The organism is Pseudomonas fluorescens (assembly GCF_902497995.1).
In the GTDB taxonomy this organism is placed as follows: Bacteria; Pseudomonadota; Gammaproteobacteria; order Pseudomonadales; family Pseudomonadaceae; genus Aquipseudomonas; species Aquipseudomonas fluorescens_BK.
Genome location: NZ_CABVII010000026.1, coordinates 1 through 57,671 on the forward strand (window position 1 = coordinate 1; position 57,671 = coordinate 57,671).

49 protein-coding genes and 1 pseudogene (1 of these 50 running past the window's edge) are annotated in these 57,671 nt (G+C 59.5%); 27 read left to right on the forward strand and 23 right to left on the reverse strand.

Going from position 1 to position 57,671, the window contains the following annotated elements; genetic code table 11:
- Window positions 1–485 precede the first annotated feature (485 nt).
- Complete coding sequence (tyrS, locus tag F8N80_RS25055; RefSeq protein WP_150745975.1) at window positions 486–1,685, reverse strand: tyrosine--tRNA ligase; 1,200 nt, start codon at window positions 1,683–1,685, stop codon at window positions 486–488.
- A 213-nt stretch (window positions 1,686–1,898) separates the two neighbouring features.
- On the opposite strand from tyrS, the gene F8N80_RS25065 reads away from it, so the two are divergent.
- Both F8N80_RS25065 and F8N80_RS25070 read left to right on the forward strand, forming a co-directional pair.
- Window positions 1,899–3,350, forward strand: coding sequence for a peptidoglycan DD-metalloendopeptidase family protein (locus tag F8N80_RS25065; RefSeq protein WP_150784925.1), 1,452 nt, complete (start codon window positions 1,899–1,901; stop codon window positions 3,348–3,350).
- 3 nt (window positions 3,351–3,353) lie between these two features.
- On the forward strand, window positions 3,354–4,445 hold the full coding sequence (locus F8N80_RS25070) for an anhydro-N-acetylmuramic acid kinase (RefSeq protein WP_150784926.1): 1,092 nt from the start codon (window positions 3,354–3,356) through the stop codon (window positions 4,443–4,445).
- Window positions 4,446–4,513: 68 nt separating this feature from the next.
- Here F8N80_RS25070 and erpA read toward each other — a convergent pair whose 3' ends face one another.
- The gene (gene erpA / locus F8N80_RS25075) at window positions 4,514–4,864 is read right to left on the reverse strand and encodes an iron-sulfur cluster insertion protein ErpA (RefSeq protein WP_007947969.1); all 351 of its coding nucleotides are present in this window, start codon (window positions 4,862–4,864) and stop codon (window positions 4,514–4,516) included.
- A gap of 168 nt (window positions 4,865–5,032) precedes the next feature.
- Window positions 5,033–6,067, reverse strand: a complete 1,035-nt coding sequence (gene argC, locus F8N80_RS25080) for an N-acetyl-gamma-glutamyl-phosphate reductase (RefSeq protein ID WP_150784927.1) — start codon at window positions 6,065–6,067, stop codon at window positions 5,033–5,035.
- A 135-nt stretch (window positions 6,068–6,202) separates the two neighbouring features.
- On the opposite strand from argC, the gene hemJ reads away from it, so the two are divergent.
- The 6 genes and pseudogenes from hemJ to coq7 all read left to right on the forward strand — a co-directional run bounded on the left by hemJ (window position 6,203) and on the right by coq7 (window position 10,515).
- A complete protein-coding gene (hemJ, locus tag F8N80_RS25085) occupies window positions 6,203–6,631 on the forward strand; it encodes a protoporphyrinogen oxidase HemJ (RefSeq protein ID WP_150745979.1) in 429 nt (142 codons plus the stop codon).
- Between the two features lie 29 nt (window positions 6,632–6,660).
- Window positions 6,661–7,629: an NAD(P)H-dependent flavin oxidoreductase gene (locus tag F8N80_RS25090; RefSeq protein ID WP_150745980.1), complete on the forward strand. Its 969-nt coding sequence runs from the start codon at window positions 6,661–6,663 to the stop codon at window positions 7,627–7,629.
- An 88-nt stretch (window positions 7,630–7,717) separates the two neighbouring features.
- A pseudogene (locus F8N80_RS25095) lies at window positions 7,718–8,395 on the forward strand (DUF805 domain-containing protein); the annotation flags it as partial.
- 65 nt (window positions 8,396–8,460) lie between these two features.
- Window positions 8,461–9,249, forward strand: a complete 789-nt coding sequence (locus F8N80_RS25100; RefSeq protein ID WP_150745981.1) for an SDR family NAD(P)-dependent oxidoreductase — start codon at window positions 8,461–8,463, stop codon at window positions 9,247–9,249.
- A gap of 79 nt (window positions 9,250–9,328) precedes the next feature.
- Complete coding sequence (locus tag F8N80_RS25105) at window positions 9,329–9,664, forward strand: histidine triad nucleotide-binding protein (RefSeq protein WP_150784928.1); 336 nt, start codon at window positions 9,329–9,331, stop codon at window positions 9,662–9,664.
- Window positions 9,665–9,867: 203 nt separating this feature from the next.
- Complete coding sequence (gene coq7 / locus F8N80_RS25110; RefSeq protein WP_150784929.1) at window positions 9,868–10,515, forward strand: 2-polyprenyl-3-methyl-6-methoxy-1,4-benzoquinone monooxygenase; 648 nt, start codon at window positions 9,868–9,870, stop codon at window positions 10,513–10,515.
- A 141-nt stretch (window positions 10,516–10,656) separates the two neighbouring features.
- On the opposite strand, the gene F8N80_RS25115 is transcribed toward coq7, so the two are convergent.
- Window positions 10,657–11,079 carry an OsmC family protein gene (locus F8N80_RS25115; protein ID WP_007941657.1) on the reverse strand — a complete coding sequence of 141 codons (423 nt, stop codon included), beginning with the start codon at window positions 11,077–11,079 and terminating at the stop codon, window positions 10,657–10,659.
- Window positions 11,080–11,316: 237 nt separating this feature from the next.
- Between F8N80_RS25115 and crp the strand changes: the two genes are divergently transcribed.
- Window positions 11,317–11,961, forward strand: a complete 645-nt coding sequence (gene crp, locus F8N80_RS25120; protein WP_150745984.1) for a cAMP-activated global transcriptional regulator CRP — start codon at window positions 11,317–11,319, stop codon at window positions 11,959–11,961.
- A gap of 24 nt (window positions 11,962–11,985) precedes the next feature.
- On the opposite strand, the gene F8N80_RS25125 is transcribed toward crp, so the two are convergent.
- The 4 genes from F8N80_RS25125 to F8N80_RS25140 all read right to left on the reverse strand — a co-directional run bounded on the left by F8N80_RS25125 (window position 11,986) and on the right by F8N80_RS25140 (window position 15,332).
- Entirely contained in the window at window positions 11,986–12,687 is a 702-nt protein-coding gene (locus tag F8N80_RS25125; RefSeq protein ID WP_150784930.1) for a lipoate--protein ligase family protein, read from the reverse strand.
- Between the two features lie 159 nt (window positions 12,688–12,846).
- Window positions 12,847–13,683 carry an indole-3-glycerol phosphate synthase TrpC gene (trpC, locus tag F8N80_RS25130; RefSeq protein ID WP_150745986.1) on the reverse strand — a complete coding sequence of 279 codons (837 nt, stop codon included), beginning with the start codon at window positions 13,681–13,683 and terminating at the stop codon, window positions 12,847–12,849.
- Entirely contained in the window at window positions 13,680–14,729 is a 1,050-nt protein-coding gene (trpD, locus tag F8N80_RS25135) for an anthranilate phosphoribosyltransferase (RefSeq protein ID WP_150745987.1), read from the reverse strand. Before trpD ends, trpC begins: the two co-directional genes overlap by 4 nt.
- A gap of 9 nt (window positions 14,730–14,738) precedes the next feature.
- Entirely contained in the window at window positions 14,739–15,332 is a 594-nt protein-coding gene (locus F8N80_RS25140) for an aminodeoxychorismate/anthranilate synthase component II (protein ID WP_064680081.1), read from the reverse strand.
- 406 nt (window positions 15,333–15,738) lie between these two features.
- Here F8N80_RS25140 and estP point away from each other — a divergent pair, with 406 nt between their 5' ends.
- Window positions 15,739–17,646 carry an esterase EstP gene (gene estP, locus F8N80_RS25145; protein ID WP_150784931.1) on the forward strand — a complete coding sequence of 636 codons (1,908 nt, stop codon included), beginning with the start codon at window positions 15,739–15,741 and terminating at the stop codon, window positions 17,644–17,646.
- 189 nt (window positions 17,647–17,835) lie between these two features.
- On the opposite strand, the gene trpE is transcribed toward estP, so the two are convergent.
- The 9 genes from trpE to F8N80_RS25200 form a co-directional block, all read right to left on the reverse strand.
- A complete protein-coding gene (gene trpE, locus F8N80_RS25150; RefSeq protein ID WP_150745989.1) occupies window positions 17,836–19,317 on the reverse strand; it encodes an anthranilate synthase component I in 1,482 nt (493 codons plus the stop codon).
- Window positions 19,318–19,388: 71 nt separating this feature from the next.
- Window positions 19,389–20,207, reverse strand: coding sequence for a phosphoglycolate phosphatase (locus F8N80_RS25155; protein WP_150745990.1), 819 nt, complete (start codon window positions 20,205–20,207; stop codon window positions 19,389–19,391).
- Window positions 20,204–20,878: a ribulose-phosphate 3-epimerase gene (gene rpe / locus F8N80_RS25160; protein WP_028621492.1), complete on the reverse strand. Its 675-nt coding sequence runs from the start codon at window positions 20,876–20,878 to the stop codon at window positions 20,204–20,206. Before rpe ends, F8N80_RS25155 begins: the two co-directional genes overlap by 4 nt.
- A 314-nt stretch (window positions 20,879–21,192) precedes the next feature.
- A complete protein-coding gene (locus F8N80_RS25165; protein ID WP_064680085.1) occupies window positions 21,193–22,017 on the reverse strand; it encodes an ABC transporter permease in 825 nt (274 codons plus the stop codon).
- Window positions 22,018–22,029: 12 nt separating this feature from the next.
- Window positions 22,030–23,277 carry an ABC transporter permease gene (locus F8N80_RS25170; protein ID WP_150745991.1) on the reverse strand — a complete coding sequence of 416 codons (1,248 nt, stop codon included), beginning with the start codon at window positions 23,275–23,277 and terminating at the stop codon, window positions 22,030–22,032.
- A gap of 199 nt (window positions 23,278–23,476) precedes the next feature.
- The gene (locus tag F8N80_RS25180; protein ID WP_150784932.1) at window positions 23,477–24,520 is read right to left on the reverse strand and encodes an ABC transporter substrate-binding protein; all 1,044 of its coding nucleotides are present in this window, start codon (window positions 24,518–24,520) and stop codon (window positions 23,477–23,479) included.
- A gap of 51 nt (window positions 24,521–24,571) precedes the next feature.
- Complete coding sequence (locus F8N80_RS25185) at window positions 24,572–25,696, reverse strand: ABC transporter ATP-binding protein (RefSeq protein WP_150745993.1); 1,125 nt, start codon at window positions 25,694–25,696, stop codon at window positions 24,572–24,574.
- Between the two features lie 376 nt (window positions 25,697–26,072).
- The gene (locus F8N80_RS25195; RefSeq protein WP_150745994.1) at window positions 26,073–26,702 is read right to left on the reverse strand and encodes a response regulator; all 630 of its coding nucleotides are present in this window, start codon (window positions 26,700–26,702) and stop codon (window positions 26,073–26,075) included.
- Between the two features lie 142 nt (window positions 26,703–26,844).
- A complete protein-coding gene (locus tag F8N80_RS25200) occupies window positions 26,845–29,241 on the reverse strand; it encodes a PAS domain-containing sensor histidine kinase (RefSeq protein WP_150745995.1) in 2,397 nt (798 codons plus the stop codon).
- 73 nt (window positions 29,242–29,314) lie between these two features.
- Here F8N80_RS25200 and F8N80_RS25205 point away from each other — a divergent pair, with 73 nt between their 5' ends.
- Complete coding sequence (locus F8N80_RS25205) at window positions 29,315–30,310, forward strand: alpha/beta hydrolase family protein (protein ID WP_150745996.1); 996 nt, start codon at window positions 29,315–29,317, stop codon at window positions 30,308–30,310.
- Window positions 30,311–30,449: 139 nt separating this feature from the next.
- Here the strand turns inward: F8N80_RS25205 and F8N80_RS25210 are convergent, their stop codons facing one another.
- The 3 genes from F8N80_RS25210 to F8N80_RS25220 are packed head-to-tail and all read right to left on the reverse strand — an operon-like array spanning window position 30,450 to window position 32,906.
- The gene (locus F8N80_RS25210; RefSeq protein WP_150745997.1) at window positions 30,450–31,217 is read right to left on the reverse strand and encodes a DnaJ domain-containing protein; all 768 of its coding nucleotides are present in this window, start codon (window positions 31,215–31,217) and stop codon (window positions 30,450–30,452) included.
- Window position 31,218: 1 nt separating this feature from the next.
- The gene (gene murU, locus F8N80_RS25215; protein ID WP_150745998.1) at window positions 31,219–31,890 is read right to left on the reverse strand and encodes an N-acetylmuramate alpha-1-phosphate uridylyltransferase MurU; all 672 of its coding nucleotides are present in this window, start codon (window positions 31,888–31,890) and stop codon (window positions 31,219–31,221) included.
- A complete protein-coding gene (locus F8N80_RS25220) occupies window positions 31,887–32,906 on the reverse strand; it encodes an aminoglycoside phosphotransferase family protein (RefSeq protein WP_150745999.1) in 1,020 nt (339 codons plus the stop codon). Before F8N80_RS25220 ends, murU begins: the two co-directional genes overlap by 4 nt.
- Before the next feature lie 130 nt (window positions 32,907–33,036).
- Between F8N80_RS25220 and F8N80_RS25225 the strand changes: the two genes are divergently transcribed.
- The 11 genes from F8N80_RS25225 to F8N80_RS25275 all read left to right on the forward strand — a co-directional run bounded on the left by F8N80_RS25225 (window position 33,037) and on the right by F8N80_RS25275 (window position 47,228).
- Window positions 33,037–35,835, forward strand: coding sequence for an LPS-assembly protein LptD (locus tag F8N80_RS25225; protein ID WP_150746000.1), 2,799 nt, complete (start codon window positions 33,037–33,039; stop codon window positions 35,833–35,835).
- Window positions 35,816–37,132: a peptidylprolyl isomerase SurA gene (gene surA, locus F8N80_RS25230; RefSeq protein WP_150746001.1), complete on the forward strand. Its 1,317-nt coding sequence runs from the start codon at window positions 35,816–35,818 to the stop codon at window positions 37,130–37,132. Before F8N80_RS25225 ends, surA begins: the two co-directional genes overlap by 20 nt.
- On the forward strand, window positions 37,129–38,118 hold the full coding sequence (gene pdxA / locus F8N80_RS25235) for a 4-hydroxythreonine-4-phosphate dehydrogenase PdxA (RefSeq protein ID WP_150784933.1): 990 nt from the start codon (window positions 37,129–37,131) through the stop codon (window positions 38,116–38,118). Before surA ends, pdxA begins: the two co-directional genes overlap by 4 nt.
- The gene (rsmA, locus tag F8N80_RS25240) at window positions 38,115–38,933 is read left to right on the forward strand and encodes a 16S rRNA (adenine(1518)-N(6)/adenine(1519)-N(6))-dimethyltransferase RsmA (protein WP_150746003.1); all 819 of its coding nucleotides are present in this window, start codon (window positions 38,115–38,117) and stop codon (window positions 38,931–38,933) included. The genes pdxA and rsmA overlap by 4 nt, the downstream gene beginning before the upstream one ends.
- Before the next feature lie 123 nt (window positions 38,934–39,056).
- Window positions 39,057–39,437, forward strand: a complete 381-nt coding sequence (gene apaG, locus F8N80_RS25245) for a Co2+/Mg2+ efflux protein ApaG (protein WP_150746004.1) — start codon at window positions 39,057–39,059, stop codon at window positions 39,435–39,437.
- Window positions 39,437–40,321, forward strand: a complete 885-nt coding sequence (locus tag F8N80_RS25250; RefSeq protein ID WP_150746005.1) for a symmetrical bis(5'-nucleosyl)-tetraphosphatase — start codon at window positions 39,437–39,439, stop codon at window positions 40,319–40,321. The genes apaG and F8N80_RS25250 overlap by 1 nt, the downstream gene beginning before the upstream one ends.
- A 33-nt stretch (window positions 40,322–40,354) precedes the next feature.
- A complete protein-coding gene (gene glpE / locus F8N80_RS25255) occupies window positions 40,355–40,684 on the forward strand; it encodes a thiosulfate sulfurtransferase GlpE (RefSeq protein ID WP_150746006.1) in 330 nt (109 codons plus the stop codon).
- Window positions 40,685–40,980: 296 nt separating this feature from the next.
- Window positions 40,981–42,903: a PrkA family serine protein kinase gene (locus tag F8N80_RS25260; protein ID WP_045059965.1), complete on the forward strand. Its 1,923-nt coding sequence runs from the start codon at window positions 40,981–40,983 to the stop codon at window positions 42,901–42,903.
- Between the two features lie 201 nt (window positions 42,904–43,104).
- Window positions 43,105–44,376 (forward strand): YeaH/YhbH family protein, encoded by a 1,272-nt coding sequence (locus tag F8N80_RS25265; RefSeq protein ID WP_150746007.1) that lies wholly within the window; start codon window positions 43,105–43,107, stop codon window positions 44,374–44,376.
- Complete coding sequence (locus F8N80_RS25270; RefSeq protein ID WP_128873971.1) at window positions 44,373–45,935, forward strand: SpoVR family protein; 1,563 nt, start codon at window positions 44,373–44,375, stop codon at window positions 45,933–45,935. Before F8N80_RS25265 ends, F8N80_RS25270 begins: the two co-directional genes overlap by 4 nt.
- Before the next feature lie 63 nt (window positions 45,936–45,998).
- Entirely contained in the window at window positions 45,999–47,228 is a 1,230-nt protein-coding gene (locus tag F8N80_RS25275) for a multifunctional CCA addition/repair protein (protein ID WP_150784934.1), read from the forward strand.
- Between the two features lie 83 nt (window positions 47,229–47,311).
- On the opposite strand, the gene folK is transcribed toward F8N80_RS25275, so the two are convergent.
- Complete coding sequence (gene folK, locus F8N80_RS25280; RefSeq protein ID WP_150746009.1) at window positions 47,312–47,830, reverse strand: 2-amino-4-hydroxy-6-hydroxymethyldihydropteridine diphosphokinase; 519 nt, start codon at window positions 47,828–47,830, stop codon at window positions 47,312–47,314.
- Entirely contained in the window at window positions 47,821–48,177 is a 357-nt protein-coding gene (gene folB, locus F8N80_RS25285; RefSeq protein ID WP_150746010.1) for a dihydroneopterin aldolase, read from the reverse strand. Before folB ends, folK begins: the two co-directional genes overlap by 10 nt.
- A 74-nt stretch (window positions 48,178–48,251) precedes the next feature.
- On the opposite strand from folB, the gene plsY reads away from it, so the two are divergent.
- Window positions 48,252–48,821 (forward strand): glycerol-3-phosphate 1-O-acyltransferase PlsY, encoded by a 570-nt coding sequence (plsY, locus tag F8N80_RS25290; RefSeq protein ID WP_150746011.1) that lies wholly within the window; start codon window positions 48,252–48,254, stop codon window positions 48,819–48,821.
- Between the two features lie 22 nt (window positions 48,822–48,843).
- On the opposite strand, the gene tsaD is transcribed toward plsY, so the two are convergent.
- Complete coding sequence (gene tsaD, locus F8N80_RS25295) at window positions 48,844–49,869, reverse strand: tRNA (adenosine(37)-N6)-threonylcarbamoyltransferase complex transferase subunit TsaD (protein WP_150746012.1); 1,026 nt, start codon at window positions 49,867–49,869, stop codon at window positions 48,844–48,846.
- A gap of 199 nt (window positions 49,870–50,068) precedes the next feature.
- Between tsaD and rpsU the strand changes: the two genes are divergently transcribed.
- The 4 genes from rpsU to F8N80_RS25315 form a co-directional block, all read left to right on the forward strand.
- Window positions 50,069–50,284 (forward strand): 30S ribosomal protein S21, encoded by a 216-nt coding sequence (gene rpsU / locus F8N80_RS25300; RefSeq protein WP_002551877.1) that lies wholly within the window; start codon window positions 50,069–50,071, stop codon window positions 50,282–50,284.
- Between the two features lie 481 nt (window positions 50,285–50,765).
- Window positions 50,766–52,745: a DNA primase gene (gene dnaG, locus F8N80_RS25305; RefSeq protein WP_150784935.1), complete on the forward strand. Its 1,980-nt coding sequence runs from the start codon at window positions 50,766–50,768 to the stop codon at window positions 52,743–52,745.
- Between the two features lie 67 nt (window positions 52,746–52,812).
- A complete protein-coding gene (rpoD, locus tag F8N80_RS25310) occupies window positions 52,813–54,660 on the forward strand; it encodes an RNA polymerase sigma factor RpoD (RefSeq protein ID WP_150746014.1) in 1,848 nt (615 codons plus the stop codon).
- Window positions 54,661–54,782: 122 nt separating this feature from the next.
- Window positions 54,783–57,671, forward strand: the 5' portion of a protein-coding gene (locus F8N80_RS25315) for an EAL domain-containing protein (protein WP_150746015.1). Its footprint extends 858 nt past the window's final position; only the first 2,889 of its 3,747 coding nucleotides appear in the window; the start codon lies at window positions 54,783–54,785; its stop codon lies beyond the right edge, outside the window.

Below are 57,671 nucleotides of genomic sequence, written 5' to 3' on the forward strand. Positions count from 1 at the left end.
TCGCGGAGTAACTTGTGATGCTGATAATCTTGTTGACTATCAGTCTGACTCCACAAGCACCCACACGAATTGCTTGATTCAGTTGTTAAAGAGCGGTTGGTTAAGATCTTTCGTCTCAACCGAGGCGTGCATTCTACGCTTTCCTCTGCTGCTGTCAAGCGGTTATTTTCAGAAGTTTTCAAAGTTTCCTTTGTAACTTCAACCACTTGGCGCTTCCGATCTCTCGTCAGCGGGAGGCGAATTCTACAGCATTAGTCGCTGCTGTCAACACCTCTTTTACCCCGCTTTCGACCGAGAAGATCGAACCGTTAAAAGAGCCAAACAACACCGCTCTTTCAACTCCTTCTGGGCTTCGATGAACTGAAGCAACTCGCCGCCGAAAACTTCGTAACTCTTTGTTTACCAAGGAGTTTTCCGTTTCGACTGCGCCGGAAGTGGGGCGAATTATAGGCTTCCAGAATCTGCCGTCAAGCCCTAATGCCGCATTATTCGGATTTAAGCGTAATACGCGCAAATGCCTTCTTTCCGGCCTGGCAAACATGCGTCGCACCCAGTGCATATATAAAGGTGCGATCGACCACCTCACCATCTATACGCACACCACCAGAACCTAGCAGATCACGCGCCACGGCAGAGTTCTTCACCAGGCCTGCCTTATTAAGGACGGCAGCGATCGGCATATCTTCGGTCGCCGTCAATTCGATCTCCGGCAGATCATCCGGCAGCTCGCCTTCCTTCATACGGTTGCCCGCCCCACGATGAGCATTGGCCGCAGCCTCCTCGCCATGGAAACGCGCAACAATTTCTTCAGCCAGCTTGATCTTGATGTCTCGCGGATTGGCACCCGCCTCGACATCCGCGCGCAATGCGTTGATCTCATCCATGGAGCGGAAGCTGAGCAATTCGAAGTAACGCCACATCAGCACATCAGGGATGGAGACCAGCTTGCTGTACATGACGCCCGGCGCTTCCTGAATACCGACGTAGTTGCCCAAGGACTTGGACATCTTCTTCACGCCATCCAGACCTTCGAGCAACGGCATGGTCAGAATGCACTGAGGCTCCTGGCCATAACCACGCTGCAGCTCACGCCCCATCAGCAAGTTGAACTTCTGGTCGGTCCCGCCAAGCTCGACGTCCGCGCGCAATGCGACAGAGTCGTACCCCTGAACCAGCGGATAGAGGAACTCATGAATGGCAATCGGTTGATTGGTGGTATAGCGCTTGTCGAAGTCGTCGCGCTCGAGCATGCGCGCAACGGTGTACTGCGAAGTCAGGCGAATGAAGTCAGCCGGCGACATCTGATCCATCCAGGTGGAGTTGAACGCCACCTCGGTCTTGGCCGGATCAAGGATCTTGAACACCTGCGTCTTGTAGGTCTCGGCATTTTCGAGAACCTGCTCGCGGGTGAGCGGAGGACGCGTCGCGCTCTTGCCGCTCGGATCACCGATCATCCCGGTGAAGTCACCAATAAGGAAGATCACCTGGTGACCCAGGTCCTGGAACTGACGCAGCTTATTAATAAGCACGGTATGGCCCAGGTGCAAATCCGGCGCGGTCGGATCGAAGCCCGCCTTAATACGCAGCGGCTGGCCACGCTTGAGCTTTTCGACCAGCTCGGCCTCGACCAACAGTTCTTCCGCACCACGTTTGATCAGCGCTAGCTGCTCTTCAACCGACTTCATAACAGACCCGCAAGGCTCGAATTCAAAGGGGACCAACCATACAAGATCGCGCGTCAAATACAAAGTTTTGCCCGGCGCACGGACGCCAATCCACCGACAGAGCGTCCGCGGACTTGCTTCAGAGATGATTTGGTTATATTTTATACAGTTATTTCATCTTCATCATGTCATTCATCTTTTCCAATTCATCTTTTTCAAAGTCAACCCTTACCTATGACCAAAAAACCGTCTAAAGCGCCGCCGCTTTACCCGAAGACCCACCTGCTCGCTGCGAGTGGCATCGCCGCGCTCCTGAGCCTGGCGCTTCTGGTATTCCCTTCCAGCGATGTTGAAGCCAAAAGAACGACCCTGAGTCTTGAACTGGAAAGCCCTGCCGAACAACTGACACAAGACCAAGACGCTGCCGAAGCCGTCCAGGCCACAAACGAGCCGCAAGCGTCTCCTTTCGCGCAGATCGAAAACAGCGCCGAAGATACCGCGCAAACCGCTCAGGCTGCGTCGGAACCTGCACCCGCGCCTGCACCAGCACCAGCACCTGCGCCAGTCATCGAAGAAAAGAAGGCTCCCAGCCACAGGGAAGTAGTCGTCGCCAAGGGCGACACGCTCTCCACTCTGTTTGAGAAAGTCGGCCTCCCTGCCACTTCGGTGCATGAAGTGCTGGCCAGTGGCAAACAAGCCAAGCTGTTCGGCCAACTCAAGCGCGGCCAGAAGCTCGAGTTCGAACTCAACCCGCAAGGCCAACTGGTAAACCTGCACAGCAAGGTCAGCGATCTTGAAACCATCAGCCTGACCAGGAATGACAAGGGTTATGCCTTCAACCGCATTACCGCCAAACCGACCGTACGCTCTGCCTACGTTCACGGCGTGATCAACAGTTCGCTATCGCAGTCTGCCGCTCGCGCCGGTCTGTCCCATAGAATGACCATGGACATGGCCAGTGTGTTTGGCTATGACGTCGACTTTGCCCAGGACATTCGCCCGGGTGACCAGTTCGACGTGATCTACGAGCAGAAAGTCGTCAATGGAAAAGCAGTCGGCACTGGCCCGATCCTTTCCGCGCGCTTCATCAACCGCGGCAAGACCTACACCGCCGTGCGTTACACCAACAAACAAGGCAACAGCAGCTACTACACCGCTGATGGCAACAGCATGCGCAAGGCGTTCATCCGCACCCCGGTGGATTTCGCCCGCATCAGCTCGAAATTCTCCATGGGCCGCAAGCACCCGATCCTGAACAAGATCCGCGCGCATAAAGGTGTCGACTACGCCGCGCCACGTGGCACGCCGATCAAGGCTGCCGGCGACGGCAAGGTACTGTTGGCCGGTCGCCGCGGCGGCTACGGCAATACCGTGATCATCCAGCACGGCAATACCTACCGCACGCTTTACGGCCACATGCAAGGTTTCGCCAAGGGCGTCAAGACTGGCGGCAGCGTCAAGCAGGGCCAGGTGATTGGTTATATCGGTACCACGGGGCTTTCCACCGGCCCGCACCTGCACTATGAGTTCCAGGTCAATGGCGTGCACGTTGACCCGCTGGGCCAGAAGGTGGCGATGGCCGATCCGATCTCCAAGGCCGAACGCGCGCGCTTCCTCGCGCAGAGCCAGCCATTGATGGCGCGCATGGATCAAGAGAAAGCCACCCTGCTGGCTTCGAAGCGCTAAGTCATGACGCTCTATATAGGTGTGATGTCCGGGACCAGCCTTGATGGACTGGACGTTGCGCTGATCGAGCAAACCTCGACGATCAGGCTGATCGCCACGCATTACATCCCGATGCCTGACTCCCTGCGCACCGAGCTGCTTGGCTTGTGCGCCAGTGGCCCGGACGAGATCGCCCGCTCCGCCATCGCCCAGCAGAACTGGGTGAAGCTGGCCGCGCAGGGCATTCACGCCCTCCTTGATCAACAACACCTGAAACCTGCAGACATTCGCGCGATTGGCAGCCACGGCCAGACCATTCGCCATGAACCGTCGCGCGGGTTTACGGTGCAGATCGGCAACCCTGCCCTGCTGACCGAGCTGACCGGCATCACCGTCGTCAGCGACTTCCGCAGTCGCGACGTCGCGGCTGGCGGGCAAGGCGCCCCCTTGGTTCCGGCCTTTCACGAAGCTTTGTTTGAAGAACAGGCAGGTAACCGCGCGGTGTTGAACGTCGGCGGCTTCAGCAATCTGAGCCTGATCGAACCTGGCAAACCTGTAGCCGGTTTCGACTGTGGTCCCGGGAATGTGCTGCTGGATGCCTGGATTCACCAGCAACGCGGCGACCACTTTGATCGTGACGGCCAATGGGCTGCCAGCGGCAAGGTCGAACCTGTCCTGCTGAAGGCCTTGCTCAGCGATCCGTTTTTTGTGACCCAAGGCCCGAAAAGCACCGGTCGCGAAGTATTCAACCTGCCGTGGCTGACCCGGCACTTGTCACAACTGCCCACCTTCGCCGCCGAAGACGTGCAGGCCACACTGCTCGAGCTGACCGCGCTGACTATCGTCGAGTCATTGCAAAGCGCTCAATCGGATACCCGGCAATTGCTGGTTTGCGGCGGCGGTGCACACAACGCCACATTGATGGGCCGCCTGGCCAGCCTGCTGCCCAAGGCAAACGTCAGCAGCACCGCGGCTTGCGGTGTCGATCCGGACTGGGTTGAAGCCATGGCCTTTGCCTGGCTGGCCCACTGCTGCCTGGAAGGCATTGCGGCCAATCGCCCGAGCGTCACCGGCGCCCGGGGCCTGCGCGTACTGGGCGCCATCTACCCCGCCTGACCGATCTGCGGACAGCAAAACGCCGCAGGGCCCTGAAGCCATGCGGCGCCTGGTGATGCTCTGCGCGATCAGATCGAGAACGAAGAGCCGCAGCCACACGTGGTGGAGGCGTTCGGATTCTTGATGACGAAACGCGAACCTTCCAGACCTTCCTGATAATCCACCTCGGCACCTGCCAGGTACTGGAAGCTCATCGGATCGACGACCAGACTCACACCCTCGCGCTCGACGATGGTGTCGTCATCGGCCACTTCCTCATCGAAGGTGAAACCGTACTGAAAACCTGAACAACCGCCGCCCGTAACGAATACGCGCAGCTTCAAGCGATCATTCCCCTCTTCATCGACCAGGCTCTTCACCTTGTGCGCGGCACCGTGGGTGAATTGCAAAGCCGTGGGGGTGAAGGATTCGACGCTCATGCTGACTATCTCCCGGCGTTACGCCGCCATAATGCGTGATGACGTGCATTATCCACTTCTCCCAGAAAATCGGTCAACTATTGTTACGGTATATCAATCGAACCCATCGCCCGTCCGGAATGCGAAAAGGCCCGTCAGACGGGCCTTTTTGTCGAGCGCAATGCAGATTTACGGCAGCATGCCGGCGTGGGACAGGCCCAGGCGTTCATCCAGTCCGAACAGAATGTTCAGGTTCTGCACCGCCTGACCCGACGCGCCTTTGACCAAGTTGTCGATCACCGAAAGCACGACCACCAGATCACCGTCCTGTGGACGATGCACGGCGATCCGGCAAACGTTGGCACCGCGCACGCTACGGGTTTCCGGATGACTGCCCGCCGGCATCACATCGACGAACGGCTCGTTGGCGTAACGCTTTTCAAACAGCGCCTGCAAATCCACCGAGCGATCCACGACGGTGGCGTAGAGCGTCGAGTGAATGCCACGAATCATTGGCGTCAGGTGCGGGACGAAGGTCAGACCGACGTCCTTGCCCGCTGCACGCCGCAGACCCTGGCGGATTTCCGGCAAGTGACGGTGTCCCTTGACGGCGTAGGCCTTCATGCTTTCCGAGGTTTCGGAATACAGCGAACCTACGGAGGCGCCACGGCCGGCACCGCTGACCCCGGATTTGCAGTCTGCGATCAAGCGAGTGGTATCGGCCAGACCGGCTTCGAGCAACGGCAGGAAACCCAATTGCGTGGCCGTCGGGTAGCAACCTGGTACGGCGATCAGGCGAGCCTGTTTGATCTGCTCGCGATTGACCTCCGGCAAGCCATAGACCGCCTCCTCCAGCAATTGCGGCGCACCGTGCGGCTGACCGTACCACTTGGCCCATTCATCGGCGTCTTGCAGTCGGAAGTCGGCCGACAGGTCGATGACCTTGGTCCCGGCCGCCAGCAAGTCGCCGGCCAGCGCATGGGCCACACCGTGAGGCGTGGCGAAGAACACCACGTCGCAGGCGCCCAGGGTCTTGATGTCCGGAACGCTGAACGCCAGGCCATCGTAATGACCGCGCAGGTTCGGGTACATATCAGCCACGGCCAGACCGGCCTCGGATCGGGAAGTGATCACTGCCACTTCAGCTTGCGGATGCTGCGCCAACAGACGCAGCAGTTCGACACCGGTGTAACCCGTTCCGCCGACGATACCGACCTTGACCATAAACCTGCCCTCAACGAACCCAGTGGAAAGCCGTCGATAATAGGGCCCGTATCGTCCTGCGACAACCGCCAAGGTGACGTGCGGAGCCTCAAGCCTCTACTATTCGGGCTACCGTGAACCTGGGAATAACTGAAAATGCTTTATCTGTGGCTCAAAGCGCTTCACATCGTCAGCATGGTCTGCTGGTTTGCCGGCCTGTTCTACCTGCCGCGCCTGTTTGTCTATCACGCCCAAAGCGAAGACACCGTCAGTAAGGAACGCTTCAGTATCATGGAGCGCAAGCTGTACCGCGGCATCATGGGACCGGCGATGATCGCCACGCTGATTTTCGGCATCGCGCTGATCGGCTTGAACCCCGGGATATTCAGTCAGGGTGCCTGGATTCACGCGAAGTTGACCCTGGTGGTGATCCTGATCGGCTACCACCACATGTGCGGCGCCCAGGTGAAACGTTTTGCCCGTGGCGAAAACACCCGCAGCCATGTCTTCTATCGCTGGTTCAATGAAGTGCCGGTGCTGATATTGCTGGCTATCGTAATTCTGGTCGTCGTTCGGCCCTTCTGATTCAGGCACAACTCACCGGGGTACTTCCAATGTCGCTGCCCGCTTTGCTCGAACAACGTTTGCGCCTGCCCGTGGTGGCAGCGCCGATGTTCCTGATATCCAACCCGCAACTGGTGCTTGCTTGCTGCCGAAATGGTGTGGTGGGCAGCTTTCCCGCGCTGAATCAACGCGAGAGCAGTGGCTTCAAGGCCTGGCTGGAAGAAATCGAAGCAGGGCTGGCGACACTGGACAACCCTGCGCCTTATGCGGTGAATCTGATCGTCCACAACAGTAACCCGCGCCTGCAAGCGGACCTGGAGATCTGCATCGAGCACAAAGTGCCGATCGTGATTACCAGCCTTGGTGCCGTGAAGGAACTGGTCGATGCCGTCCACGGCTATGGCGGCCTGGTGTTCCACGACGTGACGACCCGTCGTCATGCCGAGAAAGCGGCCGAGGCCGGTGTAGACGGCTTGATCGCCGTGGCTGCGGGTGCCGGTGGACACGCCGGCACCTGGAGCCCGTTTTCGCTGATTGCCGAGATCCGCCAGTTCTTCGACAGAACCTTGCTGCTGGCCGGTTGCCTGAACCACGGTCACGAGATTCTTGCCGCGCAATTGCTCGGCGCGGACCTGGCCTACTTCGGTACGCGATTCATCGGCACTACCGAAAGTCATGCACCTGACGCCTACAAGCAGATGTTGCTGACTTCCAGAGCCGCGGACATCGTCCATACGCCAGCAGTGTCGGGCGTACCGGCGAGCTTCATGCGTCAAAGCCTGGAGGCCGCCGGTTTCGACATGACGGCATTGCAAGGCAAGGGTGAGGTCAACTTCGGCTCCAAGCTCAAGCCGTTGAGCGATGAAGCCAAAGCCTGGAAAACCGTATGGTCCGCGGGTCAGGGCGTCGGCGAAATCGATGACCTGCCGAGCGTCGATCAATTGGTTGCACGTCTGGACGATGAATACCGCAAGGCCCTGGAACGTGCGGCACAGCTGCGTGAGCGCTGGCCGCGCTGACAGGACGGCCAGTCGCTCTCGGCTGGCCTTACACTTCGGTCGCGCAACACTCCGTTCAAATTTTTCGCGACAAGGATGCCTCGCAATGAGCGAAAACACAGACCCCTACGCACCGCCGCGCGCAGCTGTCGGCGAAGCGCTGCCGAAGTTCGCCTCGCTCAAGGCGTTCAGTTTCGAAGGCCGTATCGGTCGCTTGCGCTATCTGGCCTGGACGATGGTCCTGATGCTGGTGACGCTTGGCATCGGCGCCATGCTGGGGGTTTTCGGCCTCGCCCTGATCAGCACGGACTCCAGCGCCGGCCTGATTCTCGGGGGCCTGTTGGCCTTTACTCTCATCGTGGTGCTCGGGTTCGTCAGCATCCAGTTCAGCGTCCAGCGTCTGCATGATATCGGCTGGTCCGGCTGGCTCTGGCTGCTGACGCTCGTGCCGTTCGTGGGCAGCTTCTTTCCGTTCGTGATAATGATTATGCCGGGCAACAACACCGCCAATCGATACGGTGCGCCACCACCGCCCAACAGCACAGCGGTCAAAGTCCTGTCTGCGCTATGGCTGGTGATTGTCGCTATCCTGTTGATCGGCGGGCTGACCGGGGGACTCACTGCGATCCATAGCGAATACGAAAGCGCCGCCGAGAGCCGCTACGAAAGTGACTCGGTCACCACCGAAGAGATCGAAGATCAAACCGCTGTGGAAGCAGAGCCTGCGCCAAATTCAGCTGCCGATGCAGCCGAAGAAGCCCGGCCCCCTGTAGACTCTGCGAAAGAATGGACAGCGCTTCCCGCCCGTGACACCTGCGTCGCCGGCGCGGAGCTGTTGCGATGGAGAACTGCATGACCCGTTACGCTCTGATCACTGGCGCTTCCAGCGGCATCGGCCTGGCGATGGCCGAAGCGCTGGCCCGGCGCGGCCGCAGCCTGATTTTGGTGGCCCGACAGCGTGATCAGCTGGAAAGCATTGCGATTGAACTGACTCAACGTTTTGGCGTGGAAGTGTTATTCCGGGCCTGTGACCTGGGCGAACCGTTGCGTCTGTCCGGGTTTCTGCTGGAACTGGAGGAAGGTGATCGTCAGATCGATCTGTTGGTCAACTGCGCCGGCATGGGTACCTGTGGTCCTTTCCTCGCCCAGGACTGGATGACCGAGCAGGATCTGATCGAAGTGAACATCCTCGCCCTCACCCGCCTGTGTCATGCCGTCGGCAACAGCATGGCCTTGCAGGGTGGCGGGCAGATTCTGAACGTCGCCTCGGTCGCAGCATTCCAGCCGGGCCCGTGGATGAGCACTTATTACGCCAGCAAAGCCTATGTACTGCACTTTTCCGAAGGGTTGCGCGTCGAGTTGAAGAAGTGTGCGATCAAGGTTTCGGTGCTCTGTCCTGGCCCGACTCGCACAGCATTTTTCCGCACCGCGCAACTGAACGCCGACAAACTGGCCGACAGCAAACTGCTGATGAGCCCCGAGGAAGTTGCGCTCTACACGGTGCGCGCCCTGGAGAAAAATCGCGCCATCATCATTCCCGGCCGACGCAACCGCTGGCACGCCTTCCTGCCGCGCCTTGGTTCACGCTGGCTGACCCGGACAATCGCCGGCATGGTCAACAAGGCCTACTGCCCGCGCTGAATGGTCCTACGGTAAAACACTGGGCTGGTGCATCTCCCATGAGTACACTCAGGCCAGTCCAGACGACGGAGAAACAACTATGGATGTTTTCTGCAAGATTATTAACGGGGAGATCCCGGCGAAGATCATTTACGAGGACGACCAGATACTGGCCTTCCACGACAACGCCCCACAGGCACCCGTGCATTTTCTGGTGATCCCGAAAAAACATGTGAGCACCCTTAACGACCTCTCCGAAGACGACAAGGCATTGGCCGGGCACATTCTGTTCACGGCCCAGCGTTTGGCATTGGAACTGGGCTGCGAAGAAGGTTTCCGCGTGGTCATGAACTGCAATCCACTGGGTGGGCAGACGGTCTATCACATTCATATGCATGTACTGGGTCAGCGCCAGATGCATTGGCCGCCGGGCTGATCCGCCCCCCCGTAAGAGCGAGGCTTGCCCGCGAACGGGAACGCCGCGATCTATCTGACATACCGAGGTGCGTTGTTCGCGGGCAAGTCGGATCGCCGCACCGCTCGCTCCTACAGGTCGCGGTGCCATCCACATGACCCAGCACAAACCTTCACCGGCCGATTGGGTTAAACTGCCCGCCGAGATTCCTTCCGGAGGTCAGCATGACTACCCAACGTCACTACTCGCCGATTGACCGTCTTCTGCTGCAAGCCGATGCCGCGATGCGTACCCTGCTGCCCTCCAGCGGCCAACCGTACCGTCCGTCGCCCGCCATCGTGCAACCGGAAGCGAAAATGAGCGACGAAGACTCCCGGCACGTCGCCGGCCTGATGCGCATCAACCATACCGGCGAAGTCTGTGCCCAGGCGTTGTATCAGGGGCAAGCCCTGACCGCCAAACTGCCGCAAGTGCGGGCCGCCATGGAACACGCCGCCGAAGAAGAAATCGACCACCTGGTCTGGTGCGAGCAACGCATCCATCAGTTGGGTAGCCACACCAGCATTCTCAATCCACTGTTTTACGGCATGTCGTTCGGGATTGGCGCGGTGGCCGGGTTGATCAGCGACAAAGTCAGCCTGGGTTTCGTTGCGGCTACCGAGCATCAAGTCTGCAAGCACTTGAATGAACACCTGGAGCAGCTGCCGGCCGAGGACGAAAAGTCCCGGGCAATTCTGGAGCAGATGCGCCTCGATGAAGAGAAGCATGCCGAAAGCGCACTGGATGCTGGTGGCTTCCGTTTTCCGGCGCCGGTGAAGTTCGGCATGAGCCTGATGGCCAAGGTGATGACCAAAAGCACTTACCGGATCTGACAGCGACGTCATTCTGAAGGGCCTCATCGCGAGCAGTTCGGATCACCGCACCGTCGCTCCCGCAATGGCTCTGCGCCAGCTATAAAAAAGGCGACTACCTTGAGGAAGTCGCCTTTTTTTGTCCCGGAATCTCAACTCAATTCAACCGAGCTCGATGATCTCGTAGTCGTGGGTGATCGCAACACCTGCCGCGCCGAGCATGATCGACGCGGAACAATATTTCTCCGCAGACAGCTCGATGGCGCGTTTGACCTGGGCTTCTTTCAACCCACGACCCTTGACCACAAAGTGCATGTGGATCTTGGTGAACACTTTCGGGTCCTCCGTCGCGCGTTCCGCTTCAAGAAAAGCTTCGCAGCTTTCGACGGCCTGGCGGGACTTCTTGAGGATGCTGACCACGTCAAAATTACTGCAACCGCCAACACCCAGCAGGAGCATTTCCATCGGCCGGACACCCAGGTTGCGACCGCCGGCATCGGGCGGACCGTCCATGACCACGACATGACCGCTGCCGGATTCGCCGAGGAACATGGCTTCGCCAGCCCATTGGATGCGTGCCTTCATCGCCAAGACTCCACTGTATAAAAAAGGGTCGCCAGCTTAGCACGGGCCCTTGATTGACAGCGCTCACTTCCTGGGCCATAACCACTCGCGCCATAGGCAAATGCTCGAATATTGCAAGAAGTGTCTGTTAAGCTGGCGCCAATTAGCTAGCGCATAGCCAGCCTCGTTGCGAACAACAAAGTTCGCCAGCCCCTACAAAAACACCAAACACACCGTGCAGTCTTTCCGGGATACAACATGGTTGCTATTGCGCCCACGCTTAAAATCAAAAACCTCGACAAACTGTTGATGCATTGCCAGCGCCGTCGCTATCAGGCCAAGACCCATATCATTTGCGCCGGGGACCGATCGGACACATTGTTTTTCATCATCAAAGGCTCAGTCACTATCCTGATCGAAGACGACGATGGTCGCGAAATGATCATCGCCTACCTGAACTCCGGGGACTTCTTCGGTGAGCTGGGTCTGTTTGAACAGGCCGGCCTGGAACAGGAACGCAGCGCCTGGGTGCGCGCCAAGATCGAATGTGAAGTCGCGGAAATCAGCTATGCAAAATTTCGCGAATTGTCCCTGCAGGATCCGGACATTCTTTACGCACTCAGCGGACAAATCGCACAACGTCTGCGCAACACCACCCGCAAGGTGGGTGACCTGGCATTTTTCGATGTGACCGGCCGAGTTGCACGCTGCCTGCTGGAACTGTGCAAACAACCTGACGCCATGACCCACCCCGACGGAATGCAGATCAAGGTGACCCGTCAGGAAATCGGGCGGATTGTAGGGTGTTCCCGTGAGATGGTCGGTCGCGTGCTCAAGGATCTGGAAGAGCGCAACCTGGTGGACGTCAAAGGTAAGACCATGGTGGTCTTCGGTACGCGCTAAGCTCGAACACCAGAGCTCGACAACTCAAACCCCGAGCATTTCTGCCAGCAATTGGCGATAAAGCGCGTCGAGCCGCCCCAGTGCATCAGGCGCGGCGAATTTTTCATGCAGAGCGATGTGGCTTTCGGCACGAACCCGCTGTTCAAGACCACAGGCTTCATTGAAGCGGTTGACCGCTGCGACCATCGAGTCGCGCTCGTTATCCAGTAACAATGCACCGTGTACCAACCCTACCGGACGCGAACCGCCTTTGCTCTGGCGCCAGCGCTGAGCGGTGCCGACCATCTTGCGACCATCGAGGTTAACGTTGAAGCGGCCATCGCAGAACGCGCCTTCGACTTCACCCAGGGATGAAACACCGCCCAGCTCATCGAGTAGCTGACAGATCGGGTCGCAGAGTCGTCGGTAGGCGGTTTCGATCCGATTCTGATCGCCCTCGCTACGCGGTGGTGCGTAGACCAGCGCGATGTTGATCGTCGATGCCGATTGCGGCACCGGCTCACCGCCGGTTTCACGCAGCAGCACCGGCCAGCCGGCTGCCGCAGACACCTCGCACGCGGCCTCGAACCCAGGCAAGCGATTCAACCGTCGCGGCATGACCAGCGCCTTGTCGCTTGGCTGCCAGAACAGCAGGCCGCACTCTGAATCGCCGGTGCAGACGGAGGCCAGCAGGTCCTGTTCAGCCAGGAGGCCGGCTTCGACGGTCAGTGAAGTGGGTGAGGTCATAAGGGATCCGCAGGACATGAAGTCTATGGTGCTTCCGATGCCGCCTTCGCGAGCAAGCTCGCTCCCACATTTGATCGGGTCTGAGCACATACTTTGAGTAATGCATCAGATCCTGTGGGAGCGACGGTGCGACGATTCGACCTGCTCGCGAAGCGGGGTTTAGTCGAGCGTCGAACCGCTGACGGGAACGCCGCGCTCAGGGAAAAACAGACGCTGCAACTCGGTACCCGGATTTTCGGCGCGCATGAACGCCTCACCGACCAGGAACGCATACACGTCGCTGATTTCCATCAGTTCGACATCGGCTCGATTGAGAATGCCGCTCTCGGTAATCACCAATCGATCACGCGGGATACGCGGCAACAGATCAAGCGTGGTCTCCAGATTGACGTCGAAGGTGTGCAGGTTGCGGTTGTTGACGCCGACCAGCGGAGTGTCGAGTGTTTTCAACGCCCGTTCCAGCTCATCGCCATCGTGGACTTCCACCAACACATCAAGACCGACGCTTTTGGCCACGGCCGCCAGCTCGGCCATTTTCACATCATCCAAAGCGGAGACGATCAACAGCACGCAGTCGGCGCCCAGGGCACGGGCTTCGACGATCTGGTAGGGATCGATCATGAAGTCCTTGCGGATCACCGGCAGTTTGCACGCCGCACGCGCCTGCTGCAGATAGGCATCGGCACCTTGGAAATAATCGATATCGGTGAGCACCGAGAGGCAGGTCGCCCCGCCCCTCTCGTAGCTGCTGGCGATGTCGGCGGGAATGAAGTTCTCGCGGATCACGCCTTTGCTCGGCGAGGCTTTCTTGATTTCAGCAATGACTGCAGGCTGCTTGAGCTTGGCCTGATCGATCAATGCCTTGGCAAAACCGCGTGGTGCATCGGCCACCTTGGCCAGACTTTCCAGCTCGGCGAGACTCACACGAGCACTGCGCTCGGCGACTTCTTCGACTTTGCGAGCCAGAATTTTTTCCAGAACCGTCGGCACACTCATCCCTCATTCTCCACCTTGAATACCGCGGTAAACGCACCCAACTCCTCAAGTTTTTCCCGAGCGAGACCGGTGTGCAGCGCATCGTGCGCCAGGGCAACGCCCTCTTTTAAAGTGCTGGCCAGGTCGGCGGCATACAACGCGGCACCGGCATTGAGCACGATCATCTCGGCGGCTTTCTGACCGTTTTCGGTCTTGCGCTTGCCCAAGGCATCGCGAATCAGTTCAAGTGACTGGGCCGGACTTTCAACCACCAGGCCATACAAGCTCTGGCTCTTTATACCGAGGTCTTCCGGCTGCACCCAGTATTCTGTTATTTCGTCGTTTTTCAGATCAGCCACATAGGTGGGTGCCGCCAGGCTGAACTCGTCCAGACCGTCCTGGGAATGCACCACCAGCACATGCTTGCTGCCCAGACGCTGCAAAACCTCGGCCAATGGCCGGCACAACGCCTGATTGAACACACCCACCACCTGATGTTTCACGCCGGCCGGATTCGTCAGCGGGCCGAGCATGTTGAACAAGGTCCGCAGGCCCAGCTCCCGGCGCGGGCCGGCGGCGTACTTCATGGCACTGTGATGGGTCTGGGCAAACATGAAACCGATGCCGACGTTATCGATGCAGCGTGCCACTTGCACCGGCGTCAGGTTCAGGTAGATCCCTGCGGCTTCCAACAGGTCGGCACTGCCGCTTTTGCCCGAGACCGCACGGTTACCGTGCTTGGCGACTGTGCAACCGGCTGCTGCGACGACAAACGAAGAAGCGGTGGAAACGTTGAAGATGTTCGCACCGTCACCGCCGGTGCCGACGACATCGACGACGCCGTCGAGGGTCTTGAGTTCGACTTTGTCCGCCAGCTCGCGCATGACCGACACCGCCCCCACGATCTCATCGATGCTCTCGCTCTTCATGCGCATGGCCATCATGAACGCGCCAATCTGTGCGTCGGTGCACTGCCCGGTCATGATTTCGCGCATCACATCGCGCATTTCGTCGGTGCTGAGGTCGAGCTGGTCGACGATACGGCTCAGGGCTGTCTTGATATTCATTAAAAGTCCTTAGCGCGTGCCGCCGGTTTGTTTGAGGAAGTTGGCGAGCAGCTCGTGACCCTGTTCGGTCAGGATAGACTCAGGGTGGAACTGCACGCCTTCGATGTTCAATGTCTTATGGCGCAGGCCCATGATCTCGTCCACCGAGCCGTCTTCAAGCTGGGTCCAGGCAGTCAGCTCCAGGCAGTCCGGCAGGGTTTCGCGCTTGACGATCAGCGAGTGATAGCGGGTGACCGTCAGCGGATGATTCAAGCCTTCGAAAACGCCCTTGTCCTCGTGGAACACCGGACTGGTCTTGCCGTGCATGACGTGACGGGCGCGGACCACGTCGCCGCCAAAGGCCTGGCCAATAGACTGGTGGCCCAGGCAGACACCGAGAATCGGCAGTTTGCCGGCGAAATGCTTGATCGCTTCGATCGAGATACCGGCTTCAGTCGGGGTGCAAGGACCGGGGGAGACGACGATCCGCTCCGGGTTGAGGGCTTCGATCTGGGCGATGGTGAGCTCATCGTTGCGCACGACTTTGACCTGGGAGCCGAGCTCTCCAAGGTACTGCACAACGTTGTAGGTAAAAGAGTCGTAGTTATCGATCATCAGCAACATGGCGTTAAGAACCTCTTGAATTCACTGACTTTAATTCAGCCTTCGAAGGATTTACCCGCAGCGTCCTGCGCTTTGTCAGTCGCTGGAATCGCGCAGCAAAGCGGTTTGTCTTGCGGGTAAAGAAGGCAAAGCGGTAAAGATCCGGCCGGGCCGGCAGAAGGATTCAGGCGCGCCAACGCCAACGGGCGTGTGCCTTGATGACTTGATCCATGAGTTTGCTGACGATCAACACGGGGAAGGTCTCATTTATACGTATTGGCACAGTAACTTAGCTGGGCAGAGCGTGCAATATGGGGCGATCGAAGCGCGGTGAAACAATCGAGGGGTTCGCGCCGAATGGCAACAGGCTCTATAGTTTTTGGCACGGTCGTTCGCTCACTAAAACAATAAACAAACGGATTTGCTCATGATCAAACAGTCGTTGGCTGTACCACTTGCAGTCTGCTTGCTCGCCATGGCCTGTACCCAGGCGATTGCGGCGCCCAATCCTTACTCGAACTTCATCGTATTCGGCGACAGTCTCAGCGACGCCGGGCAGTTTACCGACACCGGCGGTCCAACCGGCGCGACCCTGCGTTTTACCAACCGCACCGGGCCGGTCTACCAAGATGGCAGCGGCGAGGCTTACTCCGCCAACTCGACACAGCTGTTGGGTGGCAGGCTCGGTTTTTCCCCGGACCAGACAGCCGCTTCGACCTCGGCCGCGCGCGCCAGCCAGGGCCTGCCTGACGGCGACAACTGGGCCGTGGGTGGTTATCGCACCGACCAGATCCTCGATTCGATTACCAATGTCTCCGCCACTGGCGAACGTACTCGTCCTGGCTATCTGGCGACCAACCATTTGCGCGCGGACCCGAATGCGCTGTATTTCCTCTCCGGTGGCGGTAACGATTTCCTCCAGGGCCTTGTGCTCAACCCGGCCCAGGCTGGCGCCGCGGCAGATCGACTGGCAGACAGCGCCCAGGTTCTGCAGACCGCCGGCGCCCGGTACATCATGGTCTGGCTGTTGCCGGACCTGGGCTTGACGCCCGCCCTCAATGGCAGTCCTGCACAGCCCGGTTTCTCGCTACTGAGCAGCCTCTTCAATCAGCGCCTGGTGACACGACTCGGGAGCATCGACGCCGAGGTCATCCCGCTTAACGTTCCATTGCTGTTGCAGGAAACCGTCGCCGACCCGGCACGATTCGGACTGGCCACTGACCAGAACCTGGTTGCAACCTGTTTCAGCGGCAATGGCTGCGTTGAAAACGCCGCCTATGGCATCAACAGCGCCACGCCGGACCCGAGCAAACTGATCTATAACGATGGCGTTCACCCGACTGAAACCGGGCAGAAGCTGATTTCCGACTACGCCTATTCCTTACTCGCTGCACCGTGGGAGCTGACACTGCTGCCGGAAATGGCCCACGCCACGCTACGTGCGCACCAGGATGAACTGCGTAGCCAATGGCAATCGGATTGGGAGAACTGGCAGGCAGTCGGCCAATGGCGCGCGATTGTCGCCGGTGGCGGCCAGCATCTGGATGTCGATAGCCAAAGCAGTAGTGCCAGTGCCGATGGCAGCGGATCCAACCTGAATATTGGCGGCAGCTATCGCCTCAATGAAGCCTGGCGGGTCGGTATGGCGGCAGGCTTTTATCGGCAGAACCTTGAAGCCGGCAGTAATGATTCGGACTACAAGCTCAACAGCTACCTGGCGACAGCCTTCGCCCAGTTCCAGCAGAATCGCTGGTGGGCCGAAGCCGCGTTGACCGGCGGCAAGCTGGACTACGACAACCTCAAGCGCAAATTCGACCTGGGTGTCGGCGAAGGGGCGGAAAAAGGTGATACCGACGGCCACCTTTGGGCCTTCAGCACTCGCCTCGGCTACGATATTGCGCAACCGGGCAGCGAATGGCACTTGTCGCCGTTCATCAGCGCCGATTACGCGAAAGTGGAAGTCGACGGCTATTCGGAAAACGGCAATCGTTCCACGGCGCTGACTTTTGATGACCAGAAACGCGACTCGAAACGGCTGGGCGCCGGTCTCCAGGGCAAATACCAGATCACCCCGCAGACTCAAGTGTTCGGCGAATACTCCTTCGAACGCGAATACGAGGATGACACTCAGAAAGTGAACATCGCCCTCAATAGCCTGCCGTCGCTGGACTTCGAGCTCGACGGTTACACACCGCAAAGTCATTTGAATCGCGTGAGCCTGGGGGTCAGCCACAAGCTGACGGCCGATTTGGCGTTGCGTGGTGGGTACACGCTCCGCAAGGCTGATGACTTTACCCAGCAAGGACTTAGCGTTGGGGTTGCGCTGGATTTCTGATTCATTAAATAGCAAGCACAAAAAACGCGGTTCCTTCACAGGCGCCGCATTTTTTATGGTGATGAGATCCTTGTGGGAGCGGCGGTGCGACGATTCGACTTGCTCGCGAAGACGGCGGCCCAGTCAATATTGATGTCGCCTGACACACCGCTTTCGCGAGCAAGCCCGCTCCCACAGGTTTGCATGAACTCAGGCGTCCGGGGTTTGTTCGGCCAGGGCGACCGCACGGAACATTGCACGGCGTTTATTCAGGGTTTCTTCCCATTCCAGCGCCGGCACCGAGTCGGCGACAATGCCGCCACCAGCCTGCACGTGCAGCTCGCCGTTCTTGATCACCGCGGTGCGGATTGCAATGGCGGTGTCCATGTTGCCGTTCCAGGCGTAGTAACCGACCGCGCCGCCATACACGCCACGCTTGACGGGCTCCAGCTCGTCAATGATTTCCATTGCGCGAATCTTCGGTGCACCGGACAAGGTGCCGGCCGGCAGAATCGCCCGCAGTGCATCCATCGCCGTCAGCCCGGCCGTCAGTTGCCCGGTGACGTTGGACACGATGTGCATGACGTTGGAGTAACGCTCGATCACCATCTTTTCGGTGAGTTTCACCGAGCCGATTTCCGAAACGCGACCGGTATCGTTACGGCCCAGGTCGATCAGCATCAAGTGCTCGGCGATTTCCTTGTCATCGGACAGCAGGTCTTTTTCCAGCGCAACATCGGCTTCTTCATTGGCACCCCGCGGACGGGTGCCGGCGATCGGGCGTACGGTGATCAGGTTGTCTTCGACCCGCACCAGCACTTCCGGCGAACTGCCGACGACGTGGAAGTCGCCGAAGTTGAAGAAGTACATGTAGGGCGTCGGGTTGAAGCAGCGTAGCGCCCGGTACAGATCGATCGGCGCAGCCTTGAAGTCGATCGACATGCGCTGGGACGGTACGACCTGCATGCAGTCACCGGCCAGGATGTACTCCTTGATGGTGTCGACGGCTTTTTCGTAGTCGTCCTGGGTGAAGCTTGAGCGGAATACCGGGTCGGCAGACTGCTGCTTGCTGAAATCCAGGCCACGGCGCGGTGTGATCGGCTGACGGAGTTTTTCCAGCAGCGCTTCCAGACGTGCCTGTCCGTGCTCGAAAGCATCGTCCTGCGACGGATCGGCCAGGACAATCGCGTGCATCTTGCCGGCGAGGTTGTCGAACACCACCACCGCGTCGGAGACCATCAGCAGAATGTCCGGCACGCCCAGCGGATCCGGGTTTGGGCACTTGCCCAGACGCTTCTCCACATAACGTACGCAGTCGTACCCGAAGTAACCCACCAGGCCGCCATTGAAACGCGGCAGGCCGGCGACGATCGGCACGTTGTACCGAGCCTTGAATTCTTCGACGAAGGTCAGCGGGTCTTCAGCTTCATGGCTTTCGATCTCGACGCCATCGTGGGTCACACTGATGTGATGATCGTGAACCCGCAGCACGGTGCGGCACGGCAAACCAATGATCGAATAACGGCCCCACTTTTCGCCGCCCTGCACCGATTCGAGCAGGTAGGAGTTGGGCTCATCGGCCAGTTTCAGGTAGATCGACAGCGGCGTGTCGAAGTCCGCCAGGGTTTCGCAGGCAAGCGGGATGCGGTTGTAGCCGGCAGCGGCCAAACGCAGGAATTCTTCGCGGATCATGGAGTAGCCTCGTGGCTTGAGGGTCTAACAGTCAGGTATGCAAACGCGCCGGGATGCCGGCCAGGAACAAGTCAGGCGCGCCAACGCCAGCGGGCCAGGGCCTTGATGACTTTCATCCAGAGTTTGCGAGTGACCACCACGATGGGATTTCCGACAGGAGATTGAACAGCGTCGGGCAACGTTATCCCAGCGGCCAGATCCAGGCAACCGGGAATTAATTTGCGTAGATCGTCGATCACCAGCGCCGGGGATTCTTCAGCAATCGGCCGGCCATGGTTATAGCCATAACTGAGCGCGACACACTTGACCCCCGCCGCTTTCGCCGCCAGCACATCGCTACGCGAATCGCCGACGAACAAGGATTGCGAAGCCGGGATATTGGCCATTTTCATCACGAAGAACAGTGCCGCCGGGTCAGGCTTCTTCTTTGGCAGGGTATCGCCGCCGATGATCCAGCGGAAGTAGCGGCCGATCTTCATCTGATCCAGCAGCGGCGCGACGAAACGCTCCGGTTTGTTGGTGATCAACGCCATCTCGACACCCTGCTTGTGCAGCCATTTCAGGGTATCGCGCACACCGGGGTAGACCACGGTCAATTCGTGTCCATCCTCGTAAAAGCCGTTGAACAGCTCCAGTGCATGCTCGGCCTCGACCTCATCGACGTTCTCGGCATCGATATGGTTGGCCAGTGCCCGGCGCACCAGCATGTGCACACCGTTGCCAACCCAGTCGCGCACCGACTCGATCCCGGCAGGTGCGCGGCCGAGTTTGAGCAGCATGTTATCCACAGCCGCCGCGAGGTCCGGGACCGAATCGACCAGCGTGCCATCCAGATCGAACATCACCAGCCGCGGCAGTGTTCCCGGGAATAGCTGCTCAAAGCCACTCATGGGCGGGTCAGCGCCAGTTCGGAACGCATCTTTTCAATCACCTCTTGGTAGTTCGGTGCATTGAAGATCGCCGAGCCGGCGACGAAGGTGTCGGCGCCAGCAGCGGCGATTTCGCGAATGTTGTTCACGTTCACGCCGCCGTCGATTTCCAGGCGGATGTCACGACCGGAGGCATCGATCAGTGCCCGCGCTTCACGCAGCTTGTCGAGGGTGCCAGGAATGAACTTCTGCCCGCCAAAGCCCGGGTTGACGCTCATCAGCAGGATCATGTCGACCTTGTCCATCACGTACTTGAGCACGTCCAGCGGCGTCGCCGGATTGAACACCAGGCCCGACTTGCAGCCGCCTTCGCGGATCAATTGCAGGGAGCGGTCGACGTGCTGCGTGGCTTCCGGGTGGAAGGTGATGTAAGTCGCGCCGGCCTCGATGAAGTCGCCGACAATGCGGTCCACCGGGCTGACCATCAGGTGCGCGTCGATCGGCGCAGTCACGCCGTACTTGCGCAGCGCGGCACAGACCATCGGGCCGATGGTCAGGTTCGGCACGTAATGGTTGTCCATGACATCGAAGTGTACGAAGTCGGCGCCGGCGGCCAGGACGTTGTCCACCTCCTCGCCCAGGCGGGCGAAATCGGCGGAGAGAATCGACGGAGCAATGACGAAGGGCTGCATGACGCACCTTTACTGAGCAAAATCACGATGGCGCGCATTGTATACCTCATGCTTTGAAGCGCGCACCGTGACGCGATAATCAGTAGTCGATGTCCAGACGGGTCAGCTCAGCGACCAGTTGCTTGTTGGCAGCGGCGCCGGTGAACAATTTGTGAGGCAATCCCAAGAACTGCATGAAACCCTGTAGGAGCGAGCTTGTTCGCGAAAACCCTGAGAGCGCCGCGTGCATTCAGGCAGCAAGCGTTATCGTTCACGTCCATCGTCGGAACGCCGCCCGGAGCAAGCTCGCTCCTACAGTTGATCGGTGTGTTGCTTTAAACCTGGGCGGTGCGCAGTTTTTCGCTGCGGCCACGCAGCCATTCCAGGGTCAGCAGCAGGATCACCGAGAAAGCAATCAGCAGTGTCGCGGCGGCAGCAATGGTCGGGCTGAGGTTTTCGCGGATGCCGCTGAACATCTGCCGCGGCAGGGTCGCCTGTTCGGGGCCGGCGAGGAACAGCGTCACCACCACTTCATCAAACGAGGTGGCGAAGGCGAATAATGCCCCCGAGATCACGCCCGGCGCGATCAACGGCAAGGTCACCCGCCGAAACGCCGTCAGCGGTGAAGCCCCCAGGCTTGCAGCCGCCCGAACCAGGTTGTGGTTGAACCCCTGCAAAGTCGCCGACACCGTGATGATCACAAACGGCACACCCAACACCGCATGCACCACGATCAATGAGAAGAAGCTGTTGCCCAGACCAAGCGGCGCAAAGAACAGGTAGCTGGCGACACCGATGATCACCACCGGCACCACCATCGGCGAAATCACCAGGGCCATCACCAACGGCTTGCCGGGAAAGTCGCCCCGAGTCAGGCCAATCGCTGCCAGCGTACCGAAGATCATCGCCAGCACCGTGGCCGCCGGGGCGACGATGATGCTGTTCTTCAGCGCCCGCATCCATTCCGCCGACGCGAAGAAGTCGTGATACCACTGCAGCGAGAAGCCTTGCAGCGGGTACACCAGGAAACTCCCTGAGTTGAACGACAGCGGAATGATCACCAGCACCGGCAAAATCAGGAACAACAGGATCAAGCCGCAGAGAATCCGCAAGCTGTAGAACCACGCCCGCTCGATGGGCGACATATAAGGACTCAGCATTTCGTTCTCCCCTTAGCTCAGGCGCAGGCGACTGGCGCCCACCAGCCAGTTGTAAATCAGATACAGCACCACGGTCGCCAACAGCAGCAGCCCACCGAGTGCGGTCGCCATGCCCCAGTTGATGCTGGTGTTGGTGTAGAAGGCGACGAAGTAACTGACCATTTGATCGTTCGGGCTGCCCAGCAAGGCCGGGGTGATGTAGTAGCCGATGGCGAGGATGAACACCAACAGGCAACCGGCGCCGACACCGGCATAGGTCTGCGGAAAGTACACCCGCCAGAAGCTGGCGAACGGGTGGCAGCCGAGGGAAATCGCGGCGCGCATGTAGGTGGGCGAAATGCCTTTCATCACGCTGTAGATCGGCAGAATCATGAACGGCAGCAGGATGTGCACCATCGAGATGTAGACGCCGGTACGGTTGAACACCAGCTCCAGCGGCTTATCGATGATGCCCATGGCCATCAGACCGCTATTGATCAAACCGCCCGATTGCAGCAGCACTATCCACGCGGCGACCCGCACCAGAATCGAGGTCCAGAACGGCAGCAGTACCAGAATCATCAGCAGGTTGCTTTGCCGCGATGGCAAGTTCGCCAGCAGATAGGCCAACGGATAAGCCAGCACCAGGCAGATCACGGTGATGATCAGGCCCATCCAGAATGTTCGGGCAAAAATGTCGAGGTAGATGGCCTGATCGGGGGTGGCGGGGGCGATTTCGCCGAGGTCGTCGATCCGGTGGTCCACCGCCGCCAGCAGGTAGTACGGCGTAATGCTGCTGGTGTTGCGGCGTACGGCTTGCCAGTAGGCCGGGTCGCCCCAGCGCTCGTCGAGAGCTTCCAGCGCTTCTTTATAAGAGGCCGGTTCGGTGGCGAACGGCAAGGCGCGTGCGGTTTTGGTCAGCAGGCTACGATAGCCGGCCAACTCCATGTTCAAGCGCTTGGACAGGTCGCCCAAGGTCTGATTCTTGCGGGCTTCGGCCAGGTCTTCGCTGGCCGCCTTGTAAACCGGTTCAGCGGGCAGGCCGCGGCCGTCCCAGCTGGCGATGGCCGCCACGGTGCGTGGCATGCCGCCGACCACTTCCGGGTTGCCGACGCTTTTGTAGAGCAGCGCCACGATCGGCACCAGGAACACCAGCAGCAGAAACAGCACCAGCGGCGCGATCAAGGCCTGGGCCTTCCAGCGATTGATCCGCTCGGCATGCTTGAGGCGCTGCTTCAAGGTGGGGGCTGTGCCCGCGTTCAGGGGAATGGCGGTGGCCATGGCGTACTCCGGAAATCTTTGAGCGTTACAGGAGGCGGCACGCGCTGCCTCGATCGTTTAATACACGCCGTTCAAATGTGGGAGCGGGCTTGCTCGCGAAGGCGGAGTGTCAGTCAACAGTGATGCTGAATGTGCTGACGTCTTCGCGAGCAAGCCCGCTCCCACAGGGTGGGGCAAGCCCACCTTTGCAGGGTCGTGCTTATTTGGCAGCCCAGGAATTGAAGCGCTGCTCCAGTTGCTCGCCGTTGTCAGCCCAGAAGCTGACGTCGATCTGCACCTGGTTGGCGATGTTTTCCGGGGTGGTCGGCATGTCCTTCAGGATATCCTTGGCCAACAGCGGTACGGCTTGAACGTTGGCCGGGCCGTAAGCGATGTTTTCCGAATAGGTCTTCTGCTGTTGCGGCTGCACCGAGAACGCGATGAATTTTTTCGCTGCTTCAGCACGTGCCTTGTCCAGGCCTTTTGGAATGGCCCATGCGTCGAAGTCGTAGATACCGCCGTTCCACACCACTTTCAGGTTGCTTTCTTTCTGCACGGCAGCAATCCGGCCGTTGTAGGCCGAGCTCATGACCACATCACCGGAAGCGAGGTATTGCGGCGGTTGTGCGCCGGCTTCCCACCACTGAATGCTTGGTTTGAGCTGATCAAGCTTCTTGAACGCGCGATCCTGACCATCCTTGCTGGCCAGCACTTTGTAGACGTCTTTCGGGGCAACGCCGTCGGCCATCAGCGCGAATTCCAGGGTGTACTTGGCACCTTTACGCAGGCCGCGTTTGCCCGGAAATGTCTTGGTGTCCCAGAAATCCACCCAACTGGTCGGTGCGCTTTTCAGCTTGTCGGCGTTGTAGGCCAGCACGGTCGACCACACGAAGAAGCCCACGCCGCACGGCTGGATAGCGCCTTTGACGTAGTCTTCGTTTTTGCCGAACAGCGCGGGATCGAGTTGCTCGAACATGTCTTCGTCGCAACCACGGGACAGTTCCGGCGATTCAACTTCCACCAGGTCCCAGGACACGCTCTTGGTGTCGACCATGGCCTTGATCTTGGCCATCTCGCCGTTGTACTCGCCCGCCACGATCTTGCCGTTGCCCGCCGCTTCCCACGGTGCGTAGAAGGCTTTGACCTGCGCCGCCTTGTTCGCCCCGCCAAAGGACACCACGGTCAAGTCCGGGCCCGCCGCCATCGCGTGTGCCGCACCGATCATGCCCATGACCAAAGCGGTGAATTTCAGGGATCTCAACATTTATTGTTCTCTCCACGTGCAGGGTTGGTGTTGTTGAAGCAGGGGGGGCGATCAATGCGCCTCTAGAAGCGGGTCGAGCGCGCGAACGTGTTCGACCTGCCAGCCAAGCGGTACCACGTCGCCAACCGCCAGCGCGGGGTCGAGCTCGGCAATCGGTTGTTTCACAAAAAAGTCGGTCTTGCCGCAGACTTCCAGGCGAACCCGCACGTGGTCGCCCAGATAGATGAATTCCGCCACCCTCCCCGAGAAGCGGTTGACGCAGGATTCGCTCGAACCATTGAGGCTCACGCGTTCCGGGCGAATCGACAGCGTGACGGGCTCGCCGGTCTTGCCGACGTTGACCGCCAGGGCTTCAACCTTTTCACCGCGACCGAGTTCGACGACGCAGCGGTCGCCGGTATGGCTGTGCAAGCGGCCATTGAGACGGTTGTTCTCGCCGATGAAGTTGGCGACGAAGGTGTTTTTCGGTTCTTCATAGAGGGAGCGCGGCGGTGCGATCTGCTGGATTTCGCCCTGGTGGAACACCGCCACACGGTCGGACATGGTCAGGGCTTCGCCCTGGTCATGGGTCACGTAAACTACCGTCACGCCCAGACGCTGGTGCAGATGCTTGATCTCCATCTGCATGTGTTCGCGCAGCTGTTTGTCCAGCGCGCCGAGGGGTTCGTCCATCAACACCAGTTGCGGTTCGAACACCAAGGCACGGGCCAGGGCCACACGCTGTTGCTGACCACCGGACAGTTGCGCCGGATAACGTTGGGCGAACAGGTCGAGCTGAACCATGCTCAAGACGCGTTTGACCCGGTCGCTGACATCGCTCTTGTTCAAGCCGCGAACGGTCAGCGGGAACGCCAGGTTCTCGGCAACGGTCATGTGCGGGAACAACGCGTAGTTCTGGAACACCATGCCGATGTCGCGCTTGTGCGGCGGCACGTTGTTGATGGAACGCCCGGCCAGGAGGATTTCACCTGCGGTCGGTGTTTCGAAACCGGCGAGCATCATCAGGCTGGTGGTCTTGCCGGAGCCGGACGGCCCGAGCAAGGTGAGGAATTCGCCTTTGCGAATGTCCAGGTTGAGGTCTTTGACGATCAGGTTCTCGCCGTCGTAGCTCTTTTGCACTCCACGAAAGCTGACCAGAATGTCGCTGGCCCCTGCGCTTGAATCGACCTGGCTCATACCCACACCTTTGTTGTTGATGACTGCTGTGGACTAAGCCTAGTGGACGCTGGTGACCACGCAAATCGGGGCGCAGGAGAGAATGGCCTCAGCCGGATGGAAGGCTGGGGGTAGGGATTGCCCTACAAGGATGGCGGGATTGGATAGGGGTAGCGGCAAGTTTCAAGCTGCAAACCGCAAGAACGGGCAAAAGCGGCTTGAAATGCGTGTCGTTAATGGATATGCCCGCGTTCGGAAGAACAAACCAGATCCCCTGTGGGAGCGGGCTTGCTCGCGAAGACGGCGGCCCAGTCAATATTGATGTCGCCTGACACACCGCCTTCGCGAGCAAGCCCGCTCCCACAGGGATGTATAGTGAACCCGTGGATGGTGTGTGTCAGAGGAGCTTGTGCTCCATCGCGTACTTCACCAGTTCCGCCAACGAAGTGATGTTGAGCTTCTGCATCAGCCGCGCCTTGTGGGTGCTGATGGTCTTGCTGCTCAAGGCCAGTTGCTGGGCGATGTCGTTGACGTTGGCGCCCTGGGCCAGGCGTTCGAACACTGAGAATTCGCGCTCCGAGAGCAACGAATGCAGCGGACGCGAATCGGTCAGGCCGACTTCGAAAACCATACGATCAGCCAGGTCCGGGTCGATGTAACGCCCGCCCGCCGCGACTTTGCGAATCGCGGTCAGGAGTAGCGCCGGATCGCTGTCCTTGGTTGCGTAACCGGCGGCACCAACCTTCAACGCACGGGCGGCCATTTGCGCTTCGTCGTGCATCGACAACACCAGAATCGCCGGTGGATTGTTCAGTGCGCGAATCCGTGGAATGGCTTCCAGGCCATTGACACCGGGCATGGAGATATCCAGCAACACCACTTCGCAGGCCACATGACGCAAGGTTTCGAGCAACTGCTCGCCATTGCTCGCCTCCCCTACCACCAGCAGGTCCTTGGCCAGGCCAATCAATTGCTTGATGCCTTCGCGGACGATGGTGTGGTCTTCGGCTACCAGTACACGGATCACGTTCTTCTCCAGATTCAAGATCTATCGCGGGCAAGCCCGCTCCCACAGTGATTTGAGGGGCTATCAAAATCTGTGCATTTGCATAGCCCCCTGTGGGAGCGGGCTTGCCCGCGAAGGCGTCAGTACAGACGCCGCAAATACTTCAGGCCTCACCCACCGGCACTCGCACACTCAAGGTCGTGCCTTCCCCCGGCTCACTTTCAAGCGACAGCTGCCCACCCATGATCAACACCCGCTCGCGCATGCCGACGACACCAAAGGATGTCGACCTGCCGGTGGAGGGGACGAATCCTACGCCATCATCACTGACCGTCAGGCACAACTCGTCGCCTTCCAGCGTCAACGTCAGTTCAACAGTATGCGCCTGGGCATGGCGCATGACATTGGTCAGCGCCTCCTGAAGAATCCGGAACAAGCCAACCGCCTTGGCATCACTGAGCACTGGCAGATTATCCGGCACCTGCACCAGGCACGGAATCTGCGTGCGCGCCTCAAAACGGCGGGCCTGCCATTCGATGGCCGATGCAATCCCGGCATCGAGAATCGGTGGGCGCAGCGCCGTCGCCACATCACGCACCAGTTGGAACAGCTGAGCGATCAAGCGCTTCATGCTGTTCAAGCGTTCGTTCAGACCGGGGTCGAGCTGGGCGTAGGCCAGTTCGCACATGGACGTTTCCAGCTTCAACACGGTCAACATCTGACCCAACTCGTCATGAACTTCCCGGGCGATGCGGGCCTTTTCCTCCTCCCGTACACTCTCCAGATGAGCGGACAACTCACGCAATTGCCCCCTGGAGCTGGCCAGTTCCAGCTCGATGCGCTTGCTCTCGCTGATGTCCCAGACAATGCCGTCCCAGACATAGGCACCGTCTTCGAGCCGGCGGGTAATGGCCTTGATCTCGGCCCAGCGCTGCTCGCCCGAACGGGTGAGAATCCGTCCTTGCCACGACCAGTCACTGTCGGTGTCCAGCGCATGGTCCTGAGTCTGGTGATAGCTGGCCTTGTCGTCCGGATGCACCAGACTGCGCAGGCCTTTGTCGCGATGAGCCAGGGTGGCCGGCGAGTAACCCACCAGGCTCTCGCTGCCTTCACTGATGTAGGCAAAGTCGATCTGCCCGGTCACCGGCGCACGCTCCAGCCGGAAGACCAGCCCCGGAACATTGGCGGCGATCCCTTGCAGTCGCGCTTCGCTTTCCTGCAATGCAGCCAGGGCACGGCGGCGTTCGGTGACATCATTGAGGTAAACCACCAGGTATTCGCCGCCGCGAAAACGCAGGAAGCTCAACGAAACATCCGCTGGCAGAACGCTGCCATCGGCGCGCACACAGTTGGTCTCGAAACTTTGCGGGCCTTCTTCGCTGGCGCGGGCGCGCTTCCACAGGTTCAGCCAGCGGTCCATGTGCAGACCCGGCTCAAAATCGATCAAAGGCCTGTCGATGATCCCGCCCGCCGGATAGCCCAACATGGTTTCGGCCGCGCGGTTGGCGTAGCGCACATGGCTGTCCCAGTTGACCCAGAGAATGCCGACGGTGCTCTGGTCGATGGAAAACTGAGTCAGGCGCAAGGCTTCTTCGCTGGCGGCACGCAGGGCAATGTCTTCCCGCGCCGCCAATAACCGTTGCTCCAGACTGTGCTGTTGCCGACGTTGCCAGAACACGATGGCCATGCTGCTCAGCATCAACACTGCCAACAACAGGCAGAGGTTTTGCCAGAAACCCGGGGATTCGGTCAGCCGCGGGTACTTGGGTTGCAGCCATTGGCTGTGCAACTGCTCCAGGTCCTTGGCCGGGATCGCCCGCAATGCGCTTTCGACGATACCGGCCAGCTCCGGCCAGTCCCGGCGCGTGGCCACACGCAGCAGTTGCGGCAGGCCAATGTCACCGACCACTACCAGAGCGGCGAACTCCGGCTCGGCGGACAGGCGCCCCAGCTGCGCTTCATCGACCACGGCGTAACTGGCTTGCTGACTCAACAACAGTTGCAGTGCCTGGCGCTCGACCGGTACGCCTTGAAGGTTCAAATGCGGGTAATTGCCGCGCAGGTAATCGGCAGTGGCGCTGGGCATGCGCACGGCGACGCGGGTCTGGCTGTCGAGTTTTTCCAGCTCCACTGCGCCCGTGCTTTTCTGGTCACTGACCACCAACTGCGGTACCCGCATGTACGGGTCGGAAAAATGCCACAGACGCAGACCGCCAGGGGTTTGACTCAGTCCTGGAGCGATATCGATTTCACCTTCACGCGCCGCGGCTTCCAGCTGCGCAAGGTCAGGGAAATGACGCCAGCTCAACTCGACCTTGAGTGACTGGGCCAGCCATTGCATCAGCTCGACGTTAACGCCCGACAGGCGCTGCAAACGGCGATCGTATTGGGCGTAAGGTGCTTGCAGCAACAGTCCGACGCGCAACTCGCGATGCTGAGCCAGCCATTGCTGCTGGTCCGTGGACAATGGCGTGACGTGCACTGGAGGCGCGGATGCCGCCCAGCTCATCAAGGGAAACCACAAACAGCCGATAACCCACAGGCAGCGAAAACGCATCATTGAAGTCTCACACACTGACAAATACTGACCAACCCATTAGGCTGCCGGAATCACTTCTGGCCTGGAATATCCGATGCTCCCTGTCTACCGCCTGGCACTGTCGGCATTGTGCCTGTCGCTGATCCTGCCTTGCGCCTTTTCCGTCGAGGCAGCCGGCCCGGCCTCAAGCGCCACGGGGAACACCGCGCAAGAAAAACCGCTTGGGCGCCCGCCGTTGCCAGAGCGTAGCCAGGAAGACGCGACCGCCCTTGAGCGACAGGCCCCGGTCCAGGAACAGCAACAACTGCAAGCCGGTGCCGATACCTTTCTGGCCCTGTGGAAACCGGCCAATACCGCCAGCCCCAAGGGTGCGGTGATTATCATCCCGGGCGCCGGCGAAACTGTTGACTGGCCGCATGCAATCGCTCCATTGCGGCGCACATTGCCGGATGCCGAGTGGAGCAGCCTGAGTATCACCTTGCCGGACCCGCAAAGCGATGCCATTGCGCCACGTATCGTTGAAATGCCGCCAACGCTCAAAGCGCCCGAGACCGGTAGCAAGGATGCCACCACTGCCGCGCCCATCGAGCAGGCCGTTGGCGGCGAAGCGGAGGTGGCGGACAAGGCGATCGTCGAAACCGGCGAGGAACAGGCCCGGGCCGACGCCGAACGAATCTTCGCTCGCATCGATTCGGCCATTGCCTACGCCGAACAGCAAAGCGCCCGCAGCATCGTTGTATTGGGTCATGGCACCGGTGCTTACTGGGCCGTGCGCTACCTGAGCGAAAAACAGCCCCCGCAGGTCGAAAAACTGGTGATGGTCGCCGCCCGGACGCCGGTAAGCGCGAAACCCGGACTGGCTGAACTCACCCCCACATTGAAACTGCCTGTTGCAGACATTTTCTATAGGGATAAGCCGATGGATCGCAACGCGGCGCTGGAACGTTTGCAGGCGAGCAAACGCTTGAAGGCTTCGGGTTTCAGCCAGGTATCGCTCAAGGCGCTGCCGGGTAACAGCAAGGCTGAGCAGGAGCAGCTGGTTCGTCGGGTTCGGGGGTGGTTGAATCCTCAGCCTGCGGCGGACAAATAGACCGAGTCGCCCCATTCGCGAGCAAGCCCGCTCCCACATTTGATCTTCAGTGGACACAACGTTTCCGCACGACGGAGATCAAATGTGGGAGCTGGCTTGCTCGCGAAGGCGGCATCTCAGACAACAAAACCTTTCCCTTCTAACGAAAATCCCGCCGCTCACGAATCAAGGTATAGGCGTTATGCAACTCGCGAGTCTTGTCGGTCGCCTCACGAACCTGCAACGCCGTCGCCCCGCTGCCGGCGATCTTGTCCGGATGATGGCGGCTGAGCAGGCGTCGATAAGCGCGCTTGATCTGCGTCGGCTCGCTGGTGGCGGACACGCCCAATAGGCGCAAAGCCTCCTGATAGGTCACGGCGCTGCTGACCAACGGACGTTTCTGCGGTTCATAGTCGCTGGACAGCGCTTGCACCTGTTGCCGGGTCCAGCCCAGCCATTTACCCCACTGGGTTACCAGCTCAAGCTCACCCACACCGGCGCAGCCATCGGCCCAGATCATCCGCCAACAGGCGCGCAAGACGCCTTCGGCTGCATGGGGTTGGGCACTCAAGCGACGCAGTTGACCGCGCAACCGGTCATGTCCCGACTTGCCGCGATTGAACGCCGCAATTGCACGGCGCCGGGCCGATTCGGTCATTTCCAGCGAGCGCATCTCCTGGCGAGCCTGCTGGATGTGACCATTACCCACCCTTCCGTCGCACTTGGCCAGCCGTCCCAACAACACGAACAGCAGTTCATCGTTGCGCAGCGCCGACCGGCCACCGAGCTTTTCCCACACATCCGCCCAGCCCCGCAGTTGCAGACGCCGATCCAGCGCCTGCCCAAGCAAGGCGCCGAGCATGGCCCCCGGAATGCTGGCAATGGCATAGCCCGCTCCGGCTCCGATAAGAGTCCCTGGCCACAGCATCTCAGCGTCTCGCTTCTATCAGAGTGTCCACTTCGGTCAGACGCTCGTGAGTGCCGACATCCACCCAGAGCCCGTTCAGGTGCTCGCCGGTCACTTGCCCGTCTGCCATGGCGGTGCGCAGCAGCGGCGCAAGCTTGAAGGCCCCTGCCGAGCAACCATCGAACAGCTGCGGGTGCAGCACCGCGATGCCGCTGTAGGTCAGGGTGGCGCAGTCCGGCTGACCGTCACGTACCTGTCCGTCGATCAGATTGAAGTCCCCGGCCCGGTGATGGGCCGGGTTGTCCGCCAGCACCAGATGCGCCAGCCCGGCAATGGGCCGATGCAACACGCTGAAGTCGTAATCGGTCCAGATATCACCGTTGACCACTAAAAAGGCCTCATCCCCCAGCAACGGCAACGCGCGAAATATTCCGCCGCCGGTTTCCAGCGGCTCACCTTCCGGCGAGTACTCAATACTCACGCCATACTGCGAGCCGTCGCCCAGGTAGTCTTCGATCTGCTGGCCGAGCCAGGCGTGATTGATCACGATCTCGGTAAAACCGGCGGCGGCCAGTGCGCGCAGGTGATACTCGATCAGTGGCACTCCGCCGGCGCGAACCAGCGGTTTTGGCGTAGTCAGGGTCAACGGGCGCATGCGCTCGCCTTTGCCTGCTGCCAGAATCATCGCCTTCATGCATTCGCTCCAGCACGCAGACTGGCCAGCAACACATCCAGCTCAGCCAGTTCGGGACGGCGGGCGACCACGGCCTCTATGTAAGCAAAGAAGCGCGGCACATCCGCCAGGTAACGCGGCTTGCCGTCGCGGTGGCAGATCCGGGCGAAGATACCGATCACTTTCAAGTGACGCTGCACGCCCATCAGGTCGCTGGCGCGCAGGAAATCCTCGAAGTCGGGCTGAACCGGGATCCCGAGATCGCCCGCCTGCTGCCAGTAATCTTCCAGCCAGCCGCGTACACGCTCCTCGGGCCAGCTGAGGAACGCATCCTTGAACAGACAGGTCACGTCGTAAGTCACCGGACCATAGACCGCGTCCTGGAAATCCAGGACACCCGGATTCGGCTCGCTGAGCATCAGGTTGCGCGGCATGTAGTCGCGATGCACCAGGACCTTGGGCTGGGCCAGGGCGCTATCGATCAGCAAATCGCTGACCTGCTGCCAGAGCTTTTGCTGAGCCGAGTCGAACTCGATGCCCAGCTCGCACTTCACGTACCATTCGGGAAACAATTCCAGCTCGCGTCGCAATAAGGCCACGTCATAACTCGGCAGCGGTGCGACCATCGGCAACTGCTGAAAAGCCAGCAGCGCTTGCACGGCATCCTTGAACAGGTCGTCGGCATTTTCGCTGTCAATCACGTCCAGATAAGTCTTGTTGCCCAGGTCATTGAGCAGCAGAAATCCATGCTCGAGGTCTTCGGCATAGATTTTCGGTACATTTATTCCGGATTTCGCCAGCAGGAAAGCAATATCCACGAAGGGTTTGCAGTTTTCCCGGGGCGGTGGAGCGTCCATCACGACGAAGCTTCTGCCCTCGCCTTCCCAGCGAAAGTAGCGCCTGAAACTCGCGTCGCTACTGGCTGCGGTCAACGAGGCTGGAGGTACGGCACCCCAGCCTTGTTCTGCAAAAAGGATCGGCAACTGCTCATCGAGCCAAACTTTCAGGTGTTGCAAACGTACATCTTGGTCAGGCATTGCAAGGGTCTCCGACGGCGCTAGCCGTCAAGCGGGTCATGCTTTATTATCCAGCATCTTTTTCAGACCATCGAGAGGCGTGCGGCCCACACCGCGGGCAGATGGCACGCAGGAAGCCCGGACTATTAAGATGGCATTGAAATCCCCCGCGTTTCGTAAAAAATTTCCGTTGTTGGTGACCGGCAGTCTGCTGGCCCTGCAACCATTCGCCACTTCGTTCGTGGTCGCCGCACAACAGTATGACTGCTCAGTATCTGCTTCGGGTGCCTGGAACTGTGCGCCGAAATCTCAAGCAACTGCCTTGCCACCGCGCCCCGTCCATGAGGGCAGCCCTGTCAGCGCGGGCGGCGAGACGCCGGCTGACGACAGTGTCAGTCAAGACACCGGTGCCAAGCCAGTACTGGTGACCGAAGCCAAGGGCCGCGGCCTGAAGTCGCGTAGCGAAGACTACAGTCACCTCGACTGGGTTCCGCGCGAGAAACTCACGGCAGCGCAATTGGCTGAAACCGGTCCTTACTGCTCTGGTTCCTATGTCGAACCGATTCGTCCGGGCATGAGTGACAAGACGAGTAAAAGTGACGCTCCAACCTTTATCGGCGCCAAAGCCTCTCGCTATAAGCAGGAAGAGCAGGTCGCTACCCTGGCCGGCGACGTGGTCATGCGCCAGGGCAGCATGCAGGTCGAAGCCGACGAAGCGAATCTCTACCAGGCCGAGAGCCGTGGCGAACTGAGCGGTAACGTACGGGTTCGCGACAATGGCGCACTGATCGTCGGCGACCACGCCGACGTACAACTCGACACCGGTGAAGCCAAGGTCGACAACGCCGAATACGTGATGCACAAATCCCGCATTCGCGGCAGCGCGCTGTACGCCAGACGCGCCGAGAACGCGATCATCCGCCTCAAGGATGGTACGTACACCACCTGCGAACCGAACAGCAACGCCTGGCAGCTCAAGGGCAACAACATCACCCTGAACCCGGCTACCGGCTTCGGCACCGCGACCAACGTGACGCTGCGGGTCAAGGACATTCCGGTCCTGTACACGCCGTACATCTATTTCCCGATCGATGACCGTCGCCAGTCGGGCTTCCTGCCGCCGACCATCGGTACCGGCAGCGATACCGGCTTCTTGCTGGTCACCCCGTATTACTTCAACCTGGCACCGAACTACGATGCCACGTTGTACCCGCGCTACATGAGCGATCGCGGTCTGTTGATGGAAGGCGAGTTCCGCTACCTGACCAAGTCCAGCGAGGGTCAGTTCGGCGCCGCGTACCTCAACGACGAGAATGACGATCGCAAGCTCCAGACCGACTACGAAAAAACCCGCTACATGTACAACTGGCAACACAAGGGTGGTCTCGACTCGCGCGTCTTATCCCAGGTCGACTACACCAAGATCAGCGATCCGTATTACTTCCAGGATCTGCAGACTGACCAGATTGGCGTGAAAAGCTCTGATTACGTGAACCAGCAGGGTTCCGTCAGCTATCGCGGCGACAGTTACACCGCTCGCGTCAACGCCCAGGCCTATCAGCTGGCGACCGTCTCGAACATCACACCGTATGATCGTTTGCCGCAGATCACCTTCGATGGTGCGCTGCCCTACCGTCCGGGCGGCCTGGACTTCTCGTACAACACTGAACTCGTCAGGTTTGACCGGGATCTGAAAACGGGCAATTTCTCGGACGAAGACGGCAATTTGAGCCCGCGCCTGGACACTAACGTCCAGGGCTTGGCACGCGCCACCGGCGACCGCCTCAACCTGGCGCCAGCCGTGAGCCTGCCGCTGGACTGGACGTATGGTTTCGTGAAACCAACGCTCAAGTACCAGTACACGCAGTACCAGCTGGACCTGGACGGTACAGGCAAGTCCCAGATTGCCGCGCAGAGCGCTGAACAGGACCGACTCAACGGTACCTTCGACAGCAACCAGAACCGCGGCGTGCCGATTGCCAGCATCGACAGCGGCCTGTACTTCGACCGCAACACCCAATGGTTCGGCAAAAACTACCGCCAGACCCTTGAGCCACGCCTGTTTTACCTCTACGTTCCGGAAACGGACCAGGAAGACATTCCAGTCTTCGACACCAGCGAGTACACCTTCAGTTACGCGTCGCTGTTCCGCGACAACCGTTTCTCCGGCTCCGACCGCGTCGGCGATGAGAACAAACTGTCGCTGGGCATCACCAACCGCTGGATCGAAGAGAACGGCTTCGAGCGTCAACGCATCAGCGTCGGCCAGGCCGTCTACTTCAAGGATCGCAAGGTTCAGTTGCCAGGCATCGATGCCAGGACCCGTCAGGATGCCCAGTCGGACGTTTCGCCTTACGCCCTGGAATACGAGTACCGCTGGAACCGCGATTGGCGCACCACCGCCGATTACAACTGGGACCCGGACAGCCGCAGCCCTCGCTCGGGCAGCGCAATGTTTCACTACCAGCCTGAAGACAACCCGAACAAGGTCATCAACGCCGGTTATCGCTATCGCAACGACCAGGTCCGCTACGACCAGAACACCGGTCAATGGTCGGTGGGCGGCGGCGACTACGGCACTCCGGGCCAACCTGGCTACGTAAAGGACTATTACAAGATCCAGCAGCACGACTTCTCGGTAATGTGGCCAGTCGTGCCGCAATGGAACCTGATCAGCCGCTGGCAGTACGACTACAACCGCAACCGTACCCTGGAGGCCTTCGGTGGCTTCGAGTACGACAATTGCTGCTGGAAGCTGCGCCTGATCAACCGTTACTGGGTCGACTATGACGAAACCAGTCAAGACGCTCCGCAAAACGAAAAAGGCGACCATGGCGTCTTCCTCCAAATCGTTCTGAAGGGACTCGGCGGCCTCACCGGCTCTAAAGTAGAGAGCTTCCTCGACAAAGGCATCCAAGGTTATCGTGAACGTGAAGACCAAGCTTTCTGATTGTCTGCGCCCGCTAATGCTGGGCGCGCTGTTCCTGGGTACTGTGGCCAACGCCTCGGTACAGTCCATCGATAAAGTGGTGGCCATCGTCGACAACGACGTGGTCATGCAGAGCCAGCTGGACCAACGGGTCCATGAAGTTCAGCAAACCATCGCCAAGCGCGGTGCTGCGGTACCGCCGGCCAACGTGCTGGATCAGCAGGTGCTGGAGCGTCTGATCGTCGAAAACCTGCAACTGCAGATCGGCGAACGTTCCGGTATCCGCATTACCGATGAAGAACTGAACCAGGCTGTCGGCACCATTGCCCAGCGCAATAACATGTCCGTGGATCAATTCCGCGCCGCCCTGACTCGCGACGGCCTGTCTTACGACGAAGCCCGTGACCAGATTCGCCGCGAGATGATCATCAGCCGTGTGCGTCAGCGTCGTGTGGCAGAGCGTATCCAGGTGTCCGAACAGGAGGTGAAGAACTTCCTCGCTTCCGATCTCGGCAAGATGCAGTTGTCCGAAGAGTTCCGCTTGGCCAACATCCTGATTCCTACGCCGGAAAGCGCCAACTCCGACGCGATTCAGAATGCAGCCAAACAGGCCGACGCGGTCTACCAGCAGCTCAAGCAAGGCGCTGACTTCGGTCAACTGGCAATCGCCAGATCCGCCAGCGAAACCGCACTGGAAGGCGGGGACATGGGCTGGCGCAAAGCCGCTCAACTGCCACCTCCGTTCGATCGCCTGCTCAGCTCCATGGCTGTCGGGGACATTACTCAACCGATGCGTACACCGGGCGGCTTCATCATCCTGAAGATCCTCGACAAGCGTGGCGGTGAGACCCAGGTGCGTGACGAAGTGCACGTGCGTCATATCCTGGTCAAACCTAGCCCGATCCGCGACGAAGAAAAAACCAAGGCCCTGGCTCAGTCGCTCTACACCCGGATCGAAGCGGGAGAGGATTTCGGCGAACTGGCGAAAAGCTTCTCGGAAGACCCGGGTTCCGCCCTCAACGGTGGCGACCTGAACTGGATCGACCCGAATGCACTGGTTCCCGAGTTCCGCGAAGTGATGGCCAAGACCCCGCAAGGTCAGCTGTCCCCTCCGTTCCAGACCCAATATGGCTGGCACGTCCTGGAAGTCCTGGGCCGCCGCGCCACCGACAGCACCAGTCAGGCCCGTGAACAGCAGGCGATGACCGTTTTGCGTAACCGCAAATATGACGAAGAGCTGCAAACCTGGCTGCGTCAGATCCGTGACGAAGCGTACGTAGAGATCAAACTCCCTGGTGCAGACCAGGCAACGCAGTGAATCCCAAACGTTTCGCGCTGACACCCGGCGAACCGGCCGGCATAGGTCCTGACCTGTGCCTGCTGCTCGCGGCGCACGCCCAGCCTCACCCCCTGATTGCCATCACCAGCCGCGACCTGCTCCTTGAGCGGGCCGCGCAGCTGGGCGTGGTGGTCGATCTGCTGCCGGTTGCGCCGGACAGCTGGCCGGATGTACCTGCGCCGGCCAATAGCCTCTACGTCTGGGATACCCCGCTCAACACCAGGGTCACTGCCGGTCAACTGAACAAGGCCAATGCGGCGTTCGTCCTGGAAACCCTCACTCGTGCTGGCCAGGGCTGCCTGGACGGGCATTTTGCCGGCATGATCACCGCCCCGGTACACAAGGGCGTGATCAATGAATCCGGCATCGCTTTTTCCGGGCACACGGAGTTTCTCGCTGACCTGACCCATACCGCACAAGTGGTGATGATGCTCGCCACTCGCGGATTGCGTGTAGCGCTGGTCACCACTCACCTGCCCCTGCGCGAGATTGCCGACGCAATCACGCCGGAGCGCCTGGAACGGGTCACTCGAATCCTGCATGCCGATCTGCAAGAAAAATTCGGCATCGCCCGGCCACGCATCCTGGTCTGCGGGCTCAACCCCCATGCCGGTGAAGGCGGACACCTGGGCCATGAAGAAATCGACATCATCGAACCCACATTAGAGCGCCTGCGCGGCGAGGGCATGGACCTTCGCGGCCCTCTGCCCGCCGACACTCTGTTTACCCCCAAATATCTGGAGCACTGCGATGCAGTGTTGGCGATGTACCACGACCAGGGCCTGCCCGTGCTGAAATACAAAGGTTTCGGCGCGGCAGTCAACGTGACCCTCGGCTTGCCGATCATCCGCACCTCGGTCGACCACGGCACCGCCCTGGATCTGGCCGGCAGCGGCAAGATTGACACCGGCAGCCTGCAAGTCGCCCTGGAAACCGCCTACCAGATGGCCGAGACCCGTATATGACCGAGCATTACCAACACCGGGCGCGCAAGCGTTTCGGCCAGAACTTCCTGCATGATGCTGGCGTTATCGACCGCATCCTGCGCTCCATCCACGCCAAACCCGAAGACCGCCTGCTGGAAATCGGTCCGGGCCAGGGTGCGCTGACTCAAGGCCTGCTCAACAGTGGTGCCCAGCTCGACGTGGTGGAACTGGACAAGGATCTGATCCCGATCCTTAACCAGCAATTTGCCGGCAAGAGCAACTTCAACCTGCACCAGGGCGACGCGCTGAAGTTCGATTTCAACAGCCTTGGCGCCGCACCGAACAGCCTGCGAGTTGTCGGCAACCTGCCGTACAACATCTCTACGCCGCTGATTTTTCACCTGCTGCACAACGCCAGCCTGATCCGCGACATGCACTTCATGCTGCAAAAGGAAGTGGTCGAGCGCATGGCCGCAGGTCCTGGCGGTGGTGATTGGGGTCGGCTGTCGATCATGGTTCAGTACCACTGCCGGGTCGAGCATCTGTTCAACGTTGGCCCGGGGGCGTTCAATCCGCCACCGAAAGTCGACTCGGCCATCGTGCGCCTGGTCCCTCACGCAGTGCTGCCGCACCCGGCCAAGGATCACAAGCTGTTGGAACGCGTCGTTCGCGAAGCCTTCAACCAACGACGCAAGACCCTGCGCAACACCCTCAAGCTGCTGCTGAGCAATGCCGAGATCGAAGCTGCCGGTGTCGATGGCAGCCTGCGCCCCGAGCAGCTCGACCTGGCCGCCTTCGTGCGTCTGGCCGACAAGCTGAGCGAACAAGTCCTGCAGAAGACTGTGAACATCTGACAGGTCTGAAGCGTTATCGGATAGGACACCGGCGCCCATGTCTGGTTTACTATCCGATACTTGGCCTAGACTGAGTAACATCAGCTAGGCCCCGCGTCCCGCTTCGTTTTTAAGGCCTCTTGCATGTCCGATCCTCGTTATCAGGTCGACGTCAGCGTCGTCACTCGCTATCTGGCAGAACAATCGCAACCCGAGCACGACCGCTTTGCCTTCGCCTACACCATCACCGTGCAGAACAATGGCGAGCTACCGGCCAAGCTGCTGTCGCGGCACTGGGTGATCACCGATGGCGACGGGCATGTCGAGGAGGTTCGCGGAGCAGGCGTGGTTGGCCAGCAACCGTTGATCGAGCCAGGCCAAAGCCACACCTACAGCAGTGGCACGGTCATGACCACCAAGGTCGGCACCATGCAGGGCACTTATCAAATGATTGCCGACGACGGTAAGCATTTCGACGCTGTCATCGCTCCATTCCGCCTGGCGGTGCCCGGAGCCCTGCACTGATGGCGACGTATGCCGTCGGCGACCTGCAAGGCTGCCTTGAGGCGCTGCAGTGCCTGCTCGAACAGGTTGCCTTCGATCCAACGAAGGATCGCCTGTGGCTGGTGGGCGACCTGGTCAACCGCGGCCCGCAATCTCTGGATACCCTGCGTTTCCTCTATAGCATCCGTGAATCGCTGGTATGCGTACTCGGCAACCACGACCTGCACTTGCTGGCCGCCGGGCAGAACATCGAGCGCCTGAAGAAAGCCGACACCCTGCGTGAAATCATCGATGCACCTGATTGCGCCGAGCTGCTGGACTGGCTGCGCCAGCAAAAACTCATGCATTACGACGAACAGCGAAATGTTGCGCTGGTGCATGCCGGCGTTCCGCCGCAATGGTCACTGCGCAAAGCCCTGAAGTGCGCTGCCGAGGTCGAGACCGCCCTGCGCGACGACAACCTGTTTCCAGCCTACCTCGATGGCATGTACGGCAACGATCCGGCGAAATGGGACAACGACCTCAAGGGCATAGCGCGCCTGCGAGTGATCACCAACTATTTCACCCGGATGCGCTTCTGCACCGCCGAGGGCAAGCTTGACCTCAAGAGCAAGGAAGGTCTCGATACTGCGCCGGCAGGGTACAAACCCTGGTTCCAGCACAAGGAACGCAAGACCAAGGGCCTGAAGATCATCTTCGGTCATTGGGCAGCACTCGAAGGCAAATGCAACGAGCCAGGGATCTCGGCCCTCGACACCGGCTGTGTCTGGGGCGGCGCCTTGACGCTCATGAATGTCGACAGCGGTGAACGCCTGTCTTGTAAATGCGACGCGCAAGGGCATGCCGCCGTGCCGCCAGTCGCTCCACGAATTTCCGAACCATCGCCAGCCAGCGCCCCGCGCTAGACTGCGCTTTCAGCCGAGCCACAGGAGCCCGCCATGAGCGAATTCAAACGTATCCCCCCGGAACAGGCCCAGGCCCTGCGCGAACAAGGCGCAGTGGTGGTCGACGTTCGCGACCCTGCGACCTTTGCCGCCCTGCACATCAGCGGCTCGAAGCATCTGGACAACCATTCGCTGCATGCTTTCATTCAGGGCGCCGACCTGGACGCGCCGACGGTGGTGGTCTGCTACCACGGTAACTCCAGCCAGGGCGCAGCGGCCTACCTGATCAGCCAGGGCTTTTCCGACGTCTACAGCATGGATGGCGGTTTTGAGCTGTGGCGTACGACTTATCCTACGGAAACGGCGCAAGGCACCCACGAATAATTTTTTTGTAATGCGCAAGCCCCCGGCCCCCGCGGGTTAGCGCGGTGGCAGACGAACGGTCTGCCACAACTAATTACGTATCTCGCCTTTACCTCCCGAATAAGCAACTATCCTTAAGCGCAGGCCATCCAAAACAGGGGAGAGCCGGTACACCGGCGCGCGGATCATCGGGAGTAGCTTTCGGGGCTCTAGCCTTGAAAGGGTTCTGGGGGGTAAACAGCAACTGCATATCCGGTTGCTGCCAGCATCGACTGAGTGATCCGGCGTCGGCTCCACGTATCGAGCGAGGTGACGTCATGAGTATCTTTAGCCACTTCCAACAACGCTTCGAGTCCACACGCCAGGAAGAACTCTCGCTGCAAGAGTATCTTGAGCTGTGCAAACAGGACCGCAGCGCCTACGTTTCCGCAGCCGAGCGTCTGTTGCTGGCCATCGGTGAACCGGAGCTGCTCGACACCTCGACCAACTCGAGACTGTCGCGAATCTTTTCCAACAAGGTGATCCGCCGCTATCCGGCCTTTGAAGACTTCCACGGGATGGAAGAATGCATCGACCAGATCGTGTCGTATTTCCGCCATGCCGCCCAGGGCCTGGAAGAAAAGAAACAGATCCTCTACCTGCTCGGCCCCGTCGGCGGTGGTAAATCGTCCCTGGCCGAGAAGCTAAAACAGCTGATCGAGAAAGTGCCCTTCTACGCGATCAAGGGCTCGCCGGTATTCGAATCGCCCTTGGGTCTGTTCAACGCCACTGAAGATGGCGCGATCCTCGAGGAAGACTTCGGCATTCCGCGGCGCTACCTCAACACCATCATGTCGCCATGGGCCACCAAGCGCCTGGCCGAATTCGGCGGAGACATCAGCCAGTTCCGCGTGGTGAAACTCTATCCGTCGATCCTGAACCAGATCGCCGTGGCCAAAACCGAACCGGGCGACGAGAACAACCAGGACATCTCGGCGCTGGTAGGCAAGGTCGATATCCGCAAGCTGGAAGAATTCCCGCAGAACGACGCCGACGCCTACAGCTACTCTGGCGCACTGTGCCGGGCCAACCAGGGCCTGATGGAATTCGTCGAAATGTTCAAGGCACCGATCAAGGTGCTGCACCCATTGCTGACCGCCACCCAGGAAGGCAACTACAACAGTACCGAAGGTCTCGGCGCGATTCCGTTCACCGGGATCCTGCTGGCCCACTCCAACGAATCGGAATGGCACACCTTCCGCAACAACAAGAACAACGAAGCCTTCATCGACCGGATCTACATCGTCAAGGTGCCGTACTGCCTGCGGGTCAGCGACGAAGTGAAGATCTATGACAAGCTCCTGTTCAACAGCTCGCTGGCCAAGGCTCACTGCGCGCCCGACACCCTGAAGATGCTCGCCCAGTTCACCGTGCTTTCGCGCCTCAAGGAGCCGGAAAACTCCAACATCTATTCCAAGATGCGGGTGTACGACGGCGAGAACCTCAAGGACACCGATCCAAAGGCCAAGTCGATTCAGGAATACCGCGACAACGCCGGCGTCGACGAAGGCATGAACGGCCTGTCGACCCGCTTCGCCTTCAAGATCCTGTCGAAGGTGTTCAACTTCGATCCGCACGAAATTGCCGCCAACCCGGTGCATTTGCTCTACGTTCTGGAACAACAGATCGAACAGGAACAGTTCCAGGCCGAAACACGCGAACGCTACCTGCGCTTCCTCAAGGAGTACCTGGCACCGCGCTATATCGAATTCATCGGCAAGGAGATCCAGACGGCCTATCTGGAGTCTTACAGCGAGTACGGCCAGAACATCTTCGATCGTTATGTGCTGTACGCCGACTTCTGGATCCAGGACCAGGAATACCGCGACCCGGAAACCGGCGAAATCCTCAACCGCGTCGCGCTGAACGAAGAACTGGAGAAAATCGAAAAACCGGCCGGCATCAGCAATCCGAAGGATTTCCGCAACGAAATCGTCAACTTCGTGTTGCGCGCCCGGGCCAACAACAATGGCAAGAATCCGACCTGGCTCAGCTACGAAAAACTGCGGGTGGTCATCGAGAAGAAAATGTTCTCCAATACCGAGGACCTCCTGCCAGTCATCAGCTTCAATGCCAAGGCCAGTAAAGAGGATCAGCAAAAGCACAACGACTTCGTCACACGGATGGTCGAGCGGGGCTACACCGACAAACAGGTACGACTGCTGTCCGAGTGGTACCTGCGGGTCAGAAAATCACAATAACCCGCTGCCGGTTAGACCGGTTGTCGTCAGCCAGAGGTCTGTGTACACGTTTTCTGTTACACAGGCTTCTGGAAGGTGTTCGAAAGACGGTCGCGAGGTTCAGGCAGCATCCAAAGCGCTTGGGGGAGCGTGAACATCCCTTGGCACGGTCGATGCTGCATAACCGCTCGCCCCTTTCAGGACAGCTTCTAAGGAGCAGTCATGAGCTATGTGATCGACCGACGTCTCAATGGCAAGAACAAGAGCACGGTGAACCGCCAGCGGTTTCTGCGGCGTTACCGTGATCACATCAAAAAGGCTGTCGAAGAGGCGGTCAGCCGGCGCTCCATTACCGATATGGAACACGGCGAACAAATCAGCATCCCCGGCCGCGATATCGACGAGCCGGTGCTTCACCATGGTCGCGGCGGCAAGCAGACCGTCGTGCATCCGGGCAACAAGGAATTCACCAGCGGCGAGCATATTGCCCGCCCACCGGGAGGTGGCGGCGGCAGAGGCCCCGGCAAGGCCGGTAACTCGGGCGAAGGGATGGACGAGTTCGTCTTCCAGATCACCCAGGAGGAATTCCTCGAATTCATGTTCGAGGACCTCGAACTGCCGAACCTGGTCAAACGCAACCTGACCGGCACCGATACCTTCAAGACGGTTCGTGCCGGTATCAGTAACGAAGGCAATCCGTCGCGGATCAACATTATCCGCACATTGCGCTCGGCCCATGCCCGGCGAATCGCCCTGTCCGGCAGCAGCCGGGCAAAACTGCGCGAAGCCAAAGAGGAGCTTCTGCGACTCAAGCAGGATGAGCCGGACAACTTCGGCGATATTCAGGAAATAGAAGCAGAAATCGAAAAACTCAGTGCGCGCATTCATCGCATCCCGTTCCTCGACACCTTCGACCTCAAGTACAACCTGCTCATCAAGCAACCCAACCCCAGCTCAAAGGCAGTGATGTTCTGCCTGATGGACGTGTCCGGCTCAATGACTCAGGCGACCAAGGATATCGCCAAGCGATTCTTTATCCTGCTGTACCTGTTCCTCAAGCGTAACTACGACAAGATTGACGTCGTGTTCATCCGCCACCACACCAGTGCCAGGGAAGTGGATGAAGAGGAGTTTTTCTACTCCCGCGAAACCGGTGGCACCATCGTTTCCAGCGCCTTGAAACTGATGCAGGAGATCATGGCCGAACGCTATCCGAGCAACGAGTGGAACATCTACGCCGCACAGGCCTCCGATGGCGACAACTGGAACGACGACTCACCGATCTGCCGCGATATCCTGATCAACCAGATCATGCCGTTCGTGCAGTACTACACTTACGTTGAGATCACCCCACGCGAACACCAGGCCCTGTGGTTCGAATACGAACGCATCGCTGAAGCCTTCTCTGACACGTTTGCCCAGCAACAACTGGTCTCGGCCGGGGATATCTATCCGGTCTTCCGTGAACTCTTCCAGCGCAGGTTAGTGACATGACCGCCAAAGAGCAGAAGCGCCAACCCATTTCCACCGGCTCGGAATGGACGTTCGAGCTGATCCAGGCCTATGACAAGGAAATCAGTCGCCTGGCGGCTCGTTATGCCCTGGATACGTATCCCAACCAGATCGAAGTGATCACCGCCGAGCAGATGATGGACGCCTACGCCTCCGTCGGCATGCCGCTGGGCTATCACCATTGGTCCTACGGCAAACACTTCCTCAGCACCGAGAAATCCTACAGTCGCGGCCAGATGGGGCTGGCCTACGAGATCGTGATCAACTCGGACCCGTGCATCGCCTATCTGATGGAAGAAAACACCATTTGCATGCAGGCACTGGTCGTCGCTCATGCCTGCTATGGGCATAACAGCTTCTTCAAGGGCAATTACCTGTTTCGCACCTGGACCGACGCCAGCTCGATCATCGATTACCTGGTGTTTGCCAAGCAGTACATCATGCAGTGCGAAGAACGCCACGGCATCGACGCGGTAGAAGACCTGCTCGATTCCTGCCATGCGCTGATGAACTACGGCGTTGACCGCTACAAACGCCCCTATCCGATTTCGGCCGAGGAAGAACGTCGCCGACAAAAGGATCGGGAAGAACATCTGCAGAAACAGATCAATGACCTGTGGCGCACCATTCCTAAAGGCGCGGACAAGTACAGCGACAAGGACAATGCACGCTTCCCCGCCGAACCTCAGGAAAATATCCTCTACTTCATCGAAAAACACGCACCATTGCTCGAGCCATGGCAACGGGAAATCGTGCGGATCGTGCGCAAGATCGCGCAGTATTTTTACCCGCAACGCCAGACTCAAGTGATGAACGAGGGGTGGGCCACCTTCTGGCATTACACCTTGATGAACGACCTGTATGACGAAGGCCTGGTGACCGACGGTTTCATGATGGAGTTTCTGACGTCCCACACCAGTGTGGTCTACCAGCCCGGTTTCGACAGCCCCTACTACAACGGCATCAACCCCTACACCCTGGGTTTTGCCATGTACCGCGACATTCGGCGCATGTGTGAAAACCCGACCGAAGAGGACTATCGCTGGTTCCCTGAGATTGCCGGCACTGACTGGCTGTCGAGCATCAAGTTCGCCATGAGCAGCTTCAAGGATGAGAGTTTCATCCTGCAGTACCTGTCACCCAAGGTGATCCGCGACCTGAAGTTGTTCAGCATTCTCGATGACGATCAGAAAGAAGACCTGCTGGTCCCGGCGATTCACGACGAAGGGGGTTACCGCATCATCCGGGAAACCCTGGCGGCCCAGTACAACCTGGGCAATCGCGAACCCAACGTGCAGATCTACAGCATCGACCGGCGAGGCGACCGCTCCCTGACCTTGCGCCATCAGCAACACGACCGAAAACCGCTGGGTGAGTCCACAGAGGAAGTACTCAAGCACCTGCATCGCCTCTGGGGCTTCGACATTCACCTGGAAACCTTGCAAGGCGACCAAGTGATGAAAACCCATCATGTTCCGCCCAGAGGCGAGCACAGCGAGGGAGATTACGGCCGACTGGATCTGGCAGTCATCCATCTTTGATCCTGTTTCTGCCTCCGCAAGTTCGACGCAAAGGTTATTCTGTCGAGCTAACGGAGGTTTTTTATGCAGATTTATAAAGTCGGTGGCGCCGTTCGCGATCGCCTACTGGGCAAACCTGTCACCGATATCGATTGGGTCGTGGTAGGCGCCACGACCGAAGAAATGCTCGCCAAGGGCTTTCGCCCGGTGGGCGCGGACTTCCCGGTGTTTCTTCACCCCAAAAGCGGCGAGGAATACGCCCTCGCCCGGACCGAGCGAAAAAGCGGGCGCGGTTACGGCGGCTTCACCTTTCACGCCAGCCCCGAAGTCACCCTCGAAGAAGACTTGATCCGTCGCGATTTGACGATCAATGCCATGGCTGAAGACGATCAACGGCATTTGACCGATCCCTACCAGGGTCAAAAAGATCTTGAGGCGCGTATCTTACGTCACGTTTCCCCCGCGTTCGCCGAAGATCCCCTAAGAGTTCTGCGTGTTGCACGTTTTGCGGCGCGTTACGCCGAATTGGGTTTTACCGTTGCGCCCGAAACACTGGAACTGATGCACCAACTCAGTGAGTCGGGCGAACTGCAAGCCTTGACCGCGGAGCGGAGCTGGAAGGAAATTTCTCGCGCACTGCTGGAAGATCAGCCACAGGTATTCATTGAAGTGCTGCGCGAGTGCGGCGCGCTTAAGGTGCTGATGCCGGAAATCGACGCACTGTTCGGCGTTCCGCAACCAGAAGCCCATCACCCTGAAATCGATACTGGCGTGCATACCTTGAGCGTGCTGGAGCAAGCAGCGCTGCACAAACAACCGCTGACCGTGCGCTGGGCCTGCCTGCTGCATGATCTGGGCAAGGGACTGACGCCCGAGGAGGACTGGCCTCGGCACATCGCCCATGAGCACAAGGGCCTGAAGCTGATCAAGGCGGTCAACGAACGCTTCAAGGCGCCGAGGGACTGCCAGGAACTGGCGTTGCTGGTGGGCGAATATCATACCCATGGCCATCGCGCCCTGGAGTTGAAGGCATCGACGTTGCTGGAGTTGCTGCAGAGTTTCGACATTTACCGTCGACCGCAGCGGTTCGAGGAATTTATCGCAGCGTGCGAAATGGACGCGCGTGGCCGCAAGGGGCTGGAGCAGAGAAGTTATCCACAGGCGGATTATTTGCGCGGGGCGGCCACCGCGGCACGCAGCGTTGCTGTGCAGCCTTTGCTGGAGAAGGGTTTCAAGGGACCGGAGCTGGGCGAGGCAATCAAGCGTGAACGCCTCAAGGCACTGAAGGCTTACAAGGAGGCGGCGTCCGCCTGAAAAGCTTCGCGGGCAAGCCTCGCTCCTACAGGTTGTTCACCGTACCTGTGGGAGCGGGCTTGCCCGCGAAGGCGTCATCCGCCTCACAACAAATTCGAAGGCGTCAGCTGCTCCCCACGCCACTCAAACGCCACCGGCGCCAACACCTGATCAATCCGCGCTTCACTCCACAACGTCGCAAAGCTCTTGCCGACACCTGGATGCACACGATCGGGCGCAATCAGCGACAAAGGCCACAACACAAAGGCATTTTTCAGAATCTCCACCCGCGGCAGAATCAAACCATCGAAGTTGCCCACCAGATCGCCGAACAGCAGCACGTCGATATCCAGCGGCAAACCCTTGCGGTCCGGCGCGTAACGCCCGTTGTCCGCCTCAATGAATTTCAATCGACGGTCCAGCTCCACCAGCGGTAGATCGGTGTAAGCCGAGATCACGAAATTGAAAAACGGCCCGCTTTTGATCCCCACTGGCTGGCTTTCGAATACCGCCGAGCAGCGTATATCCACCAGGAAACCTGCCAAGGCTTCCAGCCCAGCCTGCAAATGGGACTCGCGCTCGATATTGCTGCCGAGCCCGAGATACACCTGAGTCAGCGACATCCGCGCTCGATCTCCACGCCCACACCACCCGTGGCAGCCGGGATTGCACCTGGCTTGGTCAGCTTGAGGCGCATCCAGGTGATGTTGAACTCACCCATCAGGACCTCAACCAGGCGCTCGGCAAACGTCTCGACCAGCTGGTACTGCGCCTGCTCGGCAAACGCCTGGATGCGCGATGAAACGCTCGCGTAATCGAGCGCCAGGGTCAGGTCGTCACCGGCAGCGGCCGGGCGGTTATCCCAGGCGAAACTCAGATCAAGACGCAAGCACTGTCGGATGCCTCGCTCCCAGTCGTAGGCACCAATCACGGTGTCGACTTCCAGGCCCTCGATAAACACTCTGTCCAAGCACTTTTCTCCGCTACACGACAAGGGCGCGATGCGCCGTTAGAATCAGGGCGTCCTCGCCCGGAATAGTTAGCATGTTTTGGTTACTGGCGACCCTCGCCTACCTGCTCGGCTCTCTGTCCTTTGCCATTTTGCTCAGCCGCCTGACCGGTCACCCCGATCCGCGAATGAGTGGCTCGGGCAATGCCGGCGCCACCAACATGCTGCGCCTGGCCGGCAAAAAGCTCGCCACCCTGACCTTGCTCGGCGACCTCTGCAAGGGTCTGCTGCCAGTGTTGATCGCAGGTGCTGCGGGTCTTTCGCTGCAAGATCAGGCCTGGATCGGCATCTGCGCCGTCATCGGCCACCTGTTCCCGTTGTACTTCCGCTTTCGCGGCGGCAAGGGTGTCGCCACCGCTGCCGGAATGTTACTGGGTCTCTATCCGCCTGCGGCACTGCTGGCGGTCTGCGCCTGGCTGCTGACGTTCTACCTGACCCGCACCAGCTCGCTCGCCGCATTGATCGCCACGCCGCTGACCCTGCCATTGCTGGCCTGGCAAGAGCCGGCAGCACTGCTGCCCATGAGCGCGCTCACAGGGCTGATCGTCTGGCGTCATCGCGGCAATCTACGCGACCTGTTTGCCGGGCGCGAACGGCATTTTTAATACCGCACGCGAACACCGCTCATCACAGCGCCGACAATTGCTCCATCGGCCAGCGCGCCTGAACGCTGATCGCCAGGCTTTCATGCTGGCCAGCTTGCAAGCGCTGGCAACCGGCGAACGCAATCATCGCGCCATTATCCGTACAGAACTCCGGACGGGCATAAAACACATCGCCGCGCATGTCCCCGAGCATTTTCTCCAGGGAAGAGCGCAATGCCTTGTTGGCGCTGACGCCCCCAGCGATCACCAGACGCTTCATACCCGCCTGCTTCAGGGCACGCTTGCACTTGATGGTCAAAGTCTCCACCACGGCCTGCTGGAACGCCAGCGAGATGTCGCAACGGGCTTGCTCACTGTCGTCCCCGGCGCTGACGCATTGCTGCCAGGTATTCAGGGCGAAGGTTTTCAAGCCGCTGAAGCTGAACGCCAGGCCGGGACGGTCACACATCGGACGCGGAAAAGTGAATCGCCCTGCAACCCCTTGCTCCGCCAGACGCGCGATTTCCGGGCCGCCCGGATAATTGAGACCCATCATCTTCGCGGTCTTGTCGAACGCCTCACCGGCAGCGTCGTCAAGGGTCTCGCCCAAGAGCGTGTATTGACCGATACCATCGACCTGAACGAGCTGCGTATGACCACCCGACACCAACAAAGCGACGAACGGAAATTGCGGTGGTTGCTTCTCCAGCATGGGCGCCAGCAAATGGCCTTCCATGTGGTGCACCCCGAGAGCTGGAATGCCCCAGGCAAAGGCCAGCGCCTGAGCACAGGAAGCGCCCACCAACAGCGCCCCCACCAAGCCGGGACCCGCGGTATAGGCGATCGCATCGATCTCGGTCGGCACGCAGTCGGCTTCAGCCAACACCTGACGAATCAAGGGCAGCATACGTTTGACGTGGTCACGCGAAGCCAGCTCCGGCACCACTCCGCCATAGGCACGGTGCAGGTCGATCTGGCTGAACAGCGCGTCGGCCAGCAGGCCACGTTCACTGTCGTAAAGTGCGACACCGGTTTCGTCGCAGGAGGTTTCTAATCCCAGTACTAGCATGGGTTTGCGCCTTGTTTAGGCTGAATTCGAAGGCGCGCATAATAGTCGCCACGTGATGTCCCGACTAGCGGTTTTCGATCAGAGGCTTTGCATTCCGAGCGATGAGGGGTTAACATCCGCAACCCTTAAAAACCGACGTCTTCAAGTGCTCTTTTGCCACGAGGATGTTGACCCCGGTAATGAATGAAGGTAGCTCTGGATGCCAGCCGTCAAAGTAAAAGAGAACGAACCCTTCGACGTAGCTCTGCGTCGTTTCAAGCGCTCCTGCGAAAAAGCCGGTGTACTGGCTGAAGTTCGTAGCCGCGAATTCTACGAGAAGCCGACTTCTGAGCGTAAGCGCAAAGCAGCAGCCGCTGTCAAGCGTCACGCCAAGAAAGTTCAGCGCGAACAGCGCCGCGCCGTTCGTCTGTACTAATACACAGACGTTCATAGCAAGCTTCTGCCAAGCCCGGCCCTCAGCCGGGCTAATGGCATTTGCGGAATACGCTTGATGCTTCACCGTCAAAGCCGCAGACGCGACCGAGACAAACCTGCTTCACACGTCAGACCTGGCTCTTGCCAGCGGTGCACGTCTTTTCTGACGAGCCTTCCAAGGCTACTGACGAGCACACCCACTGATTCCTCTCACGACGATCAGCCCAAGGCACCTCCTTGCGTGCCCGCTTATGAGCGATCCGAGACCATCATTGTGGTCGCAGCGGATTCAGCGCAACACTTTCAAATAGTCGAATACTGATTGGCACTAACGTCAGTGGATTTTCGGCAGATACACTTCCCGATAGCGATAACGCAGACGACACCGGTCGAGCCGCACATTTTGCGCGCCTCAAACAACGACCCGCGCTCGGCCGCCCTTCGTTATGGGTCCAAATTTCAGCGCAGATGACGAGAACGCCATGGCCGGGCTAATTCCCCAGAGCTTCATTGACGACCTTCTGAACCGCACCGACATCGTCGATGTGGTCAGCTCGCGCCTGCAAATGAAAAAGGCCGGCAAGAACTACACCGCCTGCTGCCCTTTTCACAAAGAAAAAACCCCGTCCTTCAGCGTCAGCCCCGACAAACAGTTCTATTACTGCTTCGGCTGCGGCGCTGGCGGCAATGCCCTCGGCTTCATGATGGACCACGACAACCTGGATTTCATCCAGGCTGTCGAAGAACTGGCCAAGGCCGCCGGCATGGAAATTCCCCGCGAAGAAAGCGGCCGCCCGCACAAACCGCGGCAGCCGACCGACTCGCCGCTATACCCGCTGCTCACGGCTACCGCCGACTTCTACCGCCAGGCCCTCAAAAGCCATCCATCGCGCAAAGCCGCTGTGGACTACTTGAAAGGTCGCGGGCTGACCGGCGAAATCGCCCGGGATTTCGGCCTCGGATTCGCCCCACCTGGCTGGGACAATCTGTTCAAGCACTTGAGCAGCGATACCCTGCAACAGAAAGCCATGGTCGATGCCGGGCTGTTGATCGAGAACGCCGAAACCGGCAAACGCTATGATCGTTTTCGCGATCGAGTAATGTTCCCGATCCGCGACAGCCGCGGGCGTATTATCGCTTTCGGCGGCCGGGTTCTGGGCGACGACAAACCGAAATACCTGAATTCACCGGAAACTCCGGTATTTCACAAGGGCCAGGAACTCTATGGCCTTTATGAAGCGCGCAAGAACAACCGCAACCTCGACGAAATCATTGTCGTCGAAGGCTACATGGACGTCATCGCCCTGGCCCAGCAAGGTTTGCGCAATGCCGTAGCCACCCTGGGCACCGCCACCAGCGAAGAGCACTTGAAACGACTGTTTCGCGTCGTCCCCAACGTGCTGTTCTGCTTCGACGGCGACCAGGCTGGCCGCAACGCCGCATGGCGAGCGCTGGAAGCCACCCTGCCCTGCCTGCAGGACGGGCGTCGGGCACGTTTCCTGTTCCTGCCCGAGGGCGAAGATCCGGATACGCTGGTCCGCTCCGAAGGCACCGATGCGTTCCGCGCACGGATCAACCAGCACGCACAGCCGCTGGCGGATTATTTCTTCCAGCAACTGACAGAAGAATCAGACCCGCGCTCACTCGAAGGCAAGGCCCACATGGCCACCCTCGCCGCGCCGCTGATCGACAAGGTCCCGGGTGCCAACCTGCGCATCCTGATGCGCCAGCGCCTGAGCGAGATTACCGGGCTTAGTGGCGAAGCCGTGAGCCAGTTGGCGCATAGCGCTCCTCAGGATGCGCCACCGGCCTACGATCCAGGCATCGATTACGACGCCATGCCGGACTACAGCGACTACCATCAGCCGCAGCCACAAGAGATGTACGTGCCGCAGCAGGAGTGGACGCCGAAGAAACCAGGCGCCGGCGGCAAGAAATGGGACAAGAAACCGTGGGACAAGAATGGCAAGCGCGGCGGTGATCGCGATCAACATAGCGCGCCGCGCACGCCCATTGGCGTGGAAGCGCCGACACTGATCGCTCTTCGCACGCTCATCCATCACCCGGAACTGGCTGGCAAGGTAGAAACCGCCGATCACTTCGCCAATGAGAGCAACACCTACGCGCAACTGTTGGTGGCCCTGATCGAAGCCGTGCAAAAAAATCCTAAGCTAAACTCAATCCAGTTGATGGCCCGATGGCACGGGACTGAGCAGGGACGTCTACTCAAGGCATTGGCTGAAAAGGAATGGCTGATTGAGGGCGGAAACCTTGAACAACAGTTTTTAGACACCATTACTAGGCTATCGGCAGGTCAACACACGGATAGCCTGGAAGCACTCATCAGAAAAGCAAGGCAGCCAGGATTGACCCCAGAGGAAGCAAATCAGATAGCAAATCAGATGCGCGACCTATTAAAACGCAATATGGCGACACCAAACCCGACCTCAACTGGCGCGTGAGGTCATAGCTCAGGTATAATCCTCGGCTTGTTTTTTGCCCGCCAAGACCTTCAGTGGATAGGGTGTTATGTCCGGAAAAGCGCAACAGCAGTCTCGTATCAAAGAGTTGATCACACTTGGTCGTGAGCAGGGTTACCTGACTTACGCGGAGGTCAACGACCACCTGCCGGAGGATATTTCAGATCCGGAACAGGTGGAAGACATCATCCGCATGATCAATGACATGGGGATCAACGTATTCGAGGTTGCGCCAGATAAGGATTCCCTTATGCTGGCCGACGCCGATACCGACGAAGCCGCGGCCGAAGAGGCAGCAGCAGCGTTGGCTGCGGTCGAGACCGACATTGGTCGCACCACCGACCCGGTGCGCATGTACATGCGTGAAATGGGTACGGTAGAGCTCCTCACGCGTGAAGGCGAAATCGAAATCGCCAAACGTATTGAAGAGGGCATCCGCGAAGTGATGGGCGCAATTGCGCACTTCCCTGGCACGGTTGACCATATTCTCTCCGAGTACACTCGCGTCACCACCGAAGGTGGCCGCCTGTCCGACGTCCTGAGCGGTTATATCGACCCGGACGACGGCATTGCGCCGCCTGCAGCCGAAGTGCCACCGCCTGTCGACCCGAAAGCCGTGAAAACGGACGACGACACCGACGACGATGACGCCGAAGCGAGCGATGACGAAGAAGAAGCCGAAAGCGGTCCGGATCCGGTCATCGCCGCACAGCGCTTTGGCGCCGTCGCCGACCAGATGGAAATCACCCGCAAGGCCCTGAAAAAGCACGGTCGTGGCAACAAGCTGGCAATCGCCGAGCTGATTGCCCTGGCTGAGCTGTTCATGCCGATCAAACTGGTTCCGAAGCAATTCGAAGGCCTGGTCGAGCGTGTTCGCAGTGCCCTGGATCGTCTGCGTCAACAAGAGCGCGCGATCATGCAACTTTGCGTGCGTGATGCCCGCATGCCGCGTGCCGACTTCCTGCGCCAGTTCCCGGGCAATGAAGTCGACGAAAGCTGGTCCGACGGCTTGGCCAAGGGCAAAGGCAAATACGCCGAAGCCATTGGTCGCCTGCAACCGGACATCATTCGTTGCCAGCAAAAGCTGATCGCGCTGCAAACCGAAACCGGTTTGACGATCGCCGAGATCAAGGACATCAACCGTCGCATGTCGATCGGTGAGGCCAAGGCCCGCCGCGCGAAGAAAGAGATGGTTGAAGCGAACTTGCGTCTGGTGATCTCCATCGCCAAGAAGTACACCAACCGTGGCCTGCAATTCCTCGATCTGATCCAGGAAGGCAACATCGGTCTGATGAAAGCGGTAGACAAGTTCGAATACCGTCGCGGCTACAAATTCTCGACTTATGCCACCTGGTGGATCCGTCAGGCGATCACTCGCTCGATCGCCGACCAGGCCCGCACCATCCGTATCCCGGTGCACATGATCGAGACGATCAACAAGCTCAACCGCATTTCCCGGCAGATGTTGCAGGAAATGGGTCGCGAACCGACCCCGGAAGAGCTGGGCGAACGCATGGAAATGCCTGAGGACAAGATCCGCAAGGTATTGAAGATCGCTAAAGAGCCGATCTCCATGGAAACCCCGATCGGTGATGACGAAGACTCCCATCTGGGCGACTTCATCGAAGACTCGACCATGCAGTCGCCCATCGATGTTGCGACCGTTGAGAGCCTTAAAGAAGCGACTCGCGAAGTGCTGTCCGGCCTCACTGCCCGTGAAGCCAAGGTACTGCGCATGCGCTTCGGTATCGACATGAATACCGACCACACCCTCGAGGAGGTTGGTAAGCAGTTCGACGTGACCCGTGAGCGGATTCGTCAGATCGAAGCCAAGGCGCTGCGCAAGCTGCGCCACCCGACGAGAAGCGAGCATCTGCGCTCCTTCCTCGACGAGTGATCACAAAACCCCCGGCCCAGGCCGGGGGTTTTGCTTTTTGCAGATAAAATTTCCCACGCGTCACTCCCGCCTGATTGCCCGTCTACACTCGAAACATTCCCCCGTGCCGCAACGAGACCGTTATGCCCAGACTGCCGACCGTGTTTTTTTTGCTGTCGCTGATAACCTGGACCGCAACGGCTGGCGCGCTGACTCTGACAGACGAAGAACGTAGCTGGCTGGCGGCGCACCCGGACTTGCGCCTGGGCGTTGACGCGTCCTGGCCGCCCTTCGAGTTTCGCGACGACCAAGGCCGCTATCAGGGTCTTGCAGCGGACTACATCAACATGATTCGCAAACGCCTGGCCATCAAGCTCACGCCCATCGAGCCGGTCAGCTGGACGGTTGTGCTGGAACAGGCCAAACAAGCGAAGCTGGACCTGCTGCCAGGCATCATGTCGACCCCGGAGCGCCAGAGTTACCTGTCGTTCACCCGTCCCTACCTGGACTTTCCGATTGTCATTCTTGCCCATGTCGGAGGTCCCCAGCCGCGCAAACTGGTAGACCTGTACGGTCTGAAAATCGCCGTGGTGGAAAATTACGCCCCCCATGAGCTGCTGCGTACGCACCATCCTGATCTGAACCTGGTGGCAATGCCGAATGTCAGCTCAGCCTTGCAGGCACTGGCCACCGATGAGGTGGACGCCGTGGTCGGAGATCTCGCCTCCAGTATCTGGAGCCTGCGCCAGCTCAAGCTCGACGGGCTTTATGTCAGCGGCGAGACACCCTATCGCTATCAACTGGCCATGGGCGTGCCCAAGGACAACAAAGTGCTGGTGGGCATCCTGGACAAGGTCCTGGCCGATATGACCCCGGAGGAAATCAGCGCTATCCAGGAGCATTGGGTCGGCAACGTCCTCGATCATCGAGCGTTCTGGGCCGATTTGCTGGTTTACGGCCTACCCGGATTACTGCTGTTGATCGGTGTGCTGGCGACGGTGATCCGGATCAACCGCCGGCTGAGTTCGGAAATCGCCCGCCGGGTCGATCTGGAACAGGAACTGCGCAGCAGCGAATACCACTACCGCGGACTGGTAGAGAGTCTTTCGGCCATCGCCTGGGAAGCAAGGATCACCGATTTCACCTACAGCTACGTATCGCCCCACGCCGAGGATCTGCTCGGCTATCCCCTGTCTCACTGGCTGATACCGGGCTTCTGGCGCAACATCATTCACCCCGCTGACCTGACCCGCGCCCAGACCTTCTGCGATCAAGAAGTCCTGGCCAGGCGCGATCACAGCCTCGATTACCGGGTCATCACCGCCGACGGCCGTTGCCTGTGGGTGCGCGACATCGTCAGCCTGATCGAGCACGGCCATGAACCGGTGATGCGTGGGCTGATGATCGACATCAGCGATGCCAAGCGTACCGAAGAAGCGTTGCGCCTGTCGGAACAGAAGTTCGCCTCGGTATTCCAGCAATGTCCGGACATTCTGGTCATCGCGCGGCTCTCTGACGGTTGTTTGCTGGAGGTCAACAAAGCATTCGAAGAACAGATCGGCCTCAAGGCTGAAGACGTCATCGGCCAGACCGCCAGAGACCTGAACATCTGGGGCATCCCCGGCGTCGGGCCGGGATTGTTGCAGCGGTTGCAGGCCGGCAGCATTCGTAACCTGGAGATGCCCTTTCGTCGCAACAATGGTCAGGTGTTTACCGGCCTGATTTCCGCCGAACAGTTCGACCTCGACACCACCCCTGCGCTGGTGGTCGTCGTGCGCGATATCAGTCAGCTCAAGGAAACCCAACAACAGCTGCAAACCTCCGAAGAGAAATTCGCCAAGGCGTTCCATGCCTCTCCGGACGGTTTGCTGCTGTCCCGGCAAAGCGACGGCTTGCTGCTGGAGGTCAACGAAGGGTTCAGCCGCATCACCGGGTTCAACAGTGCGATGTCCGTGGATCGCTCGGTGCTCGAACTGGGGATCTGGGTCAACCTCAACGAACGCAAACAGATGCTCGACCTGCTGCACCGCGACGGTTTCGTCCGCGATTTCAGCTGCCACATCCGCCGCAGCGACGGGCAGATCCGCCTATGCGAGGTGTCCAGCCGTCCGCTGCCGATCGGCGACGAAGATTGCATGCTGACCATCGCCCGGGACATCACCGAGCGGCACCTGATGCAGGAAAAACTGCAACAGGCCGCCACCGTGTTCGAAAGCACCGCCGAAGGGGTATTGATCACTGACACTCAACAACACATCAGTGCGGTCAACCGCGCGTTTACCGAAATCACCGGCTACAGCGAGAGCGAAGCATTGGGCCACACCCCTCGCCTGCTGGCCTCGGGCCTGCACGACAGCGCGTTTTATGCGGCCATGTGGCATCAACTGACCGCCGAAGGGCATTGGCAGGGCGAGATTTCCAACCGACGCAAGAACGGCGAGCTCTATCCGAGCTGGCTGACCATCAGCGCGGTGCGCAACCGGGACAAGTTCATCACCCACTTTGTCGCCGTGTTCGCAGACATCTCCAGCCTCAAGCACGCCCAGGCCAAGCTCGACTACCAGGCGCACCACGACCCGCTGACCGGCCTGCCGAACCGCACCCTGTTCGAGAGCCGGCTGCTGACCGCGCTCAACAACCAACAGGAAAACGGCGGACAGGGCGCCGTGCTGTTCCTCGACCTGGACCGCTTCAAACACATCAACGACAGCCTGGGTCACCCGGTCGGCGACCTGTTGCTCAAAGGCATCGCCGTGCGCCTCAAGGAACAGCTGCGCGATATCGATACCGTGGCGCGCCTGGGCGGCGACGAATTCATCATCCTGCTCCCCGGCCTGCAGCAATCCAGTGACGCCGACAACATCGCGACCAAGCTGCTCAATTGCTTCGGCGCACCGTTCCAGGCCGGCCAGCACGAGTTTTTCATCAGTGCCAGCATCGGCACCAGCCTCTATCCCAAAGACGGCTGTGACGTCGCCACACTGGTCAAGAACGCCGACGCGGCGATGTATCGCTCCAAGGCCAAGGGGCGC

Bases quoted from the DNA above. Each gene is read 5' to 3' on its own strand.
- tyrS (WP_150745975.1), bottom strand. From the start codon at position 1,685: ATGAAGTCGGTTGAAGAGCAGCTAGCGCTGATCAAACGTGGTGCGGAA.
- F8N80_RS25065 (WP_150784925.1), top strand. From the start codon at position 1,899: ATGACCAAAAAACCGTCTAAAGCGCCGCCGCTTTACCCGAAGACCCAC.
- F8N80_RS25070 (WP_150784926.1), top strand. From the start codon at position 3,354: ATGACGCTCTATATAGGTGTGATGTCCGGGACCAGCCTTGATGGACTG.
- erpA (WP_007947969.1), bottom strand. From the start codon at position 4,864: ATGAGCGTCGAATCCTTCACCCCCACGGCTTTGCAATTCACCCACGGT.
- argC (WP_150784927.1), bottom strand. From the start codon at position 6,067: ATGGTCAAGGTCGGTATCGTCGGCGGAACGGGTTACACCGGTGTCGAA.
- hemJ (WP_150745979.1), top strand. From the start codon at position 6,203: ATGCTTTATCTGTGGCTCAAAGCGCTTCACATCGTCAGCATGGTCTGC.
- F8N80_RS25090 (WP_150745980.1), top strand. From the start codon at position 6,661: ATGTCGCTGCCCGCTTTGCTCGAACAACGTTTGCGCCTGCCCGTGGTG.
- F8N80_RS25100 (WP_150745981.1), top strand. From the start codon at position 8,461: ATGACCCGTTACGCTCTGATCACTGGCGCTTCCAGCGGCATCGGCCTG.
- F8N80_RS25105 (WP_150784928.1), top strand. From the start codon at position 9,329: ATGGATGTTTTCTGCAAGATTATTAACGGGGAGATCCCGGCGAAGATC.
- coq7 (WP_150784929.1), top strand. From the start codon at position 9,868: ATGACTACCCAACGTCACTACTCGCCGATTGACCGTCTTCTGCTGCAA.
- F8N80_RS25115 (WP_007941657.1), bottom strand. From the start codon at position 11,079: ATGAAGGCACGCATCCAATGGGCTGGCGAAGCCATGTTCCTCGGCGAA.
- crp (WP_150745984.1), top strand. From the start codon at position 11,317: ATGGTTGCTATTGCGCCCACGCTTAAAATCAAAAACCTCGACAAACTG.
- F8N80_RS25125 (WP_150784930.1), bottom strand. From the start codon at position 12,687: ATGACCTCACCCACTTCACTGACCGTCGAAGCCGGCCTCCTGGCTGAA.
- trpC (WP_150745986.1), bottom strand. From the start codon at position 13,683: ATGAGTGTGCCGACGGTTCTGGAAAAAATTCTGGCTCGCAAAGTCGAA.
- trpD (WP_150745987.1), bottom strand. From the start codon at position 14,729: ATGAATATCAAGACAGCCCTGAGCCGTATCGTCGACCAGCTCGACCTC.
- F8N80_RS25140 (WP_064680081.1), bottom strand. From the start codon at position 15,332: ATGTTGCTGATGATCGATAACTACGACTCTTTTACCTACAACGTTGTG.
- estP (WP_150784931.1), top strand. From the start codon at position 15,739: ATGATCAAACAGTCGTTGGCTGTACCACTTGCAGTCTGCTTGCTCGCC.
- trpE (WP_150745989.1), bottom strand. From the start codon at position 19,317: ATGATCCGCGAAGAATTCCTGCGTTTGGCCGCTGCCGGCTACAACCGC.
- F8N80_RS25155 (WP_150745990.1), bottom strand. From the start codon at position 20,207: ATGAGTGGCTTTGAGCAGCTATTCCCGGGAACACTGCCGCGGCTGGTG.
- rpe (WP_028621492.1), bottom strand. From the start codon at position 20,878: ATGCAGCCCTTCGTCATTGCTCCGTCGATTCTCTCCGCCGATTTCGCC.
- F8N80_RS25165 (WP_064680085.1), bottom strand. From the start codon at position 22,017: ATGCTGAGTCCTTATATGTCGCCCATCGAGCGGGCGTGGTTCTACAGC.
- F8N80_RS25170 (WP_150745991.1), bottom strand. From the start codon at position 23,277: ATGGCCACCGCCATTCCCCTGAACGCGGGCACAGCCCCCACCTTGAAG.
- F8N80_RS25180 (WP_150784932.1), bottom strand. From the start codon at position 24,520: ATGTTGAGATCCCTGAAATTCACCGCTTTGGTCATGGGCATGATCGGT.
- F8N80_RS25185 (WP_150745993.1), bottom strand. From the start codon at position 25,696: ATGAGCCAGGTCGATTCAAGCGCAGGGGCCAGCGACATTCTGGTCAGC.
- F8N80_RS25200 (WP_150745995.1), bottom strand. From the start codon at position 29,241: ATGATGCGTTTTCGCTGCCTGTGGGTTATCGGCTGTTTGTGGTTTCCC.
- F8N80_RS25205 (WP_150745996.1), top strand. From the start codon at position 29,315: ATGCTCCCTGTCTACCGCCTGGCACTGTCGGCATTGTGCCTGTCGCTG.
- F8N80_RS25210 (WP_150745997.1), bottom strand. From the start codon at position 31,217: ATGCTGTGGCCAGGGACTCTTATCGGAGCCGGAGCGGGCTATGCCATT.
- murU (WP_150745998.1), bottom strand. From the start codon at position 31,890: ATGAAGGCGATGATTCTGGCAGCAGGCAAAGGCGAGCGCATGCGCCCG.
- F8N80_RS25220 (WP_150745999.1), bottom strand. From the start codon at position 32,906: ATGCCTGACCAAGATGTACGTTTGCAACACCTGAAAGTTTGGCTCGAT.
- F8N80_RS25225 (WP_150746000.1), top strand. From the start codon at position 33,037: ATGGCATTGAAATCCCCCGCGTTTCGTAAAAAATTTCCGTTGTTGGTG.
- rsmA (WP_150746003.1), top strand. From the start codon at position 38,115: ATGACCGAGCATTACCAACACCGGGCGCGCAAGCGTTTCGGCCAGAAC.
- apaG (WP_150746004.1), top strand. From the start codon at position 39,057: ATGTCCGATCCTCGTTATCAGGTCGACGTCAGCGTCGTCACTCGCTAT.
- F8N80_RS25250 (WP_150746005.1), top strand. From the start codon at position 39,437: ATGGCGACGTATGCCGTCGGCGACCTGCAAGGCTGCCTTGAGGCGCTG.
- glpE (WP_150746006.1), top strand. From the start codon at position 40,355: ATGAGCGAATTCAAACGTATCCCCCCGGAACAGGCCCAGGCCCTGCGC.
- F8N80_RS25260 (WP_045059965.1), top strand. From the start codon at position 40,981: ATGAGTATCTTTAGCCACTTCCAACAACGCTTCGAGTCCACACGCCAG.
- F8N80_RS25265 (WP_150746007.1), top strand. From the start codon at position 43,105: ATGAGCTATGTGATCGACCGACGTCTCAATGGCAAGAACAAGAGCACG.
- F8N80_RS25270 (WP_128873971.1), top strand. From the start codon at position 44,373: ATGACCGCCAAAGAGCAGAAGCGCCAACCCATTTCCACCGGCTCGGAA.
- F8N80_RS25275 (WP_150784934.1), top strand. From the start codon at position 45,999: ATGCAGATTTATAAAGTCGGTGGCGCCGTTCGCGATCGCCTACTGGGC.
- folK (WP_150746009.1), bottom strand. From the start codon at position 47,830: ATGTCGCTGACTCAGGTGTATCTCGGGCTCGGCAGCAATATCGAGCGC.
- plsY (WP_150746011.1), top strand. From the start codon at position 48,252: ATGTTTTGGTTACTGGCGACCCTCGCCTACCTGCTCGGCTCTCTGTCC.
- tsaD (WP_150746012.1), bottom strand. From the start codon at position 49,869: ATGCTAGTACTGGGATTAGAAACCTCCTGCGACGAAACCGGTGTCGCA.
- rpsU (WP_002551877.1), top strand. From the start codon at position 50,069: ATGCCAGCCGTCAAAGTAAAAGAGAACGAACCCTTCGACGTAGCTCTG.
- dnaG (WP_150784935.1), top strand. From the start codon at position 50,766: ATGGCCGGGCTAATTCCCCAGAGCTTCATTGACGACCTTCTGAACCGC.
- rpoD (WP_150746014.1), top strand. From the start codon at position 52,813: ATGTCCGGAAAAGCGCAACAGCAGTCTCGTATCAAAGAGTTGATCACA.